Origin of the sequence: Streptomyces sp. NPDC057424, assembly GCF_042803315.1 — a bacterium.
GTDB lineage: Bacteria > Actinomycetota > Actinomycetes > Streptomycetales > Streptomycetaceae > Streptomyces.
Map to the genome: position 1 here is coordinate 1 of NZ_JBHVCP010000039.1, position 57,671 is coordinate 57,671.

General features: G+C 71.4%; 42 protein-coding genes and 3 pseudogenes (1 of these 45 running past the window's edge). 29 read left to right on the plus strand and 16 right to left on the minus strand.

Going from position 1 to position 57,671, the window contains the following annotated elements:
* Positions 1-389 precede the first annotated feature (389 nt).
* A complete protein-coding gene (gene rph / locus ACFU3E_RS26510) occupies positions 390-2,987 on the plus strand; it encodes a rifamycin-inactivating phosphotransferase (RefSeq protein ID WP_384163122.1) in 2,598 nt (865 codons plus the stop codon).
* 315 nt (positions 2,988-3,302) lie between these two features.
* Here the strand turns inward: rph and ACFU3E_RS26515 are convergent, their stop codons facing one another.
* The gene (locus ACFU3E_RS26515) at positions 3,303-3,668 is read right to left on the minus strand and encodes an STAS domain-containing protein (protein WP_384163125.1); all 366 of its coding nucleotides are present in this window, start codon (positions 3,666-3,668) and stop codon (positions 3,303-3,305) included.
* A 220-nt stretch (positions 3,669-3,888) separates the two neighbouring features.
* On the opposite strand from ACFU3E_RS26515, the gene ACFU3E_RS26520 reads away from it, so the two are divergent.
* Positions 3,889-4,302, plus strand: a complete 414-nt coding sequence (locus ACFU3E_RS26520; RefSeq protein ID WP_384163128.1) for an ATP-binding protein — start codon at positions 3,889-3,891, stop codon at positions 4,300-4,302.
* 161 nt (positions 4,303-4,463) lie between these two features.
* Here the strand turns inward: ACFU3E_RS26520 and ACFU3E_RS26525 are convergent, their stop codons facing one another.
* Complete coding sequence (locus tag ACFU3E_RS26525; protein WP_384163131.1) at positions 4,464-4,985, minus strand: ATP-binding protein; 522 nt, start codon at positions 4,983-4,985, stop codon at positions 4,464-4,466.
* Positions 4,986-5,252: 267 nt separating this feature from the next.
* Entirely contained in the window at positions 5,253-8,855 is a 3,603-nt protein-coding gene (locus tag ACFU3E_RS26530) for a LamG-like jellyroll fold domain-containing protein (RefSeq protein ID WP_384163134.1), read from the minus strand.
* A gap of 513 nt (positions 8,856-9,368) precedes the next feature.
* Between ACFU3E_RS26530 and ACFU3E_RS26535 the strand changes: the two genes are divergently transcribed.
* The 5 genes from ACFU3E_RS26535 (at position 9,369) to ACFU3E_RS26555 (ending at position 15,402) form a co-directional block, all read left to right on the plus strand.
* The gene (locus ACFU3E_RS26535; RefSeq protein ID WP_384163137.1) at positions 9,369-10,397 is read left to right on the plus strand and encodes a LacI family DNA-binding transcriptional regulator; all 1,029 of its coding nucleotides are present in this window, start codon (positions 9,369-9,371) and stop codon (positions 10,395-10,397) included.
* 137 nt (positions 10,398-10,534) lie between these two features.
* Entirely contained in the window at positions 10,535-11,773 is a 1,239-nt protein-coding gene (locus tag ACFU3E_RS26540; RefSeq protein ID WP_384163140.1) for an extracellular solute-binding protein, read from the plus strand.
* A 10-nt stretch (positions 11,774-11,783) separates the two neighbouring features.
* On the plus strand, positions 11,784-12,761 hold the full coding sequence (locus ACFU3E_RS26545; RefSeq protein WP_384163143.1) for a carbohydrate ABC transporter permease: 978 nt from the start codon (positions 11,784-11,786) through the stop codon (positions 12,759-12,761).
* Positions 12,758-13,582: a carbohydrate ABC transporter permease gene (locus ACFU3E_RS26550; RefSeq protein WP_384163146.1), complete on the plus strand. Its 825-nt coding sequence runs from the start codon at positions 12,758-12,760 to the stop codon at positions 13,580-13,582. The genes ACFU3E_RS26545 and ACFU3E_RS26550 overlap by 4 nt, the downstream gene beginning before the upstream one ends.
* Positions 13,583-13,665: 83 nt before the next feature.
* On the plus strand, positions 13,666-15,402 hold the full coding sequence (locus ACFU3E_RS26555) for a trehalase family glycosidase (RefSeq protein ID WP_384163149.1): 1,737 nt from the start codon (positions 13,666-13,668) through the stop codon (positions 15,400-15,402).
* A gap of 145 nt (positions 15,403-15,547) precedes the next feature.
* Here the strand turns inward: ACFU3E_RS26555 and ACFU3E_RS26560 are convergent, their stop codons facing one another.
* Together ACFU3E_RS26560 and ACFU3E_RS26565 are read right to left on the minus strand one after the other, a co-directional pair.
* On the minus strand, positions 15,548-16,195 hold the full coding sequence (locus ACFU3E_RS26560; RefSeq protein ID WP_384163152.1) for a hypothetical protein: 648 nt from the start codon (positions 16,193-16,195) through the stop codon (positions 15,548-15,550).
* Positions 16,196-16,412: 217 nt separating this feature from the next.
* Positions 16,413-16,598 (minus strand): annotated as a pseudogene (locus ACFU3E_RS26565) (VOC family protein); the annotation flags it as partial.
* Here ACFU3E_RS26565 and ACFU3E_RS26570 point away from each other — a divergent pair.
* The 6 genes from ACFU3E_RS26570 (at position 16,573) to ACFU3E_RS26595 (ending at position 21,219) form a co-directional block, all read left to right on the plus strand.
* Positions 16,573-16,932 (plus strand): hypothetical protein, encoded by a 360-nt coding sequence (locus tag ACFU3E_RS26570; RefSeq protein ID WP_384163290.1) that lies wholly within the window; start codon positions 16,573-16,575, stop codon positions 16,930-16,932. The pseudogene ACFU3E_RS26565 and the gene ACFU3E_RS26570 sit on opposite strands and share 26 nt — an antisense overlap.
* The gene (locus ACFU3E_RS26575; RefSeq protein ID WP_384163155.1) at positions 16,929-17,681 is read left to right on the plus strand and encodes a DNA alkylation repair protein; all 753 of its coding nucleotides are present in this window, start codon (positions 16,929-16,931) and stop codon (positions 17,679-17,681) included. The genes ACFU3E_RS26570 and ACFU3E_RS26575 overlap by 4 nt, the downstream gene beginning before the upstream one ends.
* Before the next feature lie 436 nt (positions 17,682-18,117).
* Positions 18,118-19,104 (plus strand): BtrH N-terminal domain-containing protein, encoded by a 987-nt coding sequence (locus tag ACFU3E_RS26580; protein WP_384163158.1) that lies wholly within the window; start codon positions 18,118-18,120, stop codon positions 19,102-19,104.
* Positions 19,105-19,476: 372 nt separating this feature from the next.
* Complete coding sequence (locus ACFU3E_RS26585; protein WP_384163161.1) at positions 19,477-19,812, plus strand: ArsR/SmtB family transcription factor; 336 nt, start codon at positions 19,477-19,479, stop codon at positions 19,810-19,812.
* Entirely contained in the window at positions 19,812-20,528 is a 717-nt protein-coding gene (locus ACFU3E_RS26590) for a cation transporter (RefSeq protein ID WP_384163164.1), read from the plus strand. The genes ACFU3E_RS26585 and ACFU3E_RS26590 overlap by 1 nt, the downstream gene beginning before the upstream one ends.
* Before the next feature lie 523 nt (positions 20,529-21,051).
* Complete coding sequence (locus ACFU3E_RS26595; RefSeq protein WP_384163167.1) at positions 21,052-21,219, plus strand: hypothetical protein; 168 nt, start codon at positions 21,052-21,054, stop codon at positions 21,217-21,219.
* A gap of 74 nt (positions 21,220-21,293) precedes the next feature.
* On the opposite strand, the gene ACFU3E_RS26600 is transcribed toward ACFU3E_RS26595, so the two are convergent.
* Both ACFU3E_RS26600 and ACFU3E_RS26605 read right to left on the minus strand, forming a co-directional pair.
* Entirely contained in the window at positions 21,294-21,914 is a 621-nt protein-coding gene (locus ACFU3E_RS26600; protein ID WP_384163275.1) for a CBS domain-containing protein, read from the minus strand.
* A 99-nt stretch (positions 21,915-22,013) separates the two neighbouring features.
* Positions 22,014-22,397 carry a hypothetical protein gene (locus tag ACFU3E_RS26605; protein ID WP_384163169.1) on the minus strand — a complete coding sequence of 128 codons (384 nt, stop codon included), beginning with the start codon at positions 22,395-22,397 and terminating at the stop codon, positions 22,014-22,016.
* Between the two features lie 439 nt (positions 22,398-22,836).
* Between ACFU3E_RS26605 and ACFU3E_RS26610 the strand changes: the two are divergent.
* A pseudogene (locus ACFU3E_RS26610) lies at positions 22,837-23,079 on the plus strand (formate acetyltransferase); the annotation flags it as partial.
* Positions 23,080-23,557: 478 nt separating this feature from the next.
* Positions 23,558-24,550, plus strand: coding sequence for an Acg family FMN-binding oxidoreductase (locus ACFU3E_RS26615; protein ID WP_384163172.1), 993 nt, complete (start codon positions 23,558-23,560; stop codon positions 24,548-24,550).
* On the opposite strand, the gene ACFU3E_RS26620 is transcribed toward ACFU3E_RS26615, so the two are convergent.
* Positions 24,543-27,206, minus strand: a complete 2,664-nt coding sequence (locus ACFU3E_RS26620) for an NACHT domain-containing protein (protein ID WP_384163175.1) — start codon at positions 27,204-27,206, stop codon at positions 24,543-24,545. The two genes, ACFU3E_RS26615 and ACFU3E_RS26620, sit on opposite strands and share 8 nt — an antisense overlap.
* 136 nt (positions 27,207-27,342) lie before the next feature.
* Between ACFU3E_RS26620 and ACFU3E_RS26625 the strand changes: the two genes are divergently transcribed.
* A complete protein-coding gene (locus tag ACFU3E_RS26625) occupies positions 27,343-27,600 on the plus strand; it encodes a hypothetical protein (RefSeq protein WP_384163178.1) in 258 nt (85 codons plus the stop codon).
* A gap of 166 nt (positions 27,601-27,766) precedes the next feature.
* On the opposite strand, the gene ACFU3E_RS26630 is transcribed toward ACFU3E_RS26625, so the two are convergent.
* From ACFU3E_RS26630 to ACFU3E_RS26640, 3 genes are all read right to left on the minus strand, one after another.
* Entirely contained in the window at positions 27,767-30,490 is a 2,724-nt protein-coding gene (locus ACFU3E_RS26630) for a cation-translocating P-type ATPase (RefSeq protein WP_384163181.1), read from the minus strand.
* The gene (locus tag ACFU3E_RS26635; RefSeq protein WP_384163184.1) at positions 30,487-31,368 is read right to left on the minus strand and encodes a universal stress protein; all 882 of its coding nucleotides are present in this window, start codon (positions 31,366-31,368) and stop codon (positions 30,487-30,489) included. The genes ACFU3E_RS26630 and ACFU3E_RS26635 overlap by 4 nt, the downstream gene beginning before the upstream one ends.
* Before the next feature lie 243 nt (positions 31,369-31,611).
* Positions 31,612-32,499, minus strand: coding sequence for a universal stress protein (locus ACFU3E_RS26640; RefSeq protein WP_384163187.1), 888 nt, complete (start codon positions 32,497-32,499; stop codon positions 31,612-31,614).
* A 300-nt stretch (positions 32,500-32,799) separates the two neighbouring features.
* On the opposite strand from ACFU3E_RS26640, the gene ACFU3E_RS26645 reads away from it, so the two are divergent.
* A complete protein-coding gene (locus ACFU3E_RS26645; protein WP_384163189.1) occupies positions 32,800-33,267 on the plus strand; it encodes a pyridoxamine 5'-phosphate oxidase family protein in 468 nt (155 codons plus the stop codon).
* Positions 33,268-33,355: 88 nt separating this feature from the next.
* Entirely contained in the window at positions 33,356-35,740 is a 2,385-nt protein-coding gene (locus ACFU3E_RS26650) for a phosphoketolase (protein WP_384163192.1), read from the plus strand.
* A 14-nt stretch (positions 35,741-35,754) separates the two neighbouring features.
* Here ACFU3E_RS26650 and ACFU3E_RS26655 read toward each other — a convergent pair.
* Positions 35,755-36,006, minus strand: a pseudogene (locus ACFU3E_RS26655) (pyridoxamine 5'-phosphate oxidase family protein); the annotation flags it as partial.
* A 131-nt stretch (positions 36,007-36,137) separates the two neighbouring features.
* Between ACFU3E_RS26655 and ACFU3E_RS26660 the strand changes: the two are divergent.
* The 6 genes from ACFU3E_RS26660 to ACFU3E_RS26685 all read left to right on the plus strand — a co-directional run bounded on the left by ACFU3E_RS26660 (position 36,138) and on the right by ACFU3E_RS26685 (position 43,599).
* Entirely contained in the window at positions 36,138-36,836 is a 699-nt protein-coding gene (locus ACFU3E_RS26660) for a response regulator (RefSeq protein ID WP_384163195.1), read from the plus strand.
* A gap of 241 nt (positions 36,837-37,077) precedes the next feature.
* The gene (locus ACFU3E_RS26665) at positions 37,078-38,811 is read left to right on the plus strand and encodes a GAF domain-containing protein (RefSeq protein WP_384163198.1); all 1,734 of its coding nucleotides are present in this window, start codon (positions 37,078-37,080) and stop codon (positions 38,809-38,811) included.
* A gap of 249 nt (positions 38,812-39,060) precedes the next feature.
* Positions 39,061-39,972, plus strand: coding sequence for a universal stress protein (locus tag ACFU3E_RS26670; protein ID WP_384163201.1), 912 nt, complete (start codon positions 39,061-39,063; stop codon positions 39,970-39,972).
* Between the two features lie 803 nt (positions 39,973-40,775).
* Positions 40,776-41,681: a universal stress protein gene (locus ACFU3E_RS26675; RefSeq protein ID WP_384163204.1), complete on the plus strand. Its 906-nt coding sequence runs from the start codon at positions 40,776-40,778 to the stop codon at positions 41,679-41,681.
* Between the two features lie 26 nt (positions 41,682-41,707).
* A complete protein-coding gene (locus ACFU3E_RS26680) occupies positions 41,708-42,730 on the plus strand; it encodes a zinc-dependent alcohol dehydrogenase (protein ID WP_384163207.1) in 1,023 nt (340 codons plus the stop codon).
* Positions 42,731-42,735: 5 nt separating this feature from the next.
* Entirely contained in the window at positions 42,736-43,599 is an 864-nt protein-coding gene (locus ACFU3E_RS26685; RefSeq protein WP_384163278.1) for a universal stress protein, read from the plus strand.
* Between the two features lie 200 nt (positions 43,600-43,799).
* On the opposite strand, the gene ppdK is transcribed toward ACFU3E_RS26685, so the two are convergent.
* Entirely contained in the window at positions 43,800-46,475 is a 2,676-nt protein-coding gene (gene ppdK / locus ACFU3E_RS26690) for a pyruvate, phosphate dikinase (protein WP_384163210.1), read from the minus strand.
* Between the two features lie 1,162 nt (positions 46,476-47,637).
* Here ppdK and ACFU3E_RS26695 point away from each other — a divergent pair.
* Entirely contained in the window at positions 47,638-48,144 is a 507-nt protein-coding gene (locus ACFU3E_RS26695) for a hypothetical protein (protein WP_384163213.1), read from the plus strand.
* Positions 48,145-48,376: 232 nt separating this feature from the next.
* The gene (locus ACFU3E_RS26700) at positions 48,377-49,912 is read left to right on the plus strand and encodes a fused MFS/spermidine synthase (protein ID WP_384163216.1); all 1,536 of its coding nucleotides are present in this window, start codon (positions 48,377-48,379) and stop codon (positions 49,910-49,912) included.
* A gap of 100 nt (positions 49,913-50,012) precedes the next feature.
* On the opposite strand, the gene ACFU3E_RS26705 is transcribed toward ACFU3E_RS26700, so the two are convergent.
* Entirely contained in the window at positions 50,013-51,596 is a 1,584-nt protein-coding gene (locus ACFU3E_RS26705; RefSeq protein ID WP_384163220.1) for a glycerol-3-phosphate dehydrogenase/oxidase, read from the minus strand.
* Positions 51,593-52,210 (minus strand): TetR/AcrR family transcriptional regulator, encoded by a 618-nt coding sequence (locus ACFU3E_RS26710; RefSeq protein ID WP_384163223.1) that lies wholly within the window; start codon positions 52,208-52,210, stop codon positions 51,593-51,595. Before ACFU3E_RS26710 ends, ACFU3E_RS26705 begins: the two co-directional genes overlap by 4 nt.
* A gap of 65 nt (positions 52,211-52,275) precedes the next feature.
* Here ACFU3E_RS26710 and ACFU3E_RS26715 point away from each other — a divergent pair, with 65 nt between their 5' ends.
* Together ACFU3E_RS26715 and ACFU3E_RS26720 are read left to right on the plus strand one after the other, a co-directional pair.
* Positions 52,276-53,874 carry an FAD-binding oxidoreductase gene (locus tag ACFU3E_RS26715; RefSeq protein WP_384163227.1) on the plus strand — a complete coding sequence of 533 codons (1,599 nt, stop codon included), beginning with the start codon at positions 52,276-52,278 and terminating at the stop codon, positions 53,872-53,874.
* Positions 53,875-53,958: 84 nt separating this feature from the next.
* Positions 53,959-54,840, plus strand: a complete 882-nt coding sequence (locus ACFU3E_RS26720) for a diacylglycerol/lipid kinase family protein (protein ID WP_384163230.1) — start codon at positions 53,959-53,961, stop codon at positions 54,838-54,840.
* 96 nt (positions 54,841-54,936) lie between these two features.
* Here ACFU3E_RS26720 and ACFU3E_RS26725 read toward each other — a convergent pair whose 3' ends face one another.
* Positions 54,937-56,397 (minus strand): aldehyde dehydrogenase family protein, encoded by a 1,461-nt coding sequence (locus ACFU3E_RS26725; protein ID WP_384163233.1) that lies wholly within the window; start codon positions 56,395-56,397, stop codon positions 54,937-54,939.
* A 171-nt stretch (positions 56,398-56,568) separates the two neighbouring features.
* On the opposite strand from ACFU3E_RS26725, the gene ACFU3E_RS26730 reads away from it, so the two are divergent.
* Positions 56,569-57,671, plus strand: partial view of a SpoIIE family protein phosphatase gene (locus tag ACFU3E_RS26730; RefSeq protein ID WP_384163236.1) — the 5' portion only. 1,324 nt of this gene lie beyond the right edge of the window; the window shows 1,103 of its 2,427 coding nt (coding positions 1-1,103); the start codon lies at positions 56,569-56,571; its stop codon lies off the right edge, out of view.

Consider the following 57,671-nt stretch of genomic DNA (forward strand, 5'->3'; position numbering starts at 1 on the left):
CCACCTGCAACCGCGACATACCCACCCGCACACCGACCTGACCAAGCACTACTAGTCCCGAACAGCGATGTGGCCGGAGAGGGCACCGCCCTCTCCGGCCACATCGCTGTTTCTGCTCCCCGCAGGGCACACCCTGGTGGGAAAAGCACAGAGGCAAGGAGATCTCTCCTTGCCTCTCCCAAGGTATAGCGCACCGGGGGGCTTGCGGCAAGGCCCGGGGCGCGGCGCAGAATCGTCGCCCAAAGCCACAGCCTGCGGAAACGGGGACACGAGGTGCGTGTGTCGGAGATTGAGACGTGCTCGGCCAGAGGTTCGGCGGAGCCGGAGACGCCGGTGATTCGACCGGCCGGTGGAGTGCGCCGGAGCACGGCCGCCTCGGAGGTGTCGCGATGACCGAGCAGTACGTGCTGGACCTTCACGAGGTGGGCGAGACACACGTCGCGGTCGTCGGCGGCAAGGGCGCGCACCTGGGCGCGCTTGCGCGGATCGAGGGCATCCGCGTCCCGGGTGGCTTCTGCGTGACGACGGACGCCTTCCGGCGGGCCATGACGCAAGCGCCGTCGATGGCGGATCTGCTGGAGCAGCTGTCGCGCTTGAAGCCGGACGACCAGGAGGCGATCCGCACACTCAGCGCGCGGATTCGCCGGACCATCGAGGGGATCGCCGTTCCGGGCGATCTCGCGGCGGCGATCACCCGCGCGCTCTCCCGGCTCGGCGAGCAGGCTGCCTGCGCCGTCCGGTCCAGTGCGACGGCGGAGGACCTGCCGACGGCCTCCTTCGCCGGCCAGCAGGACACGTACCTGAACGTCGTGGGGCCGACGGCGATCCTCCGGCACATCAGCCGGTGCTGGGCCTCGCTGTTCACCGAGCGCGCCGTGACCTACCGCCGGCGAAACGGCATCGATCACCGTACGGTCCACATGGCCGTGGTCGTGCAGCGGATGGTCTTCCCGCATGCGGCCGGCATCCTGTTCACGGCCGACCCCGTCACCGGCAACCGGAAGGTCGCCACCGTGGACGCCGGCTTCGGCCTCGGCGAGGCCCTGGTCTCCGGCCTGGTGAACCCGGACGTCTTCAGGGTGCGACACGGCGAAGTCGTCGCCAGGACGGTCGCCGCAAAGCAGCGTGCCGTCCACGCCCTGCCGGACGGCGGTACGCAGGAAGTGGCGGTCGATGCGCAGCGGCAGGAACAGCCGGCGCTGACGGATGCGCAGGTCGTGCAGCTCGCGCACATCGGGCGGCGGATCGAGGAGCACTTCGGCGCCCCGCAGGACATCGAATGGTGCCTGGCCGATGGCGGCTTCCACATCGTCCAGAGCCGGCCGATCACGACGCTGTTCCCCGTTCCGGAGACCGGCGACCAGGAGAATCACGTCTACGTCTCCGTGGGCCATCAGCAGATGATGACCGACCCCATGAAGCCCCTCGGGCTCTCCATGTGGAAGCTGACGGCCATGGCACCGATGACCGAGGCCGGCGGGAGGCTCTTCGTCGACGCCACCCGGGCCCTGGCCACGCCCGCGAGCCGCGCCGGTCTCCTGGACCTCGTGGGGAGAGGCGATCCACTGACCCGGGACGCGCTGGAGACCGTCCTCGACCGCGACGGATTCGTTCCCCTGCTCCCGGAGCCGGACTCCGGCGGGCCCCCGGCCGGCGCTGCGCCCGCCCCGATCGAGACCGATCCGGCCATCGTCACCCTGCTGATCGAGCGCAGCCAGGAGTCCCTCGCCGCCCTGCGGCGCGACATCGGCACGAAGACCGGACCGGCTCTGTTCGACTTCCTGCTGGAGGCCTTCGAGGAGCACAAGCGGGTCCTCAGTGATCCGCTGAGCCTGCAGGCGATCAGGGCGGGGATGGAGGCCACCTGGTGGCTCAACGACACGCTGCACGAGTGGCTGGGCGAGAAGAACGCGGCCGACACGCTCACGCTGTCCGCCCCCGGCAACGTCACGTCGGAGATGGGACTGGCGCTTCTCGACGTCGCCGACGCCATTCGCCCCCATCCGGAAGTCGTGGCGTTCCTGCAGGACGTCGAGGACGACGGCTTCCTGGACGAGCTGGCGAAGCTCACGGGCGGGCCCGAAGCGCGCGACGCCATCGAGACCTACCTCGACCGGTACGGCATGCGCTGTGCCGGCGAGATCGACATCACGAGGCCCCGTTGGCGCGAACGCCCCGGCGCGCTCGTGCCGGCGATCCTCGACAACGTCAGGAACTTCGAACCGGGCGCCGCCCAGCGGCGCTTCGAGCAAGGGCTGCGGGAGGCGCGGGAGAAGGAACAGGACGTGCTGACACGTCTGCGCGCCCTCCCCGACGGGGAGAGCAAAGCCGACGAGACCAAGCGGATGATCGACCGGGTCCGAACCTTCATCGGGTACCGGGAGTACCCCAAGTACGGCATCGTCAGCCGCTACTTCGTCTACAAACAGGCCTTGTCGGAGGAGGCCGAGCGCCTCGTGCGGGCCGACGTGCTCGGGGAGAGGGAGGACATCTTCTACCTCACGTTCCAGGAGCTCCAGGGCGTCGTCAGCTCGAACCGAGTGGATGACGAGCTCCTCCAGCGACGCAAAGACGCGTTCCGGTCGTACCACTCGCTCACACCGCCCCGGGTCCTCACGTCGGACGGCGAGACCGTCAACGGGGCGTACCGACGCGACGACGTGCCCGACGGGGCCCTCATCGGCCTACCGGTGTCGGGCGGCACCATCGAGGGACGGGCCCGCGTCATCCTCGACATGGCGCAAGCCGATCTCGAGGCCGGAGACATCCTGGTCACGGCCTACACGGACCCCAGTTGGTCACCTGTGTTCGTCGGCATCGCCGGTTTGGTGACGGAGGTGGGCGGCCTGATGACCCATGGCGCGGTGATCGCACGCGAGTACGGCTTGCCGGCCGTCGTGGGGGTGGACCACGCCACCCGGCTGATCCGGGACGGACAGCGGATCCGCGTACACGGAACCGACGGTTACGTCGAGATCCTGCCCTGACCGGTGCCCGGCGGTCAGAGTGACGGTGCATGAGAGGAGTACGGTCGGATCGACGCACCCCTCCTCGTGGCCGCGCTCCCGATGTACTCGCCGACGAGGGAATCCGCGGCCCGGCCACCGGGCGGTCGACTGCGAGACGGCCCTGCCGCCCGACAAGGGCAGGGCAGGGCCGAGTTCGGGCGGGCCCTGCCATCCGGGGCACCATCGCTTCCCCGCTCTCCGTTTCGACCGACCGCGCCGCTCATCGACATGCAGCGGGACGGCGATACCGGCCCGCGCCCTGCACGGCCTTCCCGCACGAGCGGGCGACGCGGGTCAGGTGGTCAGGGCCTGCTCGGTGGTGGCGTGGCAGGGGATGAGTGTGTCGATGCCGACCAGCTGCAGGACACGCAGGACTGCCGTCTGAGCGCCGGCGATGCGCACCCAGCCGTCTGCGCTGCTCACCTGCCGGTGGGCGGCGACGAAGACATTGATGCCGCTGGAATCCATGAAGGTCACACCGCTGAGATCCGCGACGATCCGCGGTGGGACCGCCCCATCCTCGACCAGCAGGGCTTCGCTGAGCACGTCCTGGACGTCGTGGTCGATCTCGCCCCGCAGCGTCACGACACGGATGCCTCCGGTCATGCGGTGTTCGGCGTGGAGCCGGCCCGGCCGGTCCGCTTCCTCGAGCTGGGTCACCGTCTCCTCGATTGTGCTTAGGCTTGCCCGGTCAGAACGTGCGCGGTTGATTCTGCCCCACCGACCCGGTCGGATGCACCCGAGCGGCTGTGCCGAACAACACCTTCGGGGCATGTAGTGCCGCAGAACGGGTACCGGCGCGCGTGAACGGGGAGTGAGGGCGAGGCCAGTGGGATCTGATGCCGACGGGGACGGCTGTACAACGCCGCACGAGCATCTCATGCGCGTCGAGTACGCCCTGGACGGAAACGACAGCTGTATCGCGGACGCCCGCCGTCACGCCGCTGCTTTCCTCGACCAGGCGAGCGACGACCAGCACCTGCCCGTTTCTGCCCGAGCGAGGGATCTCACCCAGCTGGTTGTCAGCGAGCTCGTCACCAACACCCGCAAGTACGCCCCCGGCCCCGTCCTGCTGGAACTGCGCGTCACCTCCCGCACCGTGGACATCACGGTGTGGGACAGCGACCCCAAGGTCCCCGCGGCCCGTGCCACCGACCCCCACCGGGTCGGCCAGCACGGCCTGGAGATCGTCAAGGCCGTGGCCGAGGACTTCGAGGTACGACGGGCGCCGGTGGGCAAACGCATCACCGCCCGCATCGCTCTGGCCGACGGCCCCGGCTGCGCCCTCACCTGAAGGCGGGCCGTTGGACCAAGCAGCCGCCCGCAAGGGAGCGTACGGACCGAGCCGTCGCGATGACCCGCCCCAGGGCACGAGGAGGCGGGAGAGGGCGGCGGTCGCGGAGGATCGATCCATCCCAACAGTGCCGGAGCATGTCCTCGCACGGCGGGCGGACCTCAGCCCTTGACGGCCTCTGCGATCCGCAGGGCGGCCTGGGCGGGTGTGAGGTGCGTGGTGTCGACGACCTCGGCCTCGCCGTGCAGCCATGTGCGGGCGGCCTCGGCGTAGGGCTCAAGATGCTCGAGACGGAACGAGGAGGGGCCGAGCACCGTGTCTCCCTCGATGCGCTCGCGGAGCGTGGCCTGGTCGGCGTGGAGGACGAAGTGCCGTACCGGAATGGCATGTTCGGCGAGTCCCGTGCTGATCTCGCGCCAGTACTGCTCGACCAGGACGGTCATGGGCATCACCAGAGTGCCGCCGGTGTGGTCGAGTACGCGGCGGGCGGTCTCGACCACGAGCGGCCGCCACGGCGGCCAGTGCTGGAAGTTGCCCGTCCAGGGCAACCCCGGCTTGATGTCCATGAGCGTTTCGCCGACCTTCTCGGCGTCGAACACCCGTGAATCGGGGACCAGTTGCTGCACGAGTGCACTGGTGGTCGTCTTGCCTGCGCCGTGGGTGCCGTTGAGCCATACGATCACGGGGTCCAACGCTAGCGCGGTACGGGGTCCGGGTATAACCGGCCCACGGCCGGGCGGGCGACGAGTACTGCCTCAGGACGGGGCCACGCCGACGAGGAGCGCAGAGCTGCCCACCGGTCCCCGCACCCGCCGGCCCCAAGCCGGTACCGCCGCGCATCCCGGCTCCACGACGACACCGGCTCCGTCCGCCTCGGGACGACGGACGCAAGCCCGGAGAGCACATGAGGTCGCCCGGTCCGTCGAACGTGACGGACCGGGCGCATTACCTCAGCGCCGCTCCCGCGCGTACGGGGCGACGGTGATCCGGTCGATCAGCGGCGCGTAGCGGGAGCGGAGCAGCACGCCGGGGAAGGTGTCCGAGGCGTAGGTGGTGCCGTCGAAGTTGGGCAGCTCCTCGGAGCGGAAGCCGATCGTGTTCTTCCCCTTCTTCAGCTGTACCGGGACCGTCAGCTCCCAGAAGTTGTTCTGGTGGAAGCTGTGCGGGAAGTTGACGCGCCTCGCCTCACCGCCGTTGACGCTGATGTCGGCGTGGCGGGCGAGCGGGTCGGGGTTGTAGTGGGTGGCCTCCGACTGCTCCGGGTTGGAGTAGCGGATGCGCACCGCGTACAGGCCCGCCCGGTCCGCCGAGACGGTGAACGTCGCGGTGTTGCTGTTGCCGGGGGCCCCGCCGATGCCCGTGATCGCCGTGCCGTCAGTGGCGAGGGAGAGCGGGGCGAGCGTGGCCGAGCCGGCGAGAGTGGCGTCTTCGGCCTCGTAGGAACGCGCCGGCAGCGCGCCCTCGGTCGGTGTGACCGTGAGACGGTCGACGAGGGTCGTGGCCGAACCTCCGGTCACGGTCACCTTGTTGACGCCGCCGGAGAGGGAGACCGCCACACTGCTGCTGCCCTTGACCAGGCGCAGGACATCGTGGCCGTTGACGGAGAGCCGGGCGCCCGTCCCGCCGAGGGTGTCGACCTTGAGTGTGGTCTCGCGGTCGGTCGGCGAGTAGACCCAGAACGTGGCGGTCTGGCCCTTCGCGACGCGGACCGCGCCCGAGCTCCCCGGCTTCGGGAGGTCGTAGACCGGGCGTGCACCGCCGGCGGGCCAGGCCAGTTCACCTTCGTACACCTGCGTGTCCGCCGAGGCGCGGGGGAGGGAGACGGTGAGGCGGTCGACGATGGCGTCCCCCTTGGTGGCGCGCTTGCCGTCGGCGCTCTTCGCGGCGAGCGTCAGGGTGTGCCTCCCCTTGGTGAGCTTCACCTTGGTGTCGGTGTGGTCCCAGACGACCCACTTGTAGCCGAGGGGAAGGTGCAGCTCCTGCTCGCTGCCGGCCTTGCCGTCCACCCGCAGGAAGACGTTGGTGGGGCCCTGCTCCTCGACCTTGTCGAAGGTGTTGAGGGAGTTGGCGAAGACGCTCAGGTCGTAGGTGCCGTCCTCGGGCACGTCCACGGTGAAGTCGAGTGCGACGTCCGAGCCGGTGCGCAGGCCGCCGACGTCGTAGCCGCCGGAGGTGTAGAACTTCGACACGTCACGCGGCGAGCCTTCCGGGCCGTTCTTCGACCAGCCGGATCCGGTGTGCGCGGCGTCCTCCGCCTCGTACGAGGACTGCCAGCGCACAGGCGGCGCCTGCGTGCCCTTCGCCTCGCCTGCCGGGCTGAGGACGATCTCGTAGGCCGAGGACTCCTTCAGATCCGGCAGCGCGCCGTCGCCGAAGTCGAGGGCGACCGTGCCGTTGTCACCGACCTTCAGGTTCGTCTCCGTGAGGAGTTTCGGGCCGGACGAGTCGCCGACCTGCCCGCTCCACTCGATCTCCCGCACCCAGGCGTGCACGCGCGTGCCGAAGACCTCCTTCGGGACGCCCGCGAAGGTGATGTGGCCCCTGCCGGTGGAGCCGCCGAAGATCAGCCGGGACTGCTTCCTCTTCTCGTCGAGGGTGGCGACGCCCTGCATGGTGTAGTTCTCGCCGGGGAACGGCGGGGTGACCTTCACCGTGTGCCCGCTCATCGAGGCGTACGAGTTCAGCAGCCACCACTGGCCGTTGCCGCGGTTGGACTGCACCGCGGAGTCGGACAGATTGCCGTCGATGTTCCAGTACGCGATGTCGGCGTCGACCTTGGACTCCTCGATCGCGGACACCCACTGGATCATCTGGCCGGGCACGGAGGTGTGGTAGTTGAAGGCGTACTCGTTGATGTTGATGGGGAGTTGTGTGCCTTCGCGGTCGGTGCCCTTGAACAGGGCCTTCTCCCACGCCCGGTACTTGGCGACGCTCTGGCGCACCGCCTCCGGGTGGCTCAGCTCGTGCCAGGTGATGACGTCCGGGAGGGTGTTGGCGGCCAGCGTGTGGGTGAGGAAGCCCTTCACCTGGTCGTACAGGACGCTGGTGTTGGGCCCGGCGATGCGGGCGCTCGGCATCCTGCCCTTGATGAGCTTGTACGCGTCGTCCCAGGCGGCGAGGAAGTCGTCGGGGTCGCTGAGCCAGCTGACCTTGTTGTAGCTCCACTCGCCGGTGCCGAACATGTTGCCCTCGGGCTCGTTGAACGGCACGAAGACGATGTTGTCCTGGTACTGCTTCGGCAGCTCGAGGACCTGGTCGACCTGTTCGGCGATCTTCTCGTTGTAGAGCTTGAGCTTCTCCTCGGGGGTGTCGCCCGGCCACTGGTACGGGAAGCCGCGGTGGATGTCGGTCATGTAGATGTACACATCGCCGTCGGTGGAGTCGGCCAGCGGCTTCACCACCTCCAGGGCGTCGGCACCGGGGTGCTGCGGACCGTCCTGCGCCTTGGTGGAGACCGTGCGCAGGCCCATGCCCTCCATGAGGTTGTTGGTCGGGACGTCCGGCCCGTACACGCCGTAGAGGGTGCCGGAGGCGCCGCCGTGGAACGCGCCGGTGTCCGAGCCGAGGTCGACGGTGAGCTGCCCCTCGCGGACCACGGTGACGGTGGCCTTCACCGCGCGCCCGGCCGCGGCACCGGCGACCGTGAAGGTGCCCGGCGCGGCGTACTTGTCGGAGGGGACGGCGTCCCACGTGACGGGGATGTCGCGGTCGTAGCCGTCGGAGAAGGAGGCGCGGACGGCGGCGGGCAGGGACGGGGCGGTCCCGGTCGTGGTGCGTGCCTCGAAGGACGTCGCCGAGAGCTGCTGCAGGGTGGGCACGGTCCCGACCGTACCGGCGACCTGCTCCGCGCTCAGCGCCGCGTGCCACACGGTGAAGTCGTCGATCGCGCCCTTGAGCAATGGATCCGGGTAGAAGGACTTGCCTATGTACCCGGCGGCGGTGGCCGAACCCTCCAGCAGGTCCTTGGCCTTGACGGCGGTCTCGGCGGAGGAGACCGGAACGCCGTCGAGGTAGGTGGTGAGCCGGCCCGCGGAGGTGTCGAGGGTGACGGTGACGGTCCGCCACTCGCTCGCGGGAAGCGGTGCGTACCCGCGGACCTGCGCCTCGGCGCCCCCTCCGCCGGTGGTCACGGAGGTCTGGAACAGCCCGCTTCCGTTGTAGGGAGTGCTGAAGAGGTACTTGGTGGTGTTGGTGCCCAGGTCGAAGATCCGCTGCCAGGGCGCCTTGTCACCACTCCACTTCACGCGTGCGGAGACCGTCAGGTCGGCTGCGTCGCCGACCACGGCACGGGGTAGACGGACGTACGCGCCGCTCGAGTCGGCCGCACCGCCGGGCAGGGCGAGCGCCTTGCCGCCGTCCGTGCCCTCGACGGACCGGGCGGTGGAGCCGTTCACCAGGTCTGCCGTCAGACCGTTGCCGGAATGGTCGGTGATCTTCCCGGACGCCATGTCGTCCTGGTCGAAGGTGTAACGGGCGGCGGGCCGGGGGGCCTCGGCCGCCTGCGCGGGGACGGCCGGTGCGGCCAGAAGGCCGGCGCCGAGAGCCAGCGTCACGGCGGCGGGTACCCGTCGCCGGGAGGATCTGTCAGCGGATGGCATGGAGGGCGTCCTCAATCCTTGAGTGGGCGGTTCCGGCCGGACGAACCCCCGGTCGGCTGCTCGTACGCGGGGTGGCCCGGCGAGGGGAGTGCGTGGTTGATGTCTGCCGAATCGGTTCGATTTCATGGCCCGCGGGAACCTCTGCGGAGGACGGAAGCGGCGGCTCGCCTCCCCGTGGGTACGGTAGGAGCGCAGGTTCGCCGGAAGGATCACTTCGTCGAACCGGTTCGCGAAGCTAGCACCGCGAAACCCGGCCAGCAATCCCTCCGGCACAAGGAGGCATCCGTTCGCCGGGCGGACGGGGACAGTGTGGTCCAGGGTGTTGACAGGCATTCGGGCAGTTCCTACCGTCTCTTCACGCGAACCGGTTCGACAGCCGGGCATCGCCCCCGTCCCACCCCCTCACTCCCGCGACCGGCGCGTGCTCCCTTCCTCGAGGTTGCGAACCGGTTCGAGCTAGGAGCCGTTGTGAACATCGGTGAGATCGCCAAGCGGGCCGGTGTCTCGCGGAGCACCGTGTCCTACGCGCTGAGCGGCAAGCGCTCGGTGTCGGAGGAGACCCGTCGCAAGATCCAACAGGTCATCGACGAGCTGGGGTACCGGCCCAACGCCAGCGCGCGAGCCCTGGCGAACGGGCGCACCAGCACGATCGGCCTGGTCTTCCCGCCGGCGGGCAACCACTACACCGGGATGCAGCTGGACTTCATCGGCAGCGTGGTGGAGGCCGCGGCGGCGCACGACTACGACGTGCTGCTGTCGCCCAGCGGTGCCGACAGCGACCGTTCGTTCCAGCGGCTGCTGGGGGAGCGGAGGGTCGACGGGGCGATCCTGATGGAGATCCGACTGGAGGACGACCGGGTCGACCACCTGGCCGAGCTGGACTTTCCCTCCGTCGCCATCGGCCGCACCGCGCATCCGGAGAGCGGCTGGTGGGTGGGCCTGGACCACACCGCGCTCGCGGCGGCGTGCGTCCACCATCTCGCCGACCTCGGCCACCGCCGGGTCGCCTTCGTCAACCGGCCCGAACAGCTCCTGCGGGCGGGGTACGAGTCCGCACACCGCGGCCTGGACGGCTTCACCAAGGCCGCGGCCGAGCGCGGGCTCACCGTACGGACGTACTGCTGCGGGGACGACGCGTCGTCCGGCCAGGCGTGCCTGGAGAGGATCCTGCACGACGACCCGGCCACCACCGCTCTGGTCACCCTGAACGAGGCCGCCCTGGGCGGCCTGTACCGCGGACTCGCCCGGGCGGGCCGCCATGTGCCACGCGACTTCTCCGTCACCGGAGTCGTCGCGAGCCGGTGGGCGGAGACGGTCACCCCGCAGCTCACCGCGGCGGACGTACCGGCGGAGGACATGGGCCGTCGCGCGGTCGACCTGCTCGTCGAGCGGATCGAGCAGCCCGTCGCGCCGGGCCGGCACCATCTGCTCACGCCGCCGATCTCGTTGCGGGCCAGTACCGGGCTCGCGAGCGGTACCTCCTTCCCCGAAGCCTGACCGCCACCCCACGGCCTCCGCTCTTCTCCCTCTGCGACGAGCACCCGATCCCCTCACCTCGCCGTTCGGCGTGCCCGCCCGCCTCCCCCCAGTCGCCCCTCCCACGGCACACGTGTGCCAAGACCGAAGGACCCGCCATGCAGAGCTCCTCGAGGCGCCGACTCACCGCGGTGGCCCTGTCGACCGTCGTGGCTGTCACCGCCGCCTGTTCCTCCGGCTCGGGCAGCGCCGACGCGAAGGGCGCGGACAGCGGCACGTACACCGTCTGGGACCCGTACCCGCAGTTCGCCAAGGGCTCGGCCTGGGTGAAGCTGCTGGACGAGTGCGGCGCCGAGGCCGGCGTGAAGATCAAGAGGACCGGCTTCGACACCAGCGACCTGGCCAACAAGGCGCTGCTGGCCGCCCAGCAGGACAACTCCGCCGACGTCCTCATCGTCGACAACCCGGTGGTGTCGACCCTGGCCGAGGCGGGCGTGCTCACCACCACCGAGGACAACAAGCTGGACACCTCGAAGGCCGACCCCAACTTGCTCGCCGCCGGCCAGTCGGACGGCAAGACGTACGGCACCCCGATCGGCGCCAACACCCTCGCCCTCTACTACAACAAGGAGGTCCTGAAGGAGGCCGGGGTGGACATAGCCTCGGTCAAGGACTGGAAGTCGCTGACGGCGGCGCTGGCGAAGGTGAAGGCGGCGGGCAAGAAGGGCATCACGTTCTCCGCGATCGGCACCGAGGAGGGCAGCTTCCAGTTCCTGCCCTGGTTCTGGGGCGCGGGCGCGAAGCTGACCGAACTGGACTCCGAGCAGGCCGCATCCGCCCTGTCGCTGTGGCAGGACTGGCTCAAACAGGTCTATGCCCCCAACTCCGTCATCAACAACACGCAGACGACCAGCTGGCAGGAGTTCGCCGGCGGTGACTACGCCTTCGCCGAGAACGGGACGTGGCAGCTCGCCAACGCGAAGAAGGCCGGCTTCGCATACGGCGTCCTGCCGGTGCCGGGCGCCGACGGAGGCAGCGCCGCCGCCCCGACCGGTGGCGAGTTCGTCACCATCCCCGTCCAGGGCGACACCGCCCGCTACGCCACCTCCCAGAAGCTGGTGACCTGCCTGACCAGCACCCAGAACCTGTACGACACCGACACCACCCTCTCCTACGTGGCCCCCACCAGCGAGGTCCAGGACAAGCAGGTGGCGGCGAACGCCGAACTGAAGCCATGGGTCGAGGCGGTCAAGGCGGCCAAGGGCCGCACCAGTGACGACCTCGGCACCACGTACCCGAAGATCTCCGAGCAGTTGTGGAAGGCCGTCCAGTCCGCCCTCAGCGGGGCCAAGTCACCCAAGGACGCACTCGCTGCGGCGCAGGCCGCGGTCAAGTGACGAGGGCCCGATGAAGCAGACGACCCACCCGCCGGACCACCCGTCCGCGCACGTCCGGCACGGGGCGGCCACCGCCGCCCCGTCCCCCACGCGCGCACGGCGCCGCCCGACCTCCCCGCAGTGGGCCGCCTGGGGCTTCCTCGCCCCGGTGACCCTCTACCTCGCCCTCTTCTACGCCTATCCGCTCTACCGCAACCTCGACCTCAGCCTGCGCAACTACACCGTCCGCTCCTTCGTCCAGGGCAACGCCCCCTTCACGGGCATCGAGAACTACCGGACCGTCTTCGACGACCCGACCTTCGCCCCCGCCCTGCTCCACACCGCGGTCTTCACCGCCGTCTGCCTGGTCTTCCAGTACTCCATCGGCCTTGCACTCGCGGTCTTCTTCACCCAGCACTTCCGGCTGTCGGCAACCCTGCGCGCCCTGTTCCTGGTGCCGTGGCTGCTGCCGCTGATCGTGTCGGCGTCCACCTGGTCGTGGATGCTCAACAGCGACTCCGGCATCGTCAACGCCGCCCTGCACGCCCTCGGCATGACTCCGGTGAACTGGCTGACCTCACCGTCCTGGTCGCTGACCTCGGTGATCATCGCGAACATCTGGATCGGCGTCCCCTTCAACCTGGTCGTGCTCCACAGCGGCCTGCAGTCCATCCCCGCGAGCCTGTACGAGGCCGCCGCCCTCGACGGCGCGAACGCCTGGCAACGGTTCTGGCGCATCACCTTCCCGCTGCTGCGCCCGGTGTCCGCGATCACCCTTCTCCTCGGCCTGATCTACACGCTCAAGGTCTTCGACATCATCTGGATCATGACCAGGGGCGGGCCCGCGGACTCGTCGACCACCTTCGCCACCTGGTCCTACCAGCTCGGCTTCGGCAACCTCCTGCCCGCCTTCGGCCCGGGCGCGGCCGTCGGCAACCTGCTGGTCGTCGCCGCCCTGCTGTTCGGCCTGATCTACCTCAAGGTCCAGCGAAAGCAGGCGCTGTCATGAACCGACGCACCGGACGAACGTGGTGGAAGACCGCCCTCGGCCTGCTGCTGACCGCGCTCATGCTCTTTCCGGTCTACTGGATGCTCAACGTGTCCCTCACCCCCGACCGGGACATGCGCAAGAGCCCACCGGACCTCTTCCCCGCCCACGGCACACTGGACGGCTACCGCGCGGTCCTCGACGAGCAGCTGCCCTACCTCGGCACCAGCCTCGTCATCGGCCTGGGAACCGTCGTCCTGACCGTCGCCCTGTCCGCTCCCGCCGGCTACGCCCTGGCCAAACTGCGCCCACGTGGCGGCGGCATCCTGAACTTCGTCCTGCTGGCCGCCCAGATGATCCCCGGCATCATCATGGCGATGGGCTTCTACGCCATCTACCTTCAACTCGGCCTGCTCCAGTCCGTCCCCGGCCTGATCGTCGCCGACTCCACGCTGGCCGTCCCCTTCGGCGTCCTCATCTTCACCGCGTTCATGTCCGGCATACCCGGCGAGCTGCTCCAGGCCGCCAAGACCGACGGGGCAGGGGCCCTGCGGACCTTCTGGTCCGTCGTCCTGCCGATGAGCCGCAACGCCGTCGTCACGGTCTCCCTGTTCGCGTTCCTGTGGTCCTGGTCCGATTTCGTCTTCGCCGGCACCCTTGTCAACGGCGGCGCCCACGAGCCGATCACGCTCGGCATCTACCACTACATCGGCAACAACAACCAGGAGTGGAACGCCATCATGGCCACCGCCGTCGTGGCCTCGCTGCCCGCCGCGGTCATCCTCGTCCTCGCCCAGCGCTACGTCGCCGCCGGTGTGACCGCCGGGGCCGTCAAGGACTGACCCCTTCCACCCCTCCCCGTCACGACTGAGCCGCCTGCCTGCCGGCCGGCCGGTGACCCCTGCTCGAGAAACGAGTCAGCTTCATGACCGCCGCCCGATCCGGCCCGGCCTTCTCCGTCCACGACATCCCGTTCAGCACCCACGGATCCTGGTTCGACATCTCACCCGTGGTGGCGGAGAAGACCTACGCCGAGGACCTCCACCTCGTCTCGCACCAGAACGGCATGCACGCCGTACTGCGCCTCGTCCCCCTCGACCCGGCGACGGGCGACCGAGCCGGAGCCCAAGTCGAGACCACACCGGGCCTGCTCAGCTGGATCAGCGCGGGCGGACGCATCGACCTCTCCTACGAGTCACCCGACACCGTGCGCCTGCGGGGAAGCGGCCTGGGTATCAATGTCGACGCAGCGGCACATACCCTCACTCCGTTCAGCGGAACGTACTTCTTCCGCGACCCGGCCGCCGACGCGCACGTTTTCACGTCCTACGAGACCGGACGCCGCTACCGCGTCACCATGCTGTCCGGCACCGTCGCACGGACGCCCGGCACCCAGGCCCTGGGCAGCGACCACCGCGGCCTCGCCGTCACCGCGGAGACGAACGGCCACTGGGAGATCGCGATCGAGGAATTCGACACCGCCCGCCCGCCGTACGCGTCCCCGGCGGGTTTCGATGCGATCGTCGAGTCCGCACGGACCTCGTTCGCGACCTTCGTCGACCAGGTGGCTCCGTGGCGCTCGTCCGCCACCCCCGCCGCCGAACTCGCCGCCTACGTCGTATGGTCGGCGACCGTACGCCCCACGGGGCTGGTCACCCGGCCCGCCGTACTGATGTCCAAGCACTGGATGGACAAGGTCTGGAGCTGGGACCACTGCTTCAACGCCCTCGCCCTCGCACCCGGTTGCCCCGACCTCGCCCTCGACCAGTTCGCCCTGCCCTTCGACCACCAGGACGACAGCGGCGCCCTGCCCGACTCCGTCACCCACTCCGAAGTCCTCTACAACTTCGTCAAACCGCCCATCCACGGCTGGACCTTCGGCCGTCTGCGCCGCCGCCTGCCGACACCTCCCGGCCCCGCCGAGCTCGCCGAGACCTACGACCGGCTGGAACGCTGGACCGACTTCTGGCTCACCGCACGGCGCGCACCCGGCGCCGAGCTGCCCCACTACCAGCACGGCAACGACAGCGGCTGGGACAACGCCACCACCTTCGACCCCGAGCGGGTGATCGAAACCGCCGACCTGGCCGCCTTCCTCGTCCTCCAGCTGCGTGAACTTGCCGACCTGGCCACCGCGTTGGACAAGCCGGACGACATGCGCCGGTGGACGGAGTCAGCCGAGGAGATGCAGTCGGCGCTGCTCGGCCGGCTCTGGGCCACCGACAGGTTCGTGGCCCGGGGAGCCGACACCGGGGACACCTGGAGCAGCGCCAGCCTCCTCGACCTGATGCCCGTCGTGCTCGGTGAGCACCTGCCCGGCGACGTCAGCAGCACGCTGGCCGACCACATCAAGGCCCACCTCACGCCCTACGGCCTCGCCACCGAGCTGCCCACCTCACCGCACTACCTCGCCGACGGTTACTGGCGTGGCCCCATCTGGGCCCCCGCCACCGTCCTCATCGAGGACGGCCTGCGCCGCGCCGGCCACGAGCGCCTCGCGGACGACATCAGCGCCCGCTTCCGCGCCCTGTGCGAAACCCACGGCTTCGCGGAGAACTTCGACGCCCTCACCGGCACGGGCCTGCGCGACCGCGCCTACACCTGGACCGCCAGCAGCTACCTCCTCCTTGCCGAAGCACACGCACACCGGCACGGCCGCTGACCGTCCGCGTCCCGCACAGCCGCGTGGCCACCCCCGGTCCCTCCCCTGCATCGAGGAGCCGCACGACGGTCCAGGGGGGCCTGCGGCCTGACACAGGAGTCCCTCAGCGGCTGCCGGAGCCTGTCCGCCGAGCCGAACCGCGCCGTCACGTGCCGGTGCCGTCGGCCTGCGCCTCGGCTTCGGGCGCTGCCGCCGGCTTCGCGGCGGGCGCGGTGTAGAAGACGGACCTGCCCTGCCTGGAACGCTCGGCCTGGCTCTTGGCCACGAGTCCCTCGAGCGTGACGCGGACGACCTTGGCTGAGATGTCGCGATGGGGATGGGCCTGGCCGAGCGCCGCCGAGATCTCCGCCGCGGAGCGTGGTTCCTTCTGTTCGGTGAGGTGACGGCGGATGAGCTCGACAAGGGTGGGCTCGGCTGCCTTGGCGGTGCCTGCAGTCCTGGCCGCGGACTTCCTGGCTGCCCGCTTAGCCGGTGCGGCGGTGGACTTCTGAGCCGTCTGCTTCGCGCCGGCCGCGGCGCCGGCCTTCTTCCGACGCGGTGAGGGCACCACGGCACTCGCGGAGTCGGAGTCGGAGTCGGAGGCGGACTCGGCCGGTGCCGTGGTGATGCCGAGTGCCTGCTGCATGCTCACCAGCACACCGTGGTCGCGCTGCAAAGAGGCGAGCTGTTCCTGAAGCGAGGCGATCTCCGCACCGACCCGCTCCTGCTCCTTGACGTTCGCGTCGAGGTCGCCGGTCACCTGGGCGATGTACTGCGATGCCAGTTCGGTGGCGGGAGTTGTCGTGTCGGGCATGGCGCTGACCTTTCCTCGGCGTGGGAGGCGTGCTGCGGACGTCGCCTGTCTGGACGGCGGTACGGCGGCCCGGCAGGACGCCGTGTGTGCCGCAGAATGCCTCGGTGTAGTGATGGTACGGACCGATGGAGCCAGTTGTTCCTCATGTGGCGTCCTTTTGCCCCGCCCACCCACTGCCCTGCCCACCACAGGCCCGCTCCATCGACGAGGAGGACGGTCAGTCGAGACCGAACTCGTTGCCCTCGACGTCCCGCACCAGGATGCGCGACTCGTTGTCGTCATCGGCGAGCAGCGTTCGCACGTGTACCGCGCCGAGCGGGAGCAGCCGTGCGCATTCGGCCTCGAGCGCGGCCAGGCGTTCTTCACCCACGAGCCCGGTGCCGACCCGCACATCGAGGCGCAGCCCGCCGGCGGAACTGCAGCGCCAGGCCGTCAAGGCCGGGATCCTGCGCGAGGGACAGGGCACGTTCGTCCCCGCCTTCTACGTGGAGCCGGCGATCCTCGCCCACCGGGACACGCTCGACTTCGTCGGCAGCGCCTACCTGAGCCACAAGAACTGGTACCTGTGGTGGGGCCTGGGCGGGCAGAACCTGACGGGCCGTTCGAGGGCCACCGTCCAGGCCGTGGCCGACATGCAACGGGAGTGCGCATACGTCATGCAAGGCAGACCCCGGCTGGAACGCGCACCGAAGCAGGTGACGGCCCAGCCGCTCAAACTCACGATCGGCACCCCGTGATCAGTGTTCCAGCCGCCGCCGACGAACTGGCGAAGGCACTTGCGGCCAGGGCCGACCCGGATTTCGCGGTGCGCATGCAGCGGTACTTCCCGCACGAGATCCGGGCCCTCGGGGTCGGCAACGCCGCGGTCGCCGGGATCGCCACCGACTACTTCCGCGAGCGGCGCGACACTCCCGCGGCGACCCGGCTGCTCCTGGCGGAGCAGGTGCTGGCGCACGCCGGGTACCACGAGGAAGTGCTGCTGGGCTTCGCGGTCCTGCACAAGGTCGCCAGGACCGGGCTCGGCGGCGAGTTGCTGGACCGCTGCGAGCACTGGCTGGAGACGTACGTGTCCAACTGGGCGCAGTGCGACGACATGTGCCTGAAACTGCTGTATCCGTTCTTCCTCGGGCACCTGGAGCTGATCCCGCAGACCCGGCGGTGGGCCGGATCCGCCTCCCCGTGGGCCAGGCGCGCCGCGAACGTGGCCGTCGTGAAGTTCGTCCGGCGCAAGGTGGGCCGTACGGTCTTCGAGCTGCCGTTGTCGCACGTCTTCGACAACTGCGTCCGCCTGATGCACGACGACGACGCCTACGTGCGGAAGGGCTCGGGCTGGCTGCTCAAGGTCACCGCCGAGGCCCATCCCGACGAGGTGGCCGAGTTCCTGCGCACCTGGCACACCGACATGCCCCGCGACACGTTCCGGTACGCGGTGGAGAAGATGGAGCCGCGGCTGCGGCGGTCCTTGACGGAACCGGGACAGCGGTGACGCGATGAACGCGACCGGCCGCTACGTCCACCGGCGGGGCATCCACTGTGAGTCCGCCTGCCAATGTGCGGTTCTCGCGGAGAGGACAGGCCGGCGCACCGCCCCGGGGACAGCACGTCCCCGAACCTGGGTCCGAGCTACGACAGCCAGGAGATCCAGGCATCCCTCCAGCAGTACGCCGACCGGGTCGTCTGGCGGGAACTGGACCCCGCGGACGTGCCGCGGGAGGCGGCGACCCTGATGCGGGAGCGATGCGTCATCGGGTGGTTCCAGGGGCGTATGGAGTCACCAGGACAGACGGAGATGGATCATCTGTTTCTCGGAAGCTTCCTGGTATCGCGATTCTGAGCGAGTGAACCTCGCTGATTCGGGCGTCCGCAATCGCACTTCAAGGGGCTGCGCTACGCTCTACGCGAAGGAAGGGAGAAGGGTACAGGTGGCACTTTTAGAAGAAGATCCGTACGTCGGAAACCACTGCGAGTCGACCACACTCGTGAATCTGTTGCGGCAGCGAGAGGCCGGCTTGTCAGAGCCGCTCATCTTCGGTCTCGGCGGCGGCCTGGCGTTCATCTACTGGCGGACCAAGCAGATGCCGACCCCGTTCGTCGGTGGCCGCATCAAGCCCGACATGCTGTCCGAGAATCTCGCGAAGGCACTGAACTTGCGGCTGTCCGTTCACGAGACGTCATCGGCGAAGCGGGCGAGGGAACATCTGCTGGCCGAGCTTGATTCCGGAACCGTGGTCGGGCTCAAGCTCGACCGCTACTTCCTCGACTACTCCACCGACGACTTCCGGTTTGCGGCCCACTATGTCGCCTGCATCGGATACGACGACGACCGTTTCGCCCTGGTCGAAACCCAGCCGCTCGGACTGCAATGGGCCTCCGGCGAATCCCTCGCGACCGCGCGAAACGCCCGGGGCCCGATGAGTTCGCGCAACCGTGCCTTCACCCTCCATCTCCCGAAGGGCGGCCTTCCCGATCTGGGGGAAGCAGCCCGCAAAGGCATCACATCGGCGGCGGAGAACTTCCTGAACCCGCCGATCTCCAACTTCGGGTACAAGGGCATGCACAAAGTCGCCGATCTGATGCCGCAGTGGCTCGACGACCTCGACTCGCCGGCCACCAGCCTTCCCCAGATCTGCACGGTCATGGAGGAGGCAGGAACCGGCGGGGGCCTTTTCCGCACGATGTGGGCGGAGTTCCTGGCGGAGACCGCCGATATCACCGGCATCGGTGAATACCAGGAGGTCTCGGACGCGTACCGTCAGGTGTCGAAGAAGTGGACCGAGGTGGCCGGACTGCTGAACGAGGCGGGAGTCGCGACGTCCCGGGAATGCCTGTACGGCGCGTCAGAACTCGTACGTGAGGCCGCCGAGAAGGAGCAGCGCCTGATGCATCGCCTCATGGAACTGTCGAGCTGACCCGGGCGTCACGCACCGTCGCGACGAGCGCATGGCGGATCGATGCGGTCCCACCCGCATCGCGTGCCACACCCTCAGGGTGAGTGGTCGCTCCACTCATTCGCTGATCCACCGGAGGCCGACCGGCCGCACGGCTGCCCCTCTCAGGCCCGCGTTCGGGTGACGCGCCAGAGCCGGCGAACTGGACGGCGAACCCTTCGCGTGCGAAGTGCCGGGCCTCGGGGCCGAGGGAGATCCCGCCCGCTGCCGCTCACGTTCGCCATCCCTCGGCGATCTCGTCCGCGGCGGAGCGTACGGCCGGCGCCCCCGCACCTCTCCGTCGGCGCATAATCCATAGTTTCCTGAATTCAGGGATCGCTGTACAGTCGTGCGGTGCTGACTGTCGCCTCCGATATCGACGTGCTGGCCCGCTTCGGCCGCGCGCTCGCCGATCCGATTCGCTGCCGGGTCCTGCTCGCCCTGCGCGGCACGCCGGCCTATCCGGCCGACCTCGCCGAGGCACTCGGCGTCTCCCGGACCCGGCTGTCGAACCACCTCGCCTGCCTGCGCGACTGCGGCCTGGTAGTGACCGTTCCGGACGGGCGGCGGACCCGTTACGAGCTCGCCGACGAACGCCTCGGCCACGCGCTCGACCACCTGCTCACTGCGGTCGTGGCGGTCGAGGAAGACAAGACCTGCCCCGACGCCGCCGCCGAGGGCTGCTGCTGATGGTGTCCATACCCCTGGGGCCCAGCCCGACCCGCCGCGAGCGGCTGGCCCGTCGCATACGCTTCCTGGTCGCCGCGACGATCACCTACAACGTCATCGAGGCCGCCGTCGCGCTGACCGTCGGCACGATCGCCTCCTCCACGGCGCTGGTCGGATTCGGCCTGGACTCGATCATCGAGGTCTCCTCCGCTGCTGCGGTCGCCTGGCAGTTCTCCGCCCGTGAACACGCGATCCGCGAGGCCCGGGAGAAGACGACCCTGCGGATCATCGCAGTCTCCTTCTTCGCCCTCGCCGCCTACGTGAGCGTCGACGCGATCCGCGCACTGGCCGGCACCGGCGAGGCCGACAGTTCCGTCATCGGCATCGTCCTGGCCGCGCTGTCGCTGGCGGTCATGCCGTTCCTGTCCGCCGCCCAGCGCCGTGCCGGGCGTGAACTCGGCTCCGCCAGCGCGGTGGCGGACTCCAAGCAGACCCTGCTGTGCACCTATCTCTCCGCCGTCCTCCTCGTCGGTCTGGTCCTCAACGCCACGCTCGGCTGGTCGTGGGCCGATCCGATCGCCGCCCTGGTCATCGCCGCCATCGCGGTCAAGGAGGGGCGTGACGCCTGGCACGGCGAGGGCTGCTGTGCCCCCGCGGCGGCGGGAGGTGCGCTACCGGCGGCCGATGCCCAGGGCGACGAGTGCGGCTGCCGCCTGGAGTGCTCCTGCTGCTCGTGAGCATCACGTCGCCTCCGAGCGCCTTCGGTGTACCGTCTGCGCGATCACGCCGACGAAGCTGCTGTCCAAGGTGGTGACCAGGCCGGGTGCCCTGTGGCAGTACCGCCGCGACGGCGCTCTGCGCGGCGGCCCGGCCCGGCGCCGGATACCGGAACCCTCCCGGCGTCGTACCTGGAGCCGCGATCCGGAATGCGCCCTCCCGGCCTTGGCCGGATCGGGCACCCCTTCATACCGGCGAATCACTGCATACACGACCTGGCTCCTCATCCCTCGCGATGCCGTCGTGTGCGCAGACGACGTACCCGCCCCGGGAATTGAGGCGCGCAGCAGGCAGGCGAAGACCACCGGAAAGGCCCCATGGCCGAAGCAGCCGGCGCGGGCGCGAGGGACAGAGCAACCTCTGACGGCCCGCCGTGCCCTGCCGCTTCGTGCGACCGGCGCGTGTACTCCCGGACAGCCCCCCGGTGTCTGCGGGCGGAGGCGGGGCATACGGGCTTCACTCCCTATGAAAGGAGCTCGTTCCATGCTCGGCATAGTCGCGGCGGTGTTGTTCTTCTTTGCGTTTCTGATCAATGCGGCGGAGATCAGCACCAACGACGTGTTCTCTTCGACGAACGTCATGTTGCTGGGGCTGATGTGTCTGGCTCTGCAGGTGGCCGGCGTCGGTGCAGGCTGGGCCCGCCGACGCTGACCGTGTGCTCCGCAGGTCCGGTGAGACCCTGTCCGTCCACGGATCTGCGGAGCACGACATCCCGCGCCGGCCTGTCACGTGATCCCCGGCCGCCCGGGTGCGCTGGGAGCCGCGCAGTCGTCGAGCCGGAACGTCAGGCCGTTCACCACTCCTACGACCCCTTCCAGCCGCCATACCGAGTGGACGGCCTCCGGAACCTGGCTGCGCAGTTCCACCCGGCCGTCGAGCGTGACGACACCGTCCCGGACGGAGACGGTGACGGCTTCGGACGGTAGCCGCAGGTCGCTGACGAGGATGTCCTCGGTCACCCGACGGCGCAGGTCGTCGTCCGTGCGGAGGAAGATCCTCAGCAGGTCGCGACGCGTGACGATGCCGATGAGACGGTCCTCCTCGTCCACCACGGGCAGCCGTTCGACGCCACGGCGCTCCATCAGCCGTGCCGCGTCCCCGACGGACTGCTCCGGATGGACAGTGATAGCCGGTGCCGACATCAGGTCCTGCGCCGTGACCGCGTGGGGCTCCTTCCGGCCCTCGCGGTTCGTCGTGGCGCGTACCAGGTCCGTCCCGGAGACCACGCCGAGCACCTTGTCGTCGTTGTCGACCACCGGCAGTCCGCTGATCCGGTGCTGGTCCAGAAACCGGGCGACTCTCCGGAACGGCGTCGCCCGGCGGGCCCGGACGACCTCCCTGGTCATGACGTCACCGACGCTGTGGGGTGTCACGGCAATCCCTCCTTCACCCAGAGACGCGGACGGGCGGGGCCGGGCGGTCCTCCCCGCACGCCCTCGGGACTCCTAGTGCCGGGTGCCGCCACGCCACGGCGGCGGCATGGCCGTCCTGCGGGCCGCGTCCCGGCGGTGCGCGGCGCGTTCCGTGCGGCTGCGCAGCCGGTCCTGCAGGCGGTCGGCGAGCTCGTGGGCGGTCGCCTCGCAGGCGTGCACGACGACGAGGTCGCTGCCCACCTGGAGTTCGGCGCCCGCGGACCAGGGAAGGGCGACATGGTGGGCCGCCGCCCTGGTGACACGCACGTCGCCGGTGACGGGCGGCAGCCCGGGGCGGTTGAGCACGGCACCGACCTTCTCCCGGAGGTACGCGAGAGATTCCTCGTCCACGTCACCCTCGGCGCGCACCCGTACTGCGGCGGTGACGCCCTCGTTTCCGCTGTCCTTGGCAGCCATGTGCCACTCCTCGTGATCGTCCGCAGTCACCGATTCGTCACCCCTCAAGCCTTCCGCGTGCGCCGCCCCGGCCCCAGGGCCGGCCGGCCCCGGGAGAAGGGCCTGTCGGTCCCGTCCACCGGCTGTCGCCCACGTCGGTCTCCTCCGGCGCGGCATGCCTGAACTCACCTCCGAGAGAGCCCGCCACACTGCGGCGGCCCCGGCGCTGCCCGGCCGCCGTCGTGTCCCCGGCGTGTGCTGCGAGTTCGCCCACGGCCATCGTCCGGCCCCACCCTTCCCTCGGGTGAGTCTCGCGGCGAGGTGGGGGCCGAAGGTCCCGGTCGTACCGGGGCCGGACGGGACCGGCCCGGTGCCCTGTCCGGCACTCCCCCCGCGCACCAGGGACGTCGAGCATCGAGCGTGGGGGACCCGAGGGACCCGCCCAGGGAGAGGACCTGAGATGACCACGACCGTGTCAGCCGGCCCCCGGAGCGCCGAGGTCTGGCGGCAGTGGGCCGGGGCCGGGTGGCGTGAGCGCATCGACGTGCGCGACGTCAGCCAGGCCGACCACACGCCCTGCGACGGTGACGCAGCCTTCCTGACCGGCTCGACGGAGCGCACGCGTACCGTGCGGGAGAAGGTCAGCGCCCTCTTCCCCGAGGAGCGGCACCGCGGTGTCCACGACGTCGACACCGCGCCCTCCGGCCCGGACGTCAGCCGGGACCGCGAGGAACGCGCCGAGCGAACTCCTCGCCGGCACCGACCTCGTGCTGCTGGACGTGAAGACCTCCGACGCCGCCACCCACCGGAAACCGGCCGGCGGCGCGCTCGGGCCCACCCCGAACCTCTCCACCCGCCTGGACCGGCTCGGCGTGCCGATGAGGATCCGGTACGTCCTCGCATTCGGCTGGACCGACACCCCGGGGCCCTCGAAGGACCCGCCCGCTTCCTCCCAGGCCCGGAGTACGAGGCGCTGGGCATCCCCTTTCCTCCGCGGGACACCCCGGTGCCCGACCCCGCACTGGTGGACCGGGCTCGCGGTCAGTTCCGCGAACGCGGTCCGGCGGCGTGCTGATGTCGCGCGCCGGACCCGCTCTGACGGCCCGGATATGACCCGCACACCGACGCGCCCGCCGGGGACCCGCGCGGTGACCGCTTCCGGCCGGTCCGAGGAGGACGCCATGGCTGATCGAGCACTCGACGAGAACACCGTGACCGTGCTGGTGGCCGACGCCGGCGCGGCGCCGTCCATGCACAACGCGCAGCCGTGGCGCTTTCGTTACCGGAGCGGCGAGCGCCTCCTGCTGCTGCTGGCCGACCCTGAGCGGGCCATGCCCCGTTCCGACCCCGATGACCGGGCGCTGCACATCGGGTGCGGGGCCGCGCTGTTCAACCTGCGCGTCGCCGCGGCGCGCAGGGGACTCCTCACGGAGGTGACACTGCTGCCCGAACCCGAGGACCCGCTGGTGCTCGCCGCCGTGCATCTGACCGAGCCGGACGGGAGCGAGGCGGACGAGACGCTGGTGCGGCTTCATCCGGCGATCCGGCAGCGGCACACCAGCCGTCATCCCTTCGCCGAGAAGGACCTCCCCGAGGACGTGCGGAACACCCTGCGGGAAGCGGCGGTCCGGGAGGGCGCGACGCTGCTCTTCCCCGGCCCCTGGCACGCCGAGACCGTGCTCGACCTCGTCCGCGATGCCGAGAGCCGCGACGTCATGGAGCCGGCCGCCGACGAGGACCTCGTCCGCTGGACGCGACTCGGCACGGAGGCCGAGACCGCCGTGGACGGAGTCCCCGAGTACGCCTTCGGGCCGCGCAAGCGCAGTGGCAAAGCCCCGGCACGGGACTTCTCCGGACGTCGGCCGGTAGCGGACCGCGGCACCACCGCCTTCGAGTACACCCCGCACCTGGCCCTGCTGAGCACCTCCGGCGACGGACCTGCCGATTGGCTGCGTGCCGGGCAGGCTTTGGAGCGAGTCCTGCTGGAGGCCACCCTGGCCGACATCGCCACCTCTTTGACGTCGCATGCGCTGGAGGACCGCGAGCTGCGCCCGCTGATCCGTGACCCGGTGTCGGGCAGCGGGCAGGTGCAGATGGTACTGCGGCTCGGCTACGGACCGCGGGGCCCGGAAACGCCGCGCCGTCCCGTGCGGGACATGCTCGAGATCACGTAGATTCGCGCCTGAACGTATGGTCACCACCGGAGTGCGGAGGGCAGCCGTCCGGGTCCTCCGTCGCCGGCTCGCGCGTGACGGCGGCTTCGGCGGTCAGACGCGTGAGACTCTCCCGCACCCATCTGCGGTCGTCCTCGTGGAGACTGCCGTCCTGACTGAGGGTTTCGAGGATCCTCGAGCCTTTCGCCGTGTCGAGGGCAGCCAGCGTGCCGGCGGCCCAGACCCTGTCGTAGCCGACCAACGTGACGTCGAGCGCGAGCGCGCCGAGGAGGCCGGCCGCGCCGGAGCCCAGCAGACGGGCACAGAAGTGGGCCGCGCTGACGCGGTGCGTACGGTCGAACGTGGGGTCGAGGGCAAGCGCTTCGAGCATGCCCGCCGCGGCCGGGCCACCTGCCTCGAGCAGATCGTTCGCGGCGTGAAGGCGATGCGCCTGGTCCAAGGCGGGGTCGCGGGCCAGGAGCTGCAACAAGCAGCTGCCGCCGGCCTCGTCGTACGCGTACAGCCTCCCGGCCGCCCATCTACGGGTTCGTCCGGGAAGGGAGATGTCCCGGCCGAGCGCGTCGAGCAGGGCGATGCCGCGCGTCCTGTCCGTGGCCAGCAGCTTCTCCGCGGCCCAGGCGCGAGCGCCCGGATCGAGACCGTGGTCGGTACCCAGCGCCTCGAGCAGCGCGGTGCACCGGTCGTCGCTGCGGTCGAGGAGCGCTTGGGCGGCGTCGGTGCGCGCGCTGCTCTGGAGCGCTGGATCGCCTGCGAGACTGTGCAGCAGGTCCGTGCCGACGCGGCCGGCGAGACCGACGAGGGCCTCGGCAGCCGTGACTCGCCTGGGCGCGGGCGCCGCGGGGTCGTCGGCCACCGAACGGAACCGCTGCGTGGCGAGGTCGACCGCATGCTCGGGAAGTGAGGTACTGAGCAGGGCGAGATCCGAGATGAGGACGCAGCCGTCCATGCCGGAGCGCGAGACCAGCCGGGTGAGAATCGAGGCGATGTCTCCGGCGGAAGCGGCCGGTGCTGCGTCCAGGAGGAACCCGACGTAGGAGACGTCGACGTGCCGGGGGACCCGGTAGCGAGTGGCCCATCCGGGCAGGAGGCCGCGCCGCGGGCGGAAGAGGGACCGTAAGGAACGCGAGGCCGTCTCGGGCGTGCGGGTGGCGTGCCGGGCGGCCTGGTACTCGAGCATGGTCTGGTGCAGGAAGTCCAGCCGGCCTGCGCGGGTGGTCATCAGACCGCTGCGTCGCAGGCTTCCCTCGAGGAACGCCCGCCACACGGACGCCGATACGTGGGGCGCGGGCTGAGCGGCGGGATCGGCCGAGAGGGCGTCGACGGGGTCGGACCAACGGCCCACCAGACGCCGTGCGGCGTGCTGCGCGATGAGCGCCGGCATGCGGTCCAAGGCCGCTTCGGCGTGGGCCAGGGCGGTGGTGCCGTAGCGATCGAACAGGTGGCGCGTCTGGGTCCGGATGCCTCCGGTGCCGACGTGCTGGCGCTCGTTGAGCAGATCGGTGAACGCACGGTAGACCGCTCCACGGCTGGCCGGCAGCGGAGTGTCCGGGTGAGTCGCGTGCAACTGGCACAGCATGGACGCCATCAGCGGCGTGCGTGCCAGATCGGTCAGCCTGGTACCGGCCAGGGATTCGAGGAAGCGCGCCACCGCTCCGTCGACGTCGGGGAGCCCAAAGGCCTCGAACCATGACCGGGCGATGTGCGGGAGATCGTCGGTGGTGAAGGGCTGCAACGTGTACCGCCGCAGGCCCTCCGGGCTGCCGGAGGCGACAGTTTCGGGGGCCGGGGCCTGGTTCAGGGCATCGAGCTCACCGTAAGGCAGGGGACGTGTGGCCATGGCGAAGCGGTGACTGGCCTTGTCGTCGTCGCGCACCTCCATGATGGTGCTGATCACGGCACGCCGCGCAGCGGGGTCGGCCACTTCGTCGAGACCGTCGACCAGCACCAGCCAGGGCACGTCCTTGTACGGCGGAGTGGCGAAGAAGTCCGCAGGCAGGGCTTGGGGCAGGCCGTACGCGGACAGATCCGCCGTGACCGCCGAGGCGAGCGCATCGGCCAGCGGCCGCCGGCCGGTGAGAGCCGCGGCCTGGACCAGCACCGGGACCGTTGCCTCTCCGGTGCCCTGCTGCCAGTGCTGGATGCCCGAGGCCAGGCGGGTGCGCAGCAGGCTGGACTTGCCTCCGCCGGGTCCGGCCAGCACCACGCACATCAGGCCGTCCACCAGGACCCGGTCCGCGGGCAGCAGGCGGGAGGGCCCCTCGGCCTGGTCACTTCTCGCATCGACCACCTGCCGGAGGTACACAGAGGCCAGCGGGGGCATCATCCCCGGCAGGACGCCGGGGTAGGGGTGCTCCCGGGCCGCGCGGCGGGCCGCATCCAGGTAGTCGTCCAGGTGGCGGCTGCGCCGATCGGCCTGCTGGCGCAGCCGGTGCAGTCGGGCCAGCGCCTCACCGGAGATGCGCAGGGCGGCCGCGAGCCGGTCCAGCGTATCGGCCGAGGGCACACCCGACGGGCGGTTCAACGCGTTGCTGACGGTCGCGGGGGACACGCCCGCCGCTTTGGCGAGCTGACTCTGCGTCATACCGGCCGCTGCCTTCGCTTCGGCGAGCAGCCGTCTGAACTCCGTGTTCGCCGCGCCCCCCGTCGGTTCGTCCACGCCCCCCACCAGACCTCCTGAACCGGCCTTTCATTCTTGTTCACTTCACACCGATGAACGGCACTCGAGGCTATCTCTGCTGATGAGCCCGTCGAGGGTTCTTGCCGCATTCGCCTTCACCCACGGGAGAGAAGCCATGTCCGAGCACGTACTGCTGATCCTCGTCCCACTGGCTGCGGGGCTCCTGATCCGCCTCCTCCGGCGACCACGTCACACGCCTGCCGATCTCGTGCGCACCGTCCGTGACCTGATCACGTTGCGGATGATCCTGCGCGACACCGCGCCCGACGAGCGGGCCGCGCTCATCGCGGCCCACCGCGCCTGGCGCAACCAGCCGTCCGCGCGCCGCAGCCCACGGTCCCGGCACACCGATCGCGGCAACCCGTCCACCTGATGCGGCGGTTGCAGCCTTGGGCCGGGCTGGTGAGGAGGGGGCCGGGTGCCGCCTCCTCACCCGTGCCAGGTGGTGCCGTACCGGCGTTGGGTCGCCGTCCGACGTGCAGCGCCGGCTTCCCGGTGCGTACTGCATGAATCCACCACGACCGGGCGGGCCCCTCGTGTCATGCTGCGTCCGCGTTCTGGTGGGCTTCTCGGGCTCGGCCGGGCCGTGAGGTCGAGGTGCGCCAGACGTGCTCCGTCAGCACGAGGGTCGCAGCGGTGCACAGACAGACGGCCCACTGCGCTGCGCTCAGGGACACAGTGTCGAAGACACCCTGGGCGAACGGCACTTGTACTGCTGTGATCTGCAGTGCGAGGACAGCGGCCAGGCAGATCCAGAGGGTGCGGTTGCGCAGCTGGTGGCGGCCGATGACGGGACCGTCCTCGCTGCGCGCGGCCAGCGCGTTGCAGAGCTGGAAGAGGACGAAGGTGGTGAAGGCCATCGTGGTGGCGGTCGCGGTGTCCGTGAGGTGGCGTGCGGCCGCGAAGACGGCCACGGTGCCGGTGGCCATGACGGCGCCGGTCCGCAGGATGGCCGTCAACCGCCGGGCGTTGAGGATGCGTTCCCCGGGCGGCCGCGGCCGGCGGTGCATCACGTTCCCGCCCGGAGGGTCGATGCCCAGGGCCATGGCGGGCGGCCCGTCCATGATGATGTTCACCCAGAGCAGCTGGATCGCCGACATGGGGGCGGGCAGCCCGGCCAGCACAGTGGCCAGCAGGGTGAGGATGGCGCCGATGTTGGTGGACAGCTGGAAGCGGACGAAGGTGACGATGTTGTCGTAGATCGACCGGCCTTCGCGTACGGCGCGGACGATGGTGGAGAAGTCGTCGTCCGTCAGCACCATGTCCGCGGCCTCCTTGGCGACATCGGTGCCGGTGACGCCCATGGCGACGCCGATGTGGGCGGCGCGCAACGCGGCGGCGTCGTTGACGCCGTCGCCCGTCATGGCCACGATGTGACCCCGCTGGGCGAGGGCGCGGACGATGGTGACCTTGTGATCGGGCGCGACGCGGGCGAAGACGGCGATGTCCTCCACGCGGTCCGCGAGGTCCCGCTCGCTCATGCGAGCCAGTTCGCTTCCGGTGACCACATTCCCGGTGATGCCCAGCTCGGCGGCGATCGCGGCTGCCGTGTCGGCATGGTCACCGGTGATCATTTTCACGGTGATGCCGGCGGCCTGGGCCAGGGCGACGGCGTCGCGGGCCTGCGGACGCGGCGGGTCGGCGATGCCGGCGATCGCGGTCAGGGTCAGCCCTGTGACCTCCCCCGGCCGCGGCCGGCCGGTGACGGCTGTGGCGGCACCCAGGACCCGCAGGCCCTGGCCGCCCATCCGGCGGGCGGCGTCGATGATCTCGCTGCGGCGCTCCGCGGTGAGCAGGACGCGGCCGTCACCGGTCAGGACGTGGGTGCAGCGGCCCAGCAGGATGTCGACGGCGCCCTTGACGTGGATGCGGGTGGTTCCGTCGCTCGCGCCGTGAAAGGTGGCCATGTACTTCGCGGCGGGGTCGAAGGGGACCTCACCGGTGCGCGGGGTGCGGGCGGGCAGTTCCGGGTCGAGGCCCGCCTTGGCGGCGAGCACGAGCAGCGCGGCCTCGGTCGGGTCGCCGAGGACACCGTCCGCGGTGAGGCGCGCGTCGTTGCACAGCGCGAACGGCAGTACGGCATCACGCAGGTCCGGGACGGCGTCCCCATCGGTCTCGCACACGGTGCCGGCGGTGTCGTAACCCTCCCCGGTCACGTCGTACCGTCGCCCGGCGGTCCACAGGACGCGGGCGGCCATCTCGTTCAGGGTCAGGGTGCCGGTCTTGTCGCTGCACACGACGGTCGCGGAGCCGAGTGCCTCGACGGAGGCCAGACGTTTGACGATGGCGCCGCGGCGGGCCATGCGGTGCACGCCCAGGGCGAGGGTCAGGGCGAGGACGGCGGGCAGTCCCTCGGGGATCGCGGCCACGGCCAGGGCCACCGCCCGCAGCGCGAGATCGGCCGGCTCCTCCCCGCGTACCAGCGCCACGAGCGCGTAGGCGGCCACGGCGACGCCACTGATCACCGCCAGCCGCCGGCCCAGACTGTCCATCTGGATCTGCAGCGGACTGGGCGCTTCGCTGCCGCCGCGCAGTTGCTCGGCGATCGCGCCGACCTCGGTGCGCATGCCGGTCGAGGTGACGAGCATCTCTGCCCGGCCGCGGGTCAGCGCGGTGTTCATGAAGAGCATGCAGCTGCGTTCGGCGACCGGAACGACGTCGGCCCCACCGGCCGCGGTCGGCGCGGTCGTCTTCGCGACAGGCTGTGACTCGCCGGTCAGCGCGGCCTCGGCGGCTTCCACCGATTCGGCGACGAGCAGCCGTCCGTCGGCCGGGACCCGGTCGCCGGCTTCCAGCAGGACGACGTCCCCGGGCACGAGGCAGCGGGCCGGGACCGTGCGGACCCGGCCGCCGCGCCGCACCCGGGCGATGGGGACCAGCATGCGGCGCAGCGCTTCCAGGCTGCGCTCGGCACGGCGTTCCTGCAGGTAGCCGATGGTGGCGTTGACGAGCAGCACGGCCGTGATGACGACTGCGTCCTTGATCTCGCCGATGACGCCGGCGACGACGGCCGCCGCCAGCAGGATGCCTGCCAGCCAGCTGCGGAACTGGTCCACCAGACGTAGCCACTGCGGCCTGCGGACCGGTTCGGCGAGTTCGTTCGTCCCGTATGCGGCGGTTCGCTGTGCGGCGTCCGCCGATGTCAGGCCCGTGTCCGGGACGACGCCGAGTAAGTCCGCCACTTCGTCCGCCGGCCGTTCGTGGGCGTCGGCCGCGGTGCGCGGGGGAGGGGTGGGGGCGGAAATCCGCCGGGACGCGTTCACTCCTTGCCGCGGACGACGGTGACGGGGCAGTCGGCGTGGTGCAGCAGCGCCTGGCTGGCCGAGCCGAGCAGCAGCCCGGTGAAGCCGCCGCGCCCCCGGGCCCCGGCGATCACCAACTGCGCCGTTCTGCTGGCCTCGATCAACGCGGCGCGGACCCGGGAGCGCACCAGGCGCCGATCGACGGTGACCTGCGGATACGCCGCCTGCCGGTCGGCCACCACCCGGTCTAGGAGGTGCTGTTCGGCCTCGCGGAGATGCTCGGTGTCCGCCACGACGGCGGTCAGCGGGTCGCCGGGACCCTCGTAGGCCCGTTCGCTCCACGTGTTCCACACGTGCAGCGCCACGAGCGGTGCCCCGCGCAGCGCGGCCTCGGCGAACGCGAAGTCCACCGCCGCCTCCCCGGCCGGGGAGCCTTCCACGGCGAGCAGAACCGGCCCGGACGGGTCCGGTCGGCCCCGGACCACCATCAGCGGGCAGTGACCGTGGGCGGCCAGATGCACCGCCGTAGACCCCAGCAGCAGCCCGGAGAACCCGGTCAGACCTCGGCTGCCCACCACCGTCAGCGCGGCGGAGCGTGACTCGATCTCCAGAACCTCGACCGCGTCGCCGGCCACCACGGAGCGTGTGATCTCGATGCCCGGCGCGGCCGCGTGCGCCTGTTCCTCCGCTCGGACCAGCTGCCCCCGCACCATCGGCTCCAGAGTGTGTCCGGCCGGACTCCACGGTGTCGCACCGGGCGGCAGGGGCCCGGACGGATGCCCGAAGGCGTGCACGATCCGCAGTGGCGCCCCGCGCAGGCGTGCCTCTCGTGCCGCTACGTCGACCGCGTCGAAGCTCGACGTGGAACCATCCACTCCCACGACCACCGGATCACTCACTGTGCGCTCCCTTTCCTGCAGACCGCCGACGCGGCCGCTCGTCCTCAGAGCCTCGGCCGGAACGGCCGCGGCGGGCAGGGGCCTACCAGGCCATCGCCCGGGCCGGTCGGCCCTGCCCGCCGCGGCCACTTGGCCGAAGCGCCGGTGCTCCCCCCACGGACCGAACCCGGGCTTCCGCACCGGAGGGCGCATGGCCTGCGGACCACTCGTCGCCCGACGCCCGGGCATCGGTTACCGGCCCACTCAGTGCGACCGGTCCGCTCCCCGCACGACCGCAACCGGGCAGTGCGCGTGGTGCAGCAGGGCCTGGCTGACCGACCCCAGCAGCAGCCCCGCGAAGCCGCCCCGGCCCCGGGCGCCGACCACCATGAGCTGGGCCGACCGGCTCGCCTCGATCAACGCCTCCCGGGTCCCGCCGTGGACGACCCGGTGCTCGACCACCACGTCCGGATAGTCCTCCTGGCGGCCCGAGAGCGCCTCGGCCAGCAGGCGCGTCTCCTCCTCGGCCAGCGCACCCGGCGGATGCGCGTACGGCTCCGACGCGTCCGGCGGCGCGGGGAGCGGAGCGTTCCACGTGGTCCAGGCGTGCAGCGCCAGCAAGGGAGCCTTGCGCAGGGCGGCCTCGGCGAAGGCGAAATCCACCGCCTTGCCTCCCGCGGGGGAGCCGTCGACGCCCACGACGACCGGGCCGTCGTTCAGCGGATGCTCACGCACGACCAGCACCGGGCACCGGCCGTGCGCCGCGAGGTGAACCGCCGTCGACCCCACCAGCAGGCCCACGAATCCGCCCATCCCCCTGGAACCCACCACCACCAGCTCCGCGGCACGCGACTGGGCTTCCAGCGCGGTCAGCGGCTCACCCGTCACCACCACATGGCTGACGTCGACGTCCGGTGCCGCCGCGCGCGCCCGCTCCAGCGCCTCGGCCACGAGACGGTCGACCATGTTACGGATCCCGCCCTCCGGCGGACCGGAGGCCGGCGGCCCCAGGGGCACGTGCATCGCGGGCCACATGCACGCATGCACCACACGCAGTCCCGCTCCACGCAACCGCGCCTCCCGCGCCGCCGCCTCCACCGCCGTCAGGCTCGACGCCGAGCCGTCCACACCGACAACCACCAGGCCACTCATCGTGTCTCCTTCGTCCGGACCGCCGGGATCCGCTCCAGCCTCCCCTGCGGTACTCATCGCCGTCATGGGCCCTGTGGGGGCCGACAGCAGGGCCTTTCGGCTCATCCCGACGGCCTTGAACATGTGAGACCGCCCGAGTGGGGGAACAGCAGTAGCGGACGGCCCTGGACCCTTCCGGCCGCGTCCGTGCCCCCGGGGCCGCTCTCCGGTGTGGAACGGGACCAATGGCCCCTCACCGCGGGCCGCCGACGGCCGCACGATGAGGTGGACGAGGTTGCACAGAGGAAAGACGGGCGAACCATGTATCCGAATGACGGTTTCCGTGAGCTCGGCCGCCACGAGTGTCTGTGCCTCCTGGCGAAGGCGCCCATCGGCCGGATCGTCCACACGCGTCAGGCCCTGCCGGCAGTCCTTCCCGTGAACTTCCGCCTGGACGAAGAGGGCGCGGTGCTGCTGAGAACGTCGGCGGACTCGGAACTGGCCCGTGCCGTCGACGGCGCCGTCGTCGCCTTCGAGGCCGACGAGGTCGACCCTGTCGCGCAGTCCGGCTGGTCCGTCGTCGTCACCGGACGGGCCGCCGTCGTGTCCGATCCGGACGAGCACGCCCGGCTGTGTCGAGAGGGCCCGAGCTCGTGGGTGCCCTCGCCCGAGGAGGTCTTCGTGCGCGTCGAACCGGAGCTGGTCACCGGCCGGGAACTCGTCGGTGGCCGGACCCGGTACGGGGCGGGCCCGTCCACCTCACCGTCCACGAAAGCCACCCTCACCTGACGCCCGCACGCCGCTGACCATCACTCCGGCCCGCCACACGGCCCGGCGGAGTCGCAGCCCCCCGACCACCCGACCCGGAAGGCCTCCCATGTCCGTCGACACCCAGCAGACGTCCGCCGAGCTCACGGGCGAAGAGCTGAAGAAGCTGGACGCCCACTGGCGCGCCGCGAACTACCTGGCCGTCGGCCAGATCTACCTGATGGCCAACCCCCTGCTGACCGAACCGCTGCGTGCCGAACACGTCAAACCGCGTCTGCTCGGGCACTGGGGCACCACCCCGGGCCTGAACCTGGTGCACACGCACCTCAACCGGGTCATCAAGGCCCGCGGCCTGGACGCGCTGTGCGTCTGGGGGCCCGGGCACGGGGGACCGGCGGTGCTCGCCAACTCCTGGCTGGAGGGCTCGTACACGCAGACCTATCCGGACATCACGCGGGATTCGGCGGGTATGGCCCGACTGTTCAAGCAGTTCTCGTTCCCCGGCGGGGTGCCCAGCCATGTCGCCCCGGAGACCCCCGGCTCCATCCACGAGGGCGGCGAACTCGGGTACGCCCTCTCACACGCCTATGGTGCCGCCCTCGACAACCCCGGCCTGGTGGTCGCCTGTGTCATCGGCGACGGTGAGGCCGAAACCGGGCCCCTGGCCGCCTCCTGGCACTCCGGCAAGTTCCTCGACCCGGTCCACGACGGGGCCGTACTGCCGATCCTGCACCTCAACGGGTACAAGATCGCCAACCCGACGGTGCTGGCACGAGTGCCCGAATCCGAACTGGACGAGCTCCTCCGGGGATACGGCCACGACCCGATCCACGTCGCCGGGGACGAGCCCCTGGCCGTCCACCGTGCGATGGCGCAGGCCATGGACACCGCCCTGGACCGCATCGCCGCCCTGCAGCGGGCCGCCCGCGAGGACGGTGCGACCGGCCGTCCCCGCTGGCCGGTGATCGTGCTGCGCACCCCGAAGGGCTGGACCGGCCCGGCCGAGGTCGACGGCCTGCCGGTGGAGGGCACCTGGCGCGCCCACCAAGTACCGCTGTCCGCCGTCCGCGACCATCCGGAGCACCTGCGCCAACTGGAGACGTGGCTGCGTTCCTACCGGCCGGAGGAACTGTTCGACGAGCACGGCAGCCCCCGCCCCGACGTGCTGGCCTGCGTCCCGGAGGGCACCAGGCGGCTCGGCGCCACACCGCACGCCAACGGAGGCGTCCTGCTGCGGGAACTGCCCCTGCCGTCGCCGGACACGTATGCCGTCGCGGTCGACAAGCCCGGCACCACCCTGCACGAACCCACCCGTGTCCTCGGCGACTTGCTCCGGGACGTCATGAGCGCCACGGCGGACCGGCGCGACTTCCGGCTCGTCGGACCCGACGAGACCGCCTCCAACCGGCTCCAGGCCGTCTACGCCGCCAGCGGCAAGGCCTGGCAGGCCGAGACGCTGCCCGTGGACGAGCACCTCGACCGGCACGGTCGCGTGATGGAGATCCTGTCCGAACACACCTGCCAGGGCTGGCTGGAGGGCTACCTCCTCACCGGCCGGCACGGACTGTTCTCCTGCTACGAGGCGTTCGTGCACATCGTCGACTCCATGGTCAACCAGCACATCAAGTGGCTGCGTGTCACCCGCCGGCTGCCCTGGCGGGCGCCCATCGCCTCGCTGAACTACCTGCTGACGTCACACGTGTGGCGGCAGGACCACAACGGCTTCTCCCACCAGGACCCGGGCTTCATCGACCACGTCCTCAACAAGAGCCCCGAGGTCGTGCGGGTCTACCTCCCGCCGGACGCCAACACCCTGCTGTCCGTGGCGGATCACGCCCTGCGCAGCCGCGACTACGTCAACGTGATCGTGGCCGGCAAGCAGCCCTGCTTCGACTGGCTGACCATGGAGCAGGCCGAGGCCCACTGCGCCCGTGGCGCCGGCGTCTGGGACTGGGCCGGAACCGAGGACGGCACGCGTGAGCCGGACGTGGTGCTCGCCTGCGCGGGCGACGTCCCCACGCAGGAGATCCTCGCCGCCGCCCAGTTGCTGCGCCGCCACCTGCCGGACCTGGCGGTGCGCGTGGTCAACGTCGTCGACCTGGCCCGGCTGCTGCCCCGGGAAGAGCACCCGCACGGCATGCCGGACGCGCAGTACGACGCCCTGTTCACCACGGGCAAACCGGTCATCTTCGCCTACCACGGCTATCCCTGGCTGATCCACCGGCTGGCCTACCGCCGTACCGGCCACAAGAACCTGCATGTGCGCGGCTACAAGGAGATCGGCACCACGACGACGCCGTTCGACATGGTGGTGGGCAACGACATGGACCGCTACCGCCTGGTCATGGACGTCATCGACCGGGTGCCGGGCCTCGCGGTGCGCGCGGCGGCCGTACGCCAGCGGATGGAGGACGCCCGCCTGCGCCACCATGACTGGATCCGCGTCCACGGCACCGATCTGCCGGAGATCACCGACTGGGCGTGGGACGGCTGAGAGAACTGCGCTCGTCACACCTGTCTCTCGCTGATCTGCCCGTGCGGTTCGCCGTCCGCGGGAGTGAGCAGCACGCCAGTGACCAGGTCGGGGCGGATACGGACCGCGTAGTCCATCGTCCGCTGCACCCAGGGGCGCAGCATCGACCGGTACCGCGCCACGTCATCGGGATCGGTGACCAGCCGCGCGTGACCGGTGACGGCCACGCTCCAGCCGAGAGGCGTCTCCGGATCGATGACGCCCGCCTCGTAGGCGACGAGGACGCCCCCGGTGAGGGCCGTGGACTAGGGCCGGTCGGCCCTGGTCTTTCGGGCCTCGAACGAGGAAGATCCGAACCGTAGGCCGATGACACCCGGGAACGGGCACCGGTACGACACGTTGGACAAGGAGCATGAACATGGCGGACGGCGAGCGGCCCGGCCCCGACGAGCGGATCCGTGTCTTCCTGCTGGACGACCACGAAGTGGTACGGCGTGGAGTGCACGATCTGCTGAACGACGAACCGGACATCACCGTGGTCGGTGAGGCCGGCACCGCCGAGCAGGCTCTGGTGCGTGTGCCCGCCCTGCGCCCTCACGTGGCGGTCCTCGACGTCCGGCTGCCCGACGGTGACGGCGTGTCCGTGTGCCGCGAACTCCGCTCGAGCATGCCCGACCTGGCGTGCCTGATGCTGACCTCCTTCGACGACGAGGAGGCGCTGCTGGACTCCATCATGGCCGGAGCGTCCGGGTACGTCCTGAAGCAGATCCAGGGCTCCGACCTGGTGTCCGCCGTGCGCACGGTGGCCCGGGGCCAGTCCCTGCTCGACCCGAGCGCCACCACCAGGCTGATGGCGCGGCTGCGGGGAGGCCGGCAGAAGGAGGAGGAACCCGACGCTCTTCCCGGACTGACCGAGCGCGAGCGGGAGATTCTGGCCCTGATCGGCGAGGGCCTGACCAATCGTCAGATCGGTCAGCGTCTCTACCTCGCCGAGAAGACGGTGAAGAACCACATCTCCCGCCTCCTGGCCAAGCTCGGCGTCGAACGCCGCATCCAGGCCGCGGTGATCGCCACCCAGGCCCAGGCCCAGGACCAGCTCAGGCGCGAAGGCCGCTGAGCCCCCGCTGAGCCTCTCCTCCGACCGGACGGTACGGCCGCGGGTCCCCGAGACGGGGGCACCCGGCCATCCTCACCATCCGGCCGTCCCGCTCCCGACTCACGCGCACGCACCGTCGACGGCGTCTCCCCGTCCCGGCCACCTGCCTTGATCTCGTCGCGGTCCCTCGCACGCCCCGTTACGGTGGCACCAGCGGGACTGACGGCCCGCGGCACGGTGAGACGGACCGGGAGGACACGGCGTGGAAGGCTCCGCGGAGTCGCGGGAGGCTCGGGTTCGGCTTCCGCAGTTGCGACTGGACGAGCTGCTGGAAGAGCTGCAGGCGCGCCTCGACGCCGCCCGGGGCACGCGCGACCGGGTGCACAGCCTGCTCGAGGCGGTGTTGTCGGTCGGCCGTGAGCTGGACCTCGAACAGGCGCTGTACAGCATCGTGCAGGCCGCTGCGGTCCTCGTCGACGCCCAGTACGCGGCACTCGGAGTCATCGGGCCGGACGGCAAACGCCTGTCGGACTTCCTCACCGTCGGTCTCACCGACGAGCAGATCACCCGGATCGGCAACTACCCGGATGGCCACGGCATCCTGGGAGAGCTGATCCGCCACCCCGAGCCCCTGCGGCTGGCGAAGCTCTCCGAGCACACCGCATCGTACGGCTTCCCGCCCAACCACCCGCCGATGAACACCTTCCTCGGCGTCCCGATCCGCGTGCGCGAGCAGGTTTTCGGCAATCTGTACCTGACCGAGAAGCGGGGCGGAGCGCAGTTCGACGACGACGACGAGTCGGTGCTGTCCACCCTCGCTGTCGCGGCCGGCGTCGCGATCGACAACGCCCGCCTGTACGAGGAGTCCCGGCGTCGCGAGCGCTGGCTGCAGGCGAGTGCGGAGATCACCCACGCCATCATGTCCGGCAGCGAACGCGACGACGTCCTCCGGCTGATCGCCGAGCGGGCCATGGAGATCACCGGCGCCGCCCTCGCCGAGGTGGCGGTGCCCATGGAGGGAACCACCTCGCTCATGGTGGAGCTGGCCATCGGGGAGGAAGCGGCGACCCACCGCGGAATGGTGCTGCGCGTCGAGAAGAGCCTGATCGGGCAGGCGTTCTTGGAATCCGCCACGGTCACCAGCCCCGATGTCTCCCAGGACGAACGAGTGTCCTCGGGCCCGCCGCGCTTCGAGGGTCTCGGCCCGGCCGTGGCGGCCCCCATCGGCAGTGGGGAAGGCGTGCGAGGCGTCGTGCTGCTGGTCCGCGCAGCGGGCCAGTCGGTGTTCTTCGAGCAGGAGACGGACCCCCTCAAGGCCTTCGCCGCCCAGGCCGCGGTCGCGATGGAGCTCGCGGAGCGCCGCCAGGCCGCCGAGCAGATCGCACTTCTGGAGGACCGTGACCGTATCGCCCGTGATCTGCATGATCTGGCGATCCAGCGGCTCTTCGCGACCGGCATGACGCTGCAGAGCGCGGGACGTTTCATCGAGCACCCCGAGGCGTCCGAGCGGGTGGTTCGGGCGGTGGACGACCTGGACGAGACCATCAAGATCATCAGATCGACGATCTTCGGCTTGCGTTCGCGTGAGAGCGCGGCCGGCACCGGTCTACGAGCCCGGGCCGTGCGCGCCGTCGGCGAGGCCGCGCCGGTGCTGGGTTTCGCTCCCAGCCTGCGGATGGAGGGGCTGCTGGACACCCAGGTGCCGAAGGAGACGGCCGACCACCTGATGGCGGTCCTCTCGGAAGCCCTGACCAACATCGCCCGGCACGCACGGGCCGGCCGTGCGGAGGTCGTGCTGGCGACGGACGGCCGTGAGGTGAGGCTGGAGGTTTCCGACAACGGCGTGGGCATCCCGGCCGGCGGACGCCGCAGCGGTCTGGGCAACATGGCTGAACGTGCCCGGCAGTTGGGCGGCGGACTGGACTGGACCTGCCCGGACGGTGGAGGCACCACGCTGGTGTGGCGCGTCCCGGTGGGTGATCGCCAGGGCCGGTGATCGCTGGGCCGGGGTCCCGCTCGGAACAGGCCCCGGGACGCATCTCTCCGCGCGGTACCCGCGGACGGTGCGGCTCGCGGCGACCGGTGCAGGGGGTGTCCGCCCCGTCCTCCGTGGACGGGAGGGCACACCGCGGGCGGAGGTGACGGGAAGCCAGGGACCGTCGTCTTCCGGGCGGGGACCAGTGGCCCCTCCTCTCAGGCTTCGAGGGAACGAAGACTCGAGGCGTGCCCCTGAAGGAGGTTCCACATGCACCGCACCGTCACCGTCGGACTGGACGGCTCGCCGGAGAGCCTGGCCGCTGCCGACTGGGCCGCCCGCGAAGCACTGCTGCGTGACCTGCCCCTGCGTCTGGTGAACGCCTGGGAGTGGCAGCCCTCGGCCTTCGCGCCTGAGGCCGGGCTCACCGTGCCGGTGCCGCCGACCGACCAGCAGCGCGCGGAAGCGCGACGCGTTCTGGACGAGGCGCGGGAGCGCGTCGCCCGACATCACCCCGGTCTGCGGATCCACGCGGACGAGATACCCGGGCAGCCCGTCCCGGCCCTGCTGAAGGCCGCCGAGGACGCCGAGCTGCTGGTCCTCGGATCACGTGGCCTGAGCAGGGTCACCGGGTACCTGATCGGCTCCGTCGCCCTGTCCGTCCTGGCCTGGAGCGCACGTCCGGTGGTCCTCGTGCGGGCCGACGGGGGCACGGGGGAGGAACCCCTGGCCGACGACTCCGCTGCCGGCTCCGCCGCACCCGGCGAGGTCGTCCTCGGCCTCGACCTGCACAAACCCAGCGACACCGTCATCGAGTTCGCGTTCGACGCCGCCTCCCGGCGGGCGGCGGACCTGCGGGTCGTCCACGGCTGGACGCTGCCGCCCTACCACTACGGCGGCGAGTTCATGCCCGGGGTAACCGCCGAGACGGCTGACCGGGTCCGGCACGAGCTGACCGATGTGCTGCGCCCGTGGCAGGCGAAGTTCCCCGCGGTGGAGGTGCACGCGCAGGCGACGGTCGGGGGCGCGGGTGCTCACCTCATCGACGCCTCGCGCGGAGCGGCCCTGGTGGTCGTGGGCCGACAGGTCCGCCGAGCACCGCTCGGCACCCACATCGGCCCGGTGACGCAGGCGCTGCTGCATCACGCCGTCGCCCCGCTGGCGGTCATCTCGCACAACTGACCGCCCCTGCGCCCAGCCAGGGGCAGTCCGGGGAGACCGTCCCCGCGCGGGAGGCCACCCGGCCTCAGGGACAGCGCGCTGAAAACGCCTCAGCACGAGGGCCGGCCGGGTCCAGGCGCTGTCCCCCATGACTACCTGCGCGGTGCGACGAGGGGAAGCGGGGCTCTCGGGAACGTAGCCCAGCCGGATCACCATCTGGGTGCGGCCCGCTCCGCCGAGGCCCGTCGGACCGGCGAGGGCCCCGCGCAGATCGGGCCGTTCCAGCGCCCGGTGGAAGAGGGACGTCCGCACGTCGTGCGCGGTCGCCACGAGGGGGATCCGCTCCAGCGCGAGCGCCGGATGCGTGGTAGGGACGTGCGGGCAGGACGGCCGGATGCCGGTGAGCCCCGAACTCCTGCATGGGGGACCGGTCCAGACAGCCCTGCGGTCCAAGAGCCGCCGGAGCCAGGCCCGACGAGACGGGTGTGTCCCGTGGCCCCGGAAGGCTGAGCGAGGTTCCCTTCGCGTGGGCCGCCGTAGCCAACTCCGCCCCGGGAGGCCGGATCTGCTCGCCACCGTCCCGCCGGCCGGGGCGGACAAGCAGTCGTGCCACCGGTTCCCGGCCGCACCGGGCCGCCGCCACCGGCAGGTTGAAGACCGCGCATCCTGATCCACCCGCCCCGGGTCCAGGCGTGACTGCGGTCCCGCTCCCACCCACCGGCCGCCGGGAGGGCCGTTCGGCCCTCACCGGGGACCAGCGGCCCCTGCCGGGGGAGGGCCGCGGACGAGACGCTCTGAGCAGTCACCACACAGGAGGTGGGCACATGCCCGGCACGATCATCGTAGGACTGGACGGCTCGCTGGAGAGCCGGGCCGCTGCCGAATGGGCCGCCCGCGAGGCGACGTTGCGGGGTGCAGGAGTGCGGCTGGTCCATGTGTGGCTGCCCGTGCCGGAGCGAATGGCCAAGGCCCCGGTCCTCGGCGCCGAGACCCACCAGCACTGGACCGAGCGCGTTCCCCGCGAAGCCGCCCAAGGGCTGAGGCTGCGTCACCCCGGCGTCGAGGTGGCCTTCGTCCAGCGCACGGGATCCGTGGCCGAAGCCCTCCTGGAGGCCTCCCGCGACGCGGAGTTGCTGGTTCTCGGCTCCCGCGCGCTGAGTGGGCTCTCGGGCTTCCTGGTCGGGTCCGCCGGCCAGTCGGTGGTCGCCCGGGCCGAGGTGCCGGTCATCCTGGTCCGTGCCGGTGAGCAGGCCGCCGACGAGCACGTGAAGGACCCCGTCGGCATCCCTTCCGCCGCGACCGACTTCCGGCCCGTCGTCCTGGGCATGGACACCGACAGCCCCGACGAGTCCGTGATCGGCTTCGCCTTCGAGGAGGCACGGCTGCGTCAGGCCCCGCTGACCGTCGTTGAGGGCTGGAACCCGCCGGCCTCCTACGTGTACAGCCTGGCGGCCGGTGTCGACCCCCGCGAGGACGTCACCCGTGAGCGGGCCGCCGCGCTCACCGAGGCGCTGCTGCCCTGGCGTCAGAAGTACCCGGATGTCGAGGTCGTCGAGATCTCGCGCCTCGGCAGCCCCGCCAACCACCTCGTCGACGCCTCCCACGACGCCTCCCTCGTCGTCGTCGGCCGACGCGTCCGCCGCAGCCCGTTCGGCGTCCACATCGGTTCCGTGGCCCACGCGGTCATGCACCACGCCACCGCCCCCGTCGCCGTCGTCGCCCACGGCTGAGCCGGCCCGTTCAGAAGGAGAGAGCCATGAAGGCAGCGGTCGTTCAGCAGTTCGGGGCACCCTTGGTCATCGAGGAGCGCCCCGATCCCGAACCGGGCCCCGGGCAGGTCCGGATCCGGGTCGAGACGTCCGGACTGTGCCACACCGACATCCATGCCGCGCACGGCGACTGGCCCGTGAAGCCCACCCCGCCGTTCGTGCCCGGGCACGAGGGGGTCGGCCTCGTCGAGAAGCTCGGCGACGGCGTGACCCACCTGGCGGTCGGGCAGCGCGTCGCCGTGCCCTGGCTCGGCAGCGCCTGCGGGCGGTGCGAGCACTGCCTGTCCGGCTGGGAGACGCTGTGCGAGAGCCAGGTCAACACCGGCTACGGCTGCGACGGCGGGTACGCCGAGAAGATGCTCGCCCGGGCCGACTTCGCCCAGCCCGTGCCCGACGGCGTCAGCGCCCTCGATGCCGCCCCGCTGACCTGCGCCGGCGTCACCACGTACAAGGCGCTTAAGGTCGCGGGCGTCGGGCCCGCCCAGCTGGTCGCCGTCTCGGGCGTGGGCGGACTCGGTCACCTGGCGGTGCAGTACGCGAAGATCGCCGGGGCGCGGGTGGCCGCCATCGACGTCACCGACGACAAGCTCCGGCTCGCCCGCGAACTGGGGGCGGACATCGTCATCGACGCCCGCACCCAGGACGTCGGCGTCGAGCTGAAGCGGCACGGCGGTGCCCACATCGCCCTCGCCCTCGCCGTGCACCCGACCGCCTTCGAAGCGGTCAACTCCGGCCTCCGGCGCGGCGGGAAGCTCGTCATGGTCGCCCTTCCGGCGCACGGGACAGTCCGGCTCCCGATCTTCGACACGGTACTCAACGGCACCTCGGTGATCGGTTCCATCGTCGGCACCCGGCAGGACCTCGCCGAGGTCTTCCAGCTCCACGCGGCCGGCCGGACGAAGGTCGTCAGCGAGACCCGGCCGCTCGCGGCGGTCAACGACTGCATCGACGAGGTCCTGCACGGCCAGGTCAAGGCCCGGATCGTCTTCGACCTCACAACCGGAAAGTGAGAACCGTGCACCTGCCCCTGGTCGTCGGCGTCGACGGCTCCGAACCGGGCCTGCGGGCCCTCGACTGGGCCGCCGACGAGGCCGCCCTGCACGGGGTGCCCCTCCGGGTGGTCCACGCCTGCCAGGGGGAGAGGTACGAGGGAGCCGCGCTCGCGCCCGACCTCGCCGGACCGTCCGGGCAGGTGGCCGCCGAGGACATCGTCCGCGCCGCCATGAGCCGTGCCCGGCGCCGCCAGGCGGATCTGCCGGTCACCACCGCTGTCGTGCCGGAGGAACCCGAGTACGTCCTCCTGCGGGAGAGCCGCAGCGCCTCCCTCGTCGTCGTGGGCACCCGCGGGCGCAGCGGACTCGCCGACGCGCTGCTGGGTTCGGTCAGCCTGGCGGTGGCCACGCACGCCCACTGCCCGGTCGTCGTGATCCGCGGCAACCACGACAACCGGGCCACCGGCGGAAGGCACGCCCGCATCGTGGTCGGCGTGCCCGGCGCGCCCACGGCGGCGGTGCGCGTCGCCTGCGAGGAGGCGCGGCGACGCGACGTCGTACTGGAGGCCGTACGGACCTGGCGGCGCCCCCCGCGCGAAACGGTCGATCACCCGCTGCTCGCGGGTTCGCCGGAGCCTGGGTACGAGGAACGCGCCGCCAAGGAGCTGGAGGCCGCCCTCGCCGACGCCCCACCGGACGTGACCGTGCACCGGCGCATCGCCGAAGGGCACGCCCGGCGGGTACTGCTCGCCGCCTCGCACGAGGCCGGCCTGCTGGTCATCGGCCGACGCCGACCCGGGCAGCTCGGACCCCGCCTCGGGCGGGTGGCCCACACGGTCCTGCACCACTCCGGCTGCCCGGTGATGGTCGTACCCGACCCGGAGTGAGAGCGAGCCGGCCGGCAGTGCGGCGCAGCCGGGGGGCGTCAGCGGCGAGGTGAGGCTCGCGAAGGCCGCGGCACACCATGGCGATCAGCCGTGACCGGCATGTGCTGCGCACTCTGTGATCGTTCCGCGGCTCCAGCCTGGTGCGAGTACCCGTCCCGGCCCCAGGACCGCCGGGCCACGCGACCGGGACCGTACCGGTCTCACCGGCTGTCGCTCTCCTCGCTCCCGGACAGCGCCGCGCGTCCGGCCTCCAGCCGGGCCACCGGGACGCGGAACGGCGAGCAGGAGACGTAGTCCAGTCCCGCGTCGTGGAAGAAGTGGACGGAGTCGGGATCACCGCCGTGCTCTCCGCAGACGCCGATCTTCAGGCCCGGCCGGGCGGCTCGCCCCTCGGCGACGGCGATGCGGACCAGGCGGCCGACGCCCTCGGGGTCGATCCTCTCGAACGGAGAGGTGGTGAAGATGCCCTTGTCGAGGTAGGCGGAGAAGAAGGCCGCCTCGACGTCGTCGCGGGAGAAGCCCCAGGTGGTCTGGGTGAGGTCGTTGGTACCGAAGGAGAAGAACGCCGCCTCCTCGGCGATCCGGCCTGCCGTGAGCGCGGCCCGGGGCAGCTCGATCATGGTGCCGATCGGGCAGTCGAGCGGGACGCCGGACTCCTCCGACACCTCCGCCAGCACCCGCCGCACCTCCGCGCGTTCGATCCGGAGTTCCTCCACGGCGCCGACCAGCGGGACCATGATCTCCGCCCGGGGAGAGCCGCCGGCCCGGGTGCGTTCCACGACCGCTTCGGCGATGGCCCGCACCTGCATGGCCACCAGACCGGGGACGACCAGACCGAGGCGCACACCGCGCAGGCCGAGCATCGGGTTCTCCTCGTGCATGCGGTTCACAGCGTCGAGCAACTCGACGTCGTGCGGGGCCGGCTGACCGACGGAGGCGACTCGTACGGCGAGCTCCGTGCGGTCGGGCAGGAACTCGTGCAGCGGCGGATCCAGCAGACGGATGGTGACGGGCAGGCCGTCCATCGCCTCCAGGATGCCGATGAAGTCCTCCCGCTGCAGCGGGAGGAGAGTGGCCAGCGCCCGCTCGCGTTCAGCGCCGTCACGGGCCAGGATCATCTCCTCGACCAGCTTGCGGCGTTCCCCGAGGAACATGTGCTCGGTGCGGCACAGGCCGACGCCCTGCGCGCCGAACCGGCGGGCACGTGCCGCGTCCCCGGGGGTGTCGGCGTTGGCCCGCACCTCCAGCCGCCGTATCCCGTCGGCCTGCCGCAGTGCGGCGGCCACCGCGTCCACCACGCCGGCGGTGTGCTCGCCGGTCTCCAGGTACCGCATGACCTCGGAGTCGGCCAGCGGGGCCGCACCCGGGTACACGACACCGGTGGAGCCGTCCACGGAGACGACCGTGCCCTCCTCGACGACGGTGCCGTCGTGGGTGGTGAACCGCCGCCGCTCGATGTCCACGGTCAGTTCCTCGGCGCCGCACACGCACACCTTGCCCATGCCCCGGGCCACCACGGCCGCGTGACTGGTCTTCCCGCCCCGGCTGGTCAGCACGGCCTGCGCGGCGACCATGCCGGGCAGGTCGTCCGGCGTGGTCTCCTGGCGTACCAGGATCACCTGCTCGCCGGCCGCGGAGCGTCGTACCGCTGCGGCGGAGTCGAAGACCACCGCGCCGACCGCGGCACCGGGCGAGGCGGGCAGACCGTGGGCGAGCGGATCACCGGTCGCGGAGGCGTCGAAGCGCGGGAACATCAGCCGCGCCAGCCCTTCCCCGCCCACCCGGGACAGCCCCTCCTGCGGCGTGATGCGCTCTTCGTCGACCAGCGCGGCCGCGATGGCGAACGCCGCCTCGGCGGTCCGCTTGCCCACCCGGGTCTGCAGCATCCACAGCGTGCCGCGCTCGATGGTGAACTCGATGTCGCACAGGTCCCGGTAGTGGTTCTCCAGGGTGTGCATGTGGGTGAGCAGCCGGCGGTACGAACGTGTGTCGAGGCGTTCCAGCTCGGCCAGGGGCACGGTGTTGCGGATGCCGGCGACGACGTCCTCGCCCTGGGCGTTCGGCAGGTAGTCGCCGTACAGCCCGGGCCGCCCGGTGGCGGGGTCGCGGGTGAAGGCCACGCCGCTGCCGGAGTCGGGGCCGAGGTTGCCGAAGACCATGCGCTGCACGGTGACCGCGGTGCCCAGGTCGTCCGGGATGTGCTCGCGCCGCCGGTACAGCCGCGCCCGGTCGCCGTTCCAGGACCGGAAGACGGCCAGGACCGCGCGGCGCAGCTGCTCCGCGGGGGACTGCGGGAAGTGGTCGCCGGTCTCGACGAGGATCAGGTTCTTGTACGTCTCCACCAGCTGGGCGAGGTCCTCCGCGTCCAGGTGCACATCGTCCGGGACGCCCCGCAGGCCCTTGAGCAGCGTGAGGGCCTGCTCGAACCGGGCGGAGTCGACGCCCATGACCGTACTGCCGAACATGTGCACGAGGCGGCGGTAGGAGTCCCAGGCGAACCGCTCATTGCCCGACACCTTGGCCAGACCCAGAACGGACTCGTCGGTGAGGCCGATGTCGAGGACGGTCTCCATCATCCCGGGCATCGAGAACCGTGCCCCCGAGCGGACGGACAGCAGCAGCGGATCGTCGGGCCGTCCCAGGCGACGGCCGGCGGACTCCTCCAGGGCGGCCAGGTGCCGGGAGACCTCCCGGAACAGTCCCCCGGGCTCCGCACCCGTCGCCAGGTAAGCCTGGCAGGCCTCGGTGGTGACGATGAATCCGGGCGGGACCGGCAGGCCCATCCGGGTCATCTCGGCCAGGTTCGCCCCCTTGCCGCCGAGCAGACCGGCCAGGTCACGGCCGCCCTCATGGAAGTCGTACACGTAACGGACCATGACGTCGCGCTCCTCAGCTCTTCCCGGGGTTCGGGTCCCTTCCGTTCCAGCGTCGGCCGCCGCGGGGGCGGGCGGCAGGTGCCGGCGGTCCCTGCCGGTGGGCCGATCGGCCCCGGCAGCTGAGCATCCCCCGCTGGTGGGCCTGAGGTGGGGAGACGGCCTGTCGCCTGCCGGCCGGGCCGGCGCCGAGCGGTCCGGACGGCCGTGATCGCCGCGGCCGCGCAGCCGCACCGGGCCGGTGGGGCACTGGTCCGGGCCGTTCGGCCCCTGTCGTGCCGGGCCTCCCTCTGGGAGCGTGGTACCGAGTCGGACGAGGTGGATCCGTCTTACCGGGCCGTTGTTCGAGTCGGCCACAGGAAGGGCGGGAAGCGCCTCGAACGACGTCCCGAGGGGAGGAGGGGGCCTCGCGCCTCCTGTGCCGGGCCTCTACCGGGCCGGCGGGAAGCGGGAAGGCTCTTCGGCCACCTGCCTTCTGTGCCGACCCGGCGGAGGCCCGGCACGCGCGGGGTGGGGAGGGCCGGTGCCGTCGCGCATCCGTGCATCCGTGCATCGGTGCCACGGGACGGGGCGCGGCTCCCGGCCTTCGACCCCGCGTCGTGACGCCTGCGGCGCAGCCACGTGCGCCACCTCTCCCCTCCCTGCTCCGCGGTCTGGCGGAGCGTCAGGTCCGTCTCCCGGACGACCGATGACCTTGAGGCGGGCAGTTCTCGGAAACGGGACTCGACCGTCCGCTGCCATGAGTTCCTCGCCGATGCTCGGCTTCGCGTACACCCTCCGGCTACCGGGGGACCGGCCACCCGACCCTCGCCGCACGGACGTTCGGCCCGCTTCCAGGGCCCCACAGCACCTGCGGCCCCCGTCGCGGACACGGGACATCGAAGACGACTCATGCGAGCGGTGCGCTCCCAGCTCCTTCGGGCCGGCATCCGAGCCCGGCACATCCGGTACGAAGTCTTCGGTCCTGACGTGTGGCTGGCCCACGCGGAGGCCTGACGCATCTCCGTCGGCGGCCCTGGCATGATCAGGGTGACGAAGGCCGCCGAGGAGTTCTTCGAGTCCGGGGCCGAGGCCATGAGAGAAGGGCCTCAACCCGCTGTGGCGCTTCAGCGACCACCGCACAGCCGAACCGCAGGCCCGGATCGAGGCGATGGAGAAGATGGAGATGTCCGACCTTGACTTCTACGCCCACGTCGCCACGCGCGGCGACGTGCTGGGCGCGGGAATCGGCGCGCAGCCCGCCGAGTGGGAGACCAGGCTCGGCACCGACTTCCTCGATACCGAGGACGGGGTCCTGCTGCGCCGGGACTACGGGCTGGTGGAGCTGTCGTTCCAGCAGGAGGGCGGCGCCTGGCCCTGCTTCGGGGTGAGCGTGCCGGTGCACCGGCTGCGATGGGACACCGAGTCGTCCGTACCGTCGGCCCTGCGCGGCGCGTACGGCGCATTCGCACCATCGACGCGCTTCGAGGACCTGGCCGACGCGATCGCCGGGCTCGGCCGCTCGGTCGAACCCGAGCCGGACGAGGGCGGCGCGACCGGGGACATCCACCGCTACCGGGTGCCCGAGTCCGGCGTCCGGATCTTCGTCCGCGCGGACGAACTCGCCCAGGGGCAGGCGGGTGAGGTCCGGAGCCTCAGCGTGTCTCCCGCGTGGTGGCGTGAGGCGGGCTGAATCAGACCCTCGGTTCGGCCGTGCCACCATCCGGGCCCTTGCCGCGCGGCCGGTTCCCTGACGCGACGGGCACGGACGCGATGAGCGCTCAAGAGGACCACGCCCAGAACCGGCCAGGTCGGGCGAGGGCTGAATCCGGCCGAAGCATCGACGGCAAGTCACGCCGAGGGGCGGCGGGATGGTGTTCGCACGGTGCCGTTCGGTCTCTGGCGTGCATGCAAGAATGTCGCCCGTGACCGGATCGTCTTCGCCGCCTGTCGCTGAGAGCACGCCCGGCCGTGCCGGTCTGGGCCCCCGTGCTGCCGCCATGCTGGTCTTCGGGTCCTCGGCAGCGGTTCTGGTGGTCGAGATCGTCGCCCTGCGACTGCTCGCTCCCTACCTCGGCCTGACCCTCGAGACCAGCACCCTGGTGATCGGCATCGCGCTCACCGCTATCGCCTTCGGCTCCTGGCTGGGCGGGCACATCGCGGACCAGGTCGATCCACGCCGGCTCATCGGTCCCGCGCTCGGAGTGTCCGGAGCGGCGGTGGCGCTCACCCCGTCCGTGTTGCGCAGCACTGCGGAGTGGGCGCCGGCGGTGCTCTTGGTGATCGCGTCGCTGACCATCCTGGTGCCGGGCGCGCTGCTCTCCGCGGTGACGCCGTTCGTGACGAAGCTTCGTCTCACCAGCCTGGCGGAGACCGGTACGGTGGTCGGCCGACTGTCAGGAGTCGGCACCGTCGGCGCCATCGCCGGCACCGTGCTCACGGGCTTCGTCCTCGTATCGAGGGTGCCGGTCAGCGGCATACTGCTCGGCCTCGGAGCACTGCTGGTGGCAGGCTCGGCGTGGGTCGAGTGGCGAACGCGTGGGTGGAGCGGCGCCCCGGCCCTGACTCTCATGGTCGTAGCCGGCGGCCTCGCCGTCACGGTCGCGCCCGGGGGCTGCGACGTGGAGACCAAGTATCACTGCGCTCGGGTCGTGGCGGACACGGACGGGACCAACGGCCGCACGCTCGTTCTGGACGGCCTGCGGCACTCCTACGTCGACATCGACGACCCGACCCATCTGAAGTTCGAGTATGTGCGCGCCATCGCGTCGGCGGTCGACGTCGCCTTCCCGCACGGCGAACCACTGGTCGCCCACCACCTGGGCGCCGGCGGGCTCACCTTGCCCCGTTACCTCGCGGCCACCCGGCCCGGAACGCACAGCCTCGTCTCCGAGATCGACGGCGGGGTCGTGGGCATCAACCGCGAGCAACTCGGTCTGCGGTCGCAGCCCGGTGTCGACGTACGTGTCGAGGACGGCAGGCTGGGTCTGCGGCGGCTGGCCACCGGCAGTCGTGACCTCGTCGTCGGCGACGCCTTCGGGGGCGTCAGTGTGCCGTGGCACCTCACCACGGTGGAAGCGATGGCCGATGTACGGCGGGTGCTCAACGACGAGGGCCTGTATGTCGCCAACCTCATCGATCACGGTGGTATGGACTTCGCACGCGCCGAAGTAGCCACCCTCGGTGAGACCTTCGACTACGTCGCCCTTCTCGGCGAACCGGCCGATGTCGGCCTGGACCCGACCGCCGAACCCGAGGGCGGCAATCTGGTGGTGCTCGCTTCCGACCGGCCGGTCGACCTCCGCGCGGTCCAGAAGAAGCTGGACGTCCGGAGAACCGGCTGGAAGGTCACCACCGGCGAGGACCTCGACCCCTGGACCGGCACGGCCCAGCTCCTCACCGACGATCACGCACCCGTGGACCAACTCCTGCAGCCGTACAGTCCGCAGAGCGGCCGGTAGCACGCCACGTTCGCGTCCCCGGCGCTTTCCGCACGGCCCTGGCCAAGCAGGGGGCGGCCGATGTGGGGGAGCAGAGCCGGCAACGCCCGGTCCCGGCGTCTCAGCTCCCCGAGCCGAGGGCCTCGCCTACCAGCCCGCGTACGGCCTCCAGCGCCTCGGCCCGGTCCGCTGGGACCAGTCCGATACGCGTGCGCCGGTCGAGCAGGTCGGCCTCGTCCAGGGCGCCCTCGTGGCGCAGTGCCCACAGAAGTTCGGCGCCGGTGACGGGATGGCCCGGCACGACGGGCTCGCCCAGCCTCGGGTCCTGCGCGGCCAGGGAATGCACCGCCGGTGCCTCCGTGCCGTAGCGCTGGACGAGGCGGCGGGGTGCACGCAGCGCGGCGAGCGTTCGGGGGGCTGCGGCGCCCACCAGCGGGAGCGTGGCGGTGCGTGAGGGGCCGGCGGCCAGGCCGCGTGCGTCGACTGCGGCGTCGACGGCGTCCTCGGCCATCCGGCGGTACGTGGTGAGCTTGCCGCCGACCACGCTGACCACCCCGTCCGGTGAGGTCAGTACCGCGTGCCGGCGGGAGATGTCGGCCGTGCGCGAGGCGGCACCGGGATGTGAGGTGGGGGTGGTGTCCAGCAGGGGGCGCAGTCCGGCGAACGCGCCGACGACGTCGCCGCGCCGGACGGGGACGTCCAGTACGGAGCCGAGGACGTCGAGCAGGAAGCCGATGTCGGACTCGGGCACGTCGGGGACGTCGGGGACGGGCCCGTCCAGGGGCTCGTCGGTGAGTCCGACGTAGATGCGGCCGTCGTCCTGGGGCAGCACGAGGACGAATCGATTGCTCTCGCCGGGGATGGGGACATGCAGACCGGCGGGGAGCGGGCCGATGTCCTGCGAGCGCAGGACGAGGTGGGTGCCGCGGGAGGGCCGGATCCGGATGCCGTCCACGAGCTCGCCGGCCCACACACCGGATGCGTTGATCACCGCACGGGCTCGGATCTCGCCCTCCTCGCCGGTGAGTTCGTCGCGTATGCGGGCGCCGGACGCGGTGAGTTCCAGCGCCCGGACACGGGTCAGTACCCGGGTGCCCCACGCGGAGGCGGTGCGGGCGAGGGCGGTCACCAGGCGGGCGTCGTCGGTGAGCCTTCCGTCCCAGGACAGCAGCCCGCCGCGCAGCCCCCCGTGGCGCAACGCCGGGGCCAGGTGCCGGGTCTCGACCGGGGAGAGACGGCGCGGGGCGGGCAGCGTGGCGCGAGCCGTGCGGGCCGACAGCCGCAGGGCGTCGCCCGCCCGGAAACCGGCCCAGGCCAGCGCGGCCTGCCCGGGCGAGACGAGTCCGGTCAGGGGCAGGACGAACGGCTGGGCGCGCACCAGGTGAGGCGCCGTACGCTCCATCAGCACGCCGCGTTCGACCGCGCTCTCGTGGGCGACGTCGAACTGCGCCGAGGCCAGGTAGCGCAGCCCGCCGTGGATCAGTTTGGAGCTCCAGCGCGAGGTGCCGAACGCCAGGTCGTGGGCGTCGACGGCGACGACGTCGAGTCCACGGGCGGCGGCGTCCAGGGCCGCTCCCGCACCGGTCGCGCCGAGGCCGACGACCAGCACGTCCACCACGCGACCGCCGGTCGCCTCGGACAGCTCGCGGGCCCGTCGCGCGGCGGACAGAGAGGTCCCGCCGGCCGGGACGGTGGTCTGGCTCATGGGGTGAGGGTCCTCTCCAGAACGGTGCGCAGTTCGGCTAGAAACGCCGCGGTGGTGAGCTCGTCGTCGTCCTCGTCGGTCATGGTGCGCAGGGACAGGGCGAAGGACTGCAGCATCAGCAGCACGGTCCGGGCCTGGAGTTCAGCGGGGGCCTCGCGCACCGAACCGTCCGCGTGGCCCTCCCGCAGTGCCCCGGCGAGCAGCTCCAGCAGGGCCTCCTGACTCGCGCCGCGACGGTCCAGCACGTAGGGCAGGAGCAGTTCGGGGTCCACGTCGACGATCTTCTGGAAGAGCGGGTGGGCGCGGAACGCCTTGACCCCCGCGACCAGGCCGTCGACCAGCGGCGGGCGCGTGCCGACCTCCGGCCGGCTCTCGGGCATGGCTCCGGTCGCCACGGCGATCCACTCCCGCGTCATGAGATCGCCGACGAGGGAGCGGACGTCGGGCCAGCGCCGGTAGAGCGTCATCCGTGAGACGCCCGCGCGGCGGGCCACGTCGGTCATGGTCGTCCGGCGGACACCGACGGCGAGAACGCAGTCGCGGACGGCGTCGAGCACCACGTCGCTGTCGGAGGACTTCTGCTGGGCCGAGCTGTTGTGACGATTAGGCGTCATGTGTAACAGTGTAACGCCCAGGGCCGCTCCAGCGGCAACCCCGACCGACGGTGAGGACGACAGGCATGGACATGCTGTGGAACGGCTGGGGCGACCCGGCCAGAGCGACGCCACTGCCCGACACCGTCACCGGGCTGCTGCGCGACTGGCTCGGCGTCAAGCCGCAGCCCGCGGCATCAGCCCGGCTGGAGGAGATCAGGATCTCCGCACCGGCCCTGGAGAGCCCCGCCCTTCACGCGCTGCAAGCCGCACTCGGCGGCCGGGCGGAGAGCGTCCGCACGGACACGGAGAGCCGCATCCGGCACACCCGCGGCAAGTCCACCCCGGACCTGCTGCGCATCCGCGCCGCCGACACCACCGACGCCCCGGCGGCAGTCGCTCTTCCGCAGAGCCACGACGAGGTGCTCGCCGTCCTCCGCGTCTGTGCCGAACACCGCCTCGCCCTCGTCCCGTTCGGCGGCGGAACCTCCGTCGTGGGCGGACTCGCCCCGTCCGGCCGGGCGCCCTTCATCGCCCTGGACCTGCGGCACATGAACCGCATGCTCGACCTCGACCCCGTCTCCCGGACCGCCACCCTGCAGCCCGGCCTGCGCGCACCCGAGGCCGAGGCGCACCTGGCCGAACACGGTTTCACCCTCGGTCACTTCCCCCAGTCCTACGAGTGGGCCACCATCGGCGGCTTCGCTGCGACCCGCTCCAGCGGGCAGGCCTCCGCGGGCTACGGACGCTTCGACGAGATGGTCCTGGGCCTCACCCTCGCCACGCCCGAGGGCACCCTCGACACCGGCCGGGCACCCCGCTCGGCCGCCGGACCCGATCTGCGGCAGCTGCTGCTCGGCTCGGAGGGCGCCTTCGGTGTCATCACGTCGGTGACCGTCCGCATCCGCCCCGTCCCCCAGACGCGCCGTTACGAAGGGTGGCGCTTCGCCTCCTTCGACGAGGGCACCGCCGCGCTGCGCCGGCTCGCCCAGGACGGTCCGCGCCCCACCGTCCTCAGGCTGTCCGACGAGACGGAGACACTGATCGGCCTGGCCCAGCCCGAGGCCATCGGCTCCACCGTCGAGCAGCGGAGCGCGGGATGCCTCGCCGTGCTCGGCTTCGAGGGCACCGGGGAGGACACCGCGCAGCGCCGGGCGGCCGCGGCGGCCGTACTCACCGACTGCGGCGGCGAGTTCGCGGGTGACGAACCAGGTGAGCGCTGGGCACACGCCCGCTACTCGGCGCCCTACCTGAGGGATTCGCTCCTCGAGGCGGGCGCGTTCGCCGAGACGCTGGAGACCGCTGCCTACTGGTCGCGGCTGCCCGGCCTGTACGCCGCCGTACGCGACGCGCTGACCGCCACGCTCACCGCGAACGGCACCCCGCCGCTGGTCATGTGCCACATCTCGCACGTCTACGAGAACGGCGCCTCGCTGTACTTCACCGTCGTCTCGGCACAGGGCGAGGACCCGGTGGCGCACTGGACGCGCGCCAAGCACGCAGCGAACGAGGCGATCCTCGCAGCGGGCGGCACGATCACCCACCACCACGCGGTCGGCACCGACCACCGCGAGTGGTACGTACGGGAGGCCACAGACCTCGGTGTCGCGGCGCTGCAAGCCGTCAAGCGACGGCTGGACCCGGACGGCCTCCTGAACCCCGGTGTCCTGCTCCCGGCCGACTGAACAAAGCCCTACTCCCTGCTGGAACGCGCGCACCACCACATCAGACGACAGCCCGGCACCACCCGTCAGCCCGGAGGCACATCGATGCGACAGTTCACCGCCGTCGTCAACCCCACCGCGGGCGGAGCCACCAGCGCTGCGGCGCTGCTGAAGGTGGCCCGTCTGCTGCGGGAGGCGGGCGCCGAGCTGGAGACCGAGTACAGTCGCAGCCTCGCCCACGCCCGCGAACTCGCCCGGCGCGCCGGGGAACGAGGCCGGGTGGTGCTCGCCGTCGGTGGCGATGGAATCACCGGAAGCATCGGCGGAGCCCTCAGCGGAACCGGCGCACTGTTCGGCATGGTCCCGGCCGGACGCGGCAACGACTTCGCCCGGGCCCTGGGCCTGCCCGGCGACTCTGACGGCGTGGCCCGTGTGCTGCTCCATGGCACGCCGCGTGCCGTGGACACCATCGAGGTCACCTCGTCCGTCCACGCCGGCACCGTCGTGCTCGGCAGCGTCTACGCAGGGGTGGACGCGCTGGCCAACCTCCACGCCAACCGCTCCCGGATGCTGCGCGGTTCGGCCTCCTACTCCGCCGGCGCCCTGCGCGCGATCAGCACCTGGCGTCCCGTCCGCTACCGGATCACCGTCGACGGTCAGCACCACACCTACAGCGGCTACACCGTGGTGGCCGCGAACTCCAGCTCCTACGGCTCCGCGCGCCGCATCGCCCCCGAGGCCCGGCTGGACGACGGTCTCCTCGACGTCGTGATGATCCGCGACGCGCCACGCCGGCTGTTCTTCACCCTGATGAAGGAACTCGACACCGGCGCCCACATCCACCGTCCCCAGGTGCAGATCGTGCGCGGCCGGGAGATACGCATCGAGGCCGACAGGGACCTCCCCTACGGCGCGGACGGCGAAGTCGAGGCCGTCCTCCCGGTCACGGCCCGGGTGCTGCCCGGCGCACTGCGAGTCCTGTGCTGAGGCGGGGCAAGCCGATGAAGCTGCTCGGGGAGCCGGCGAACGGCTGCGCCACCGTAGGGGACCCAGCAGAAACGAGGCGGCGGGTCACGCCCGATGTCACACCGGCCCCGGTGCCGTCATCCAGCGCCACTGGGTGAACTGTTCCAGGCTGGCTGTGCCGCCGATGCGGGAGCCGTTGCCGGAATTGCCCATACCTCCGAAGGGGGCGTTCGCGGCGTCCTTGGCGGAGACGCCGTTGATGTGGACCATGCCGGTACGCAGCTGCTCGGCGACAGCGGTCGCCCTGAGCACGGAGCCGGAGTGCACGGCAGCCGTCAGGCCGTATGCGGTGTCGTTGGCGATCTCGACGGCCTCCGCCTCGCGGTCGAAGGAGATGACGGGGGCGACGGGACCGAAGATCTCCTCGGTGAACACCGGCATGGCCCGGTCGACGTGGTCCAGGACGGTGGGCGGGTAGAAGAGTCCGTCGCGCCGGCCGCCCGTGAGCACTCGCGCCCCGGCGGCCACGCTCTCGTCGACGATGCGCTCGATCCTGGTGGCCTGCCCCTCACTGATGATCGGGCCGACACTGACGCCCTGCTCACCGGGATCGCCGACGCGCATGGACCGCGCGTGCCCGACCAGCGCGTCGGTGTAGGCCTCGACCAGGTCGGTGTGGACCAGATGGCGGCCTGCTGCGACACACGCCTGTCCCTGGTATCCGAAGGTGCTCACGGCTCCTGCCAGGGCGGCCGCCTCCACGTCCGCGTCCTCGAGCACGACCAGCGAGTTCTTGCCGCCGAGCTCGAGCAGGACCCGCTTCAGCCCTTCACCCGCCACCCGGGCCACAGCGCGTCCGGCCTCGGTGGAACCGGTGAACGCGATCATGGCGACATGGGGGTCCGCCGCGACCGCCCGCCCGGTCTCAGCGCCGCCCGGCAGGACGTGCAGCACCCCGTCGGGCAGTCCGGCGTCCTCGAAAAGCCGGGCGACGAGGACACCCCCGGACACCGGGGTGAGCGGGTCGGGTTTGAGCAGCACGGCGTTGCCCAGCGCGAGGGCGGGCGCCAGCGCGCGCATCGCGAACAGGAGCGGCGCGTTCCAGGGATTGATGACACCGACGACGCCGAGGGGCACCCGCCACGCCAGACTCGTCCCCCCGGGGGCCTGCGGGGCCAGCACCTCACCCCGAGGCAAGGAGGCGAGTCCGACGGCGTGTGTCAGCTGGGCGAGGGCGGCGACGATCTCGTAGTCGCCCTTGGCGGGCACACCGGCCGACTCACGGACGATCCAGCCGCGGAACGTCTCGCTGTGTTCACGCAGCGCTCCGGACGCCTTCAGCAGGACCTCGGCACGATCGGAAGGAGCTGCCGCGGCCCAGTCCCCGGCGGCCTGAGCGGCCCGTGCGCCGGCCCGGGCAACGTCCGCGGGGGAGGCGATGCCGATGACGGCCAGCGCGTCCCCCGTAGCGGGTTCGATCACCTGACGGGTGCCGCCCTCGGACTCGCGCCAGCCCGAGCTGTAGATCCTGCCGGCCCACTCGGCCTCGTCCGGCCACCTCTCGCCGATGACAGCCATGGGTGCCACCCTCCGTCCGGGAGCGATGCCGTCGTCCTGCCATGAGGACCTGTTCGCGTACATCTGTCACGCTTGATGTCTAGTGTCGTAAAAAATGATGGCGCGGCGCACCTCGGCTTCAGGGCGCTCCCCGGCAGACGGCCCCAGGGCGGGAGGAGGCGGGATGAAGTCATGAGCGGATCCGCGTCCGCCCGGGACGAGGGCCCGTCGGCCGATGGGCCGCGGGAACGTGTCGACGAGGCGGCCACGGCCAGGGCTGTCGTCGATGGGCACGGTGCCGTGACCGCGTGGAACGAGGGAGCCCGGCGGCTGCTCGGATACCGGGCCTCCGAAGTGATGGGCAAGAACGGGGCCCGGCTTCTCGCGGACGCCGCGCACACGCACGTGCCGGACTTGCCGAGCGGCCTGCGAAGGTGGAGCGGGACTGCCACGCTGCTGCACCGGGACGGTCACCGGCTCACCGTGGGACTGCTGGCCCATCGCCGGGAGCGCGACGGAGGTGACGACTGGCTTCTGGTGTCACCGGTGACCCGGCCGGCACCGACGCCTGACGACGATGCGTTCGTGCGGCGAGGGTTCGCGCAGGCTCCCTCCAGCATGGCCCTGTACGACACCGGACTGCGGTTGCGCTGGGCGAACGCGGACATGGAACGTGTGATGGGCTTGTCCGAGGAGGAGATGCGCGGTCTACGGGTGACGGAGATCGTCCTCGACCCGGAGGGCGAGCGGACCGAGGAGGGCATGCGAACCGCACTGCGGACCGGTCATCCCCAGGAGCTCGGAGCCGCACTGCACCTCGCCGGGCACGAGCGGGAGAGCGTGTGGTCGGTGTCCCTCGTTCCCGTGCGGGACTCGGGCGGGCGAGTCGACGGCGTCCTGCTGTCGGCGCACGACGTGACGGAGCAGTACCTCGCACGGCAGCGACTGGTCCTGGTCGACGACGCCAGCCTGCGGATCGGCAGAACCCTGGACCTGCCCCGTACCGCTCAGGAACTCGCCGACGTGGCCGTCCCGCGGTTCGCGGACTTCGTCACGGTCGATCTCCTGCCGTCGATCGAAGGGGGCGAGGACCCGCCGCAGGGCCCTCCGCACGGGCCGGTGATGTTGCGCCGGGTCGCCTCTCAGTCGGTACTGGAGGGCTGCCCCGAAGCCGTGGTGCCGCACGGGACGGTGGCGACCTACCCGGAGCGTTCCCCCGCGGCGCACTGCCTGGCCGCGGGCCGGCCGGTCATCGAGCACGTCACGCCCGCCATCCTGGAGGATCTGGACCGGAC

Coding starts and splice junctions, on each gene's coding strand:
- ACFU3E_RS26600 (WP_384163275.1), bottom strand. CDS start 21,914: ATGACCAGGGAGGTCGTCCGGGCCCGCCGGGCGACGCCGTTCCGGAGA.
- ACFU3E_RS26720 (WP_384163230.1), top strand. CDS start 53,959: ATGCGACAGTTCACCGCCGTCGTCAACCCCACCGCGGGCGGAGCCACC.
- ACFU3E_RS26650 (WP_384163192.1), top strand. CDS start 33,356: ATGTCCGTCGACACCCAGCAGACGTCCGCCGAGCTCACGGGCGAAGAG.
- ACFU3E_RS26590 (WP_384163164.1), top strand. CDS start 19,812: ATGGTGTCCATACCCCTGGGGCCCAGCCCGACCCGCCGCGAGCGGCTG.
- ACFU3E_RS26540 (WP_384163140.1), top strand. CDS start 10,535: ATGCAGAGCTCCTCGAGGCGCCGACTCACCGCGGTGGCCCTGTCGACC.
- ACFU3E_RS26660 (WP_384163195.1), top strand. CDS start 36,138: ATGGCGGACGGCGAGCGGCCCGGCCCCGACGAGCGGATCCGTGTCTTC.
- ACFU3E_RS26555 (WP_384163149.1), top strand. CDS start 13,666: ATGACCGCCGCCCGATCCGGCCCGGCCTTCTCCGTCCACGACATCCCG.
- ACFU3E_RS26710 (WP_384163223.1), bottom strand. CDS start 52,210: ATGACGCCTAATCGTCACAACAGCTCGGCCCAGCAGAAGTCCTCCGAC.
- ACFU3E_RS26645 (WP_384163189.1), top strand. CDS start 32,800: ATGTATCCGAATGACGGTTTCCGTGAGCTCGGCCGCCACGAGTGTCTG.
- ACFU3E_RS26725 (WP_384163233.1), bottom strand. CDS start 56,397: ATGGCTGTCATCGGCGAGAGGTGGCCGGACGAGGCCGAGTGGGCCGGC.
- rph (WP_384163122.1), top strand. CDS start 390: ATGACCGAGCAGTACGTGCTGGACCTTCACGAGGTGGGCGAGACACAC.
- ACFU3E_RS26680 (WP_384163207.1), top strand. CDS start 41,708: ATGAAGGCAGCGGTCGTTCAGCAGTTCGGGGCACCCTTGGTCATCGAG.
- ACFU3E_RS26545 (WP_384163143.1), top strand. CDS start 11,784: ATGAAGCAGACGACCCACCCGCCGGACCACCCGTCCGCGCACGTCCGG.
- ACFU3E_RS26670 (WP_384163201.1), top strand. CDS start 39,061: ATGCACCGCACCGTCACCGTCGGACTGGACGGCTCGCCGGAGAGCCTG.
- ACFU3E_RS26675 (WP_384163204.1), top strand. CDS start 40,776: ATGCCCGGCACGATCATCGTAGGACTGGACGGCTCGCTGGAGAGCCGG.
- ACFU3E_RS26520 (WP_384163128.1), top strand. CDS start 3,889: ATGCGCGTCGAGTACGCCCTGGACGGAAACGACAGCTGTATCGCGGAC.
- ACFU3E_RS26560 (WP_384163152.1), bottom strand. CDS start 16,195: ATGCCCGACACGACAACTCCCGCCACCGAACTGGCATCGCAGTACATC.
- ACFU3E_RS26550 (WP_384163146.1), top strand. CDS start 12,758: ATGAACCGACGCACCGGACGAACGTGGTGGAAGACCGCCCTCGGCCTG.
- ACFU3E_RS26605 (WP_384163169.1), bottom strand. CDS start 22,397: ATGGCTGCCAAGGACAGCGGAAACGAGGGCGTCACCGCCGCAGTACGG.
- ACFU3E_RS26705 (WP_384163220.1), bottom strand. CDS start 51,596: ATGAGCCAGACCACCGTCCCGGCCGGCGGGACCTCTCTGTCCGCCGCG.
- ACFU3E_RS26595 (WP_384163167.1), top strand. CDS start 21,052: ATGCTCGGCATAGTCGCGGCGGTGTTGTTCTTCTTTGCGTTTCTGATC.
- ACFU3E_RS26615 (WP_384163172.1), top strand. CDS start 23,558: ATGGCTGATCGAGCACTCGACGAGAACACCGTGACCGTGCTGGTGGCC.
- ppdK (WP_384163210.1), bottom strand. CDS start 46,475: ATGGTCCGTTACGTGTACGACTTCCATGAGGGCGGCCGTGACCTGGCC.
- ACFU3E_RS26715 (WP_384163227.1), top strand. CDS start 52,276: ATGGACATGCTGTGGAACGGCTGGGGCGACCCGGCCAGAGCGACGCCA.
- ACFU3E_RS26625 (WP_384163178.1), top strand. CDS start 27,343: ATGTCCGAGCACGTACTGCTGATCCTCGTCCCACTGGCTGCGGGGCTC.
- ACFU3E_RS26640 (WP_384163187.1), bottom strand. CDS start 32,499: ATGAGTGGCCTGGTGGTTGTCGGTGTGGACGGCTCGGCGTCGAGCCTG.
- ACFU3E_RS26695 (WP_384163213.1), top strand. CDS start 47,638: ATGTCCGACCTTGACTTCTACGCCCACGTCGCCACGCGCGGCGACGTG.